46 protein-coding genes and 5 tRNA genes (2 of these 51 cut by a window edge) are annotated in these 57671 nt (G+C 43.6%); 22 read left to right on the top strand and 29 right to left on the bottom strand.

Annotated elements, in window-relative coordinates; translation table 11 throughout:
• On the bottom strand, nt 1-888 hold the 5' portion of the coding sequence (gene pilB / locus ACF8FD_RS14410) for a type IV-A pilus assembly ATPase PilB (RefSeq protein ID WP_392453523.1). 825 nt of this gene lie to the left of the window's left edge; 888 of the gene's 1713 nt are visible here — the first part of the coding sequence; its start codon is at nt 886-888; the stop codon falls past the left edge of the window.
• Nucleotides 889-1167: 279 nt separating this feature from the next.
• On the opposite strand from pilB, the gene tpiA reads away from it, so the two are divergent.
• From tpiA to ACF8FD_RS14465, 11 genes are all read left to right on the top strand, one after another.
• Nucleotides 1168-1959 (top strand): triose-phosphate isomerase, encoded by a 792-nt coding sequence (gene tpiA, locus ACF8FD_RS14415; RefSeq protein ID WP_392453525.1) that lies wholly within the window; start codon nt 1168-1170, stop codon nt 1957-1959.
• A 13-nt stretch (nt 1960-1972) separates the two neighbouring features.
• Nucleotides 1973-2302 carry a preprotein translocase subunit SecG gene (gene secG / locus ACF8FD_RS14420; RefSeq protein ID WP_004692710.1) on the top strand — a complete coding sequence of 110 codons (330 nt, stop codon included), beginning with the start codon at nt 1973-1975 and terminating at the stop codon, nt 2300-2302.
• A 53-nt stretch (nt 2303-2355) separates the two neighbouring features.
• Nucleotides 2356-2440 (top strand) — tRNA-Leu (locus tag ACF8FD_RS14425).
• A 49-nt stretch (nt 2441-2489) separates the two neighbouring features.
• Nucleotides 2490-2566: transfer RNA gene (locus ACF8FD_RS14430), tRNA-Met, on the top strand.
• Nucleotides 2567-2639: 73 nt separating this feature from the next.
• Nucleotides 2640-2716 (top strand) — tRNA-Met (locus ACF8FD_RS14435).
• A 68-nt stretch (nt 2717-2784) separates the two neighbouring features.
• A tRNA-Met gene (locus ACF8FD_RS14440) sits at nt 2785-2861 on the top strand.
• Between the two features lie 89 nt (nt 2862-2950).
• Nucleotides 2951-3027 (top strand) — tRNA-Met (locus ACF8FD_RS14445).
• Between the two features lie 228 nt (nt 3028-3255).
• Nucleotides 3256-3780, top strand: coding sequence for a ribosome maturation factor RimP (gene rimP, locus ACF8FD_RS14450; RefSeq protein ID WP_004692708.1), 525 nt, complete (start codon nt 3256-3258; stop codon nt 3778-3780).
• A 39-nt stretch (nt 3781-3819) separates the two neighbouring features.
• A complete protein-coding gene (gene nusA, locus ACF8FD_RS14455; protein ID WP_004692706.1) occupies nt 3820-5304 on the top strand; it encodes a transcription termination factor NusA in 1485 nt (494 codons plus the stop codon).
• A gap of 9 nt (nt 5305-5313) precedes the next feature.
• The gene (infB, locus tag ACF8FD_RS14460; RefSeq protein ID WP_010325772.1) at nt 5314-8013 is read left to right on the top strand and encodes a translation initiation factor IF-2; all 2700 of its coding nucleotides are present in this window, start codon (nt 5314-5316) and stop codon (nt 8011-8013) included.
• A complete protein-coding gene (locus ACF8FD_RS14465; protein WP_004978763.1) occupies nt 8013-8417 on the top strand; it encodes a ribosome-binding factor A in 405 nt (134 codons plus the stop codon). Before infB ends, ACF8FD_RS14465 begins: the two co-directional genes overlap by 1 nt.
• A 55-nt stretch (nt 8418-8472) precedes the next feature.
• Here the strand turns inward: ACF8FD_RS14465 and ACF8FD_RS14470 are convergent, their stop codons facing one another.
• The 17 genes from ACF8FD_RS14470 to ACF8FD_RS14550 all read right to left on the bottom strand — a co-directional run bounded on the left by ACF8FD_RS14470 (nt 8473) and on the right by ACF8FD_RS14550 (nt 27493).
• Nucleotides 8473-9624, bottom strand: a complete 1152-nt coding sequence (locus tag ACF8FD_RS14470) for an IS4-like element ISAbe18 family transposase (protein WP_392453526.1) — start codon at nt 9622-9624, stop codon at nt 8473-8475.
• 465 nt (nt 9625-10089) lie between these two features.
• The gene (locus tag ACF8FD_RS14475; RefSeq protein ID WP_004692702.1) at nt 10090-10488 is read right to left on the bottom strand and encodes a Na+/H+ antiporter subunit G; all 399 of its coding nucleotides are present in this window, start codon (nt 10486-10488) and stop codon (nt 10090-10092) included.
• A gap of 11 nt (nt 10489-10499) precedes the next feature.
• Nucleotides 10500-10775, bottom strand: a complete 276-nt coding sequence (locus tag ACF8FD_RS14480) for a monovalent cation/H+ antiporter subunit F (RefSeq protein ID WP_262470082.1) — start codon at nt 10773-10775, stop codon at nt 10500-10502.
• The gene (locus tag ACF8FD_RS14485; protein WP_004692699.1) at nt 10772-11293 is read right to left on the bottom strand and encodes a Na+/H+ antiporter subunit E; all 522 of its coding nucleotides are present in this window, start codon (nt 11291-11293) and stop codon (nt 10772-10774) included. Before ACF8FD_RS14485 ends, ACF8FD_RS14480 begins: the two co-directional genes overlap by 4 nt.
• 2 nt (nt 11294-11295) lie before the next feature.
• Nucleotides 11296-13104: a monovalent cation/H+ antiporter subunit D gene (locus ACF8FD_RS14490; RefSeq protein ID WP_262470080.1), complete on the bottom strand. Its 1809-nt coding sequence runs from the start codon at nt 13102-13104 to the stop codon at nt 11296-11298.
• Nucleotides 13104-13469: a Na+/H+ antiporter subunit C gene (locus tag ACF8FD_RS14495; RefSeq protein WP_004692695.1), complete on the bottom strand. Its 366-nt coding sequence runs from the start codon at nt 13467-13469 to the stop codon at nt 13104-13106. Before ACF8FD_RS14495 ends, ACF8FD_RS14490 begins: the two co-directional genes overlap by 1 nt.
• Before the next feature lies 1 nt (nt 13470).
• Nucleotides 13471-16311, bottom strand: a complete 2841-nt coding sequence (locus tag ACF8FD_RS14500; protein WP_392453527.1) for a monovalent cation/H+ antiporter subunit A — start codon at nt 16309-16311, stop codon at nt 13471-13473.
• 361 nt (nt 16312-16672) lie between these two features.
• A complete protein-coding gene (locus ACF8FD_RS14505; protein ID WP_392453528.1) occupies nt 16673-18037 on the bottom strand; it encodes an ATP-binding protein in 1365 nt (454 codons plus the stop codon).
• 38 nt (nt 18038-18075) lie between these two features.
• Complete coding sequence (locus ACF8FD_RS14510; protein ID WP_392453529.1) at nt 18076-19578, bottom strand: AAA family ATPase; 1503 nt, start codon at nt 19576-19578, stop codon at nt 18076-18078.
• Nucleotides 19579-19589: 11 nt separating this feature from the next.
• Nucleotides 19590-20372: a bifunctional phosphoribosyl-AMP cyclohydrolase/phosphoribosyl-ATP diphosphatase HisIE gene (gene hisIE / locus ACF8FD_RS14515; protein ID WP_148826855.1), complete on the bottom strand. Its 783-nt coding sequence runs from the start codon at nt 20370-20372 to the stop codon at nt 19590-19592.
• 189 nt (nt 20373-20561) lie between these two features.
• Entirely contained in the window at nt 20562-21848 is a 1287-nt protein-coding gene (locus ACF8FD_RS14520; RefSeq protein WP_178927835.1) for an NAD(P)/FAD-dependent oxidoreductase, read from the bottom strand.
• 12 nt (nt 21849-21860) lie between these two features.
• Complete coding sequence (locus ACF8FD_RS14525; RefSeq protein WP_004692686.1) at nt 21861-22037, bottom strand: hypothetical protein; 177 nt, start codon at nt 22035-22037, stop codon at nt 21861-21863.
• Between the two features lie 72 nt (nt 22038-22109).
• On the bottom strand, nt 22110-23186 hold the full coding sequence (locus tag ACF8FD_RS14530) for a patatin-like phospholipase family protein (protein WP_392453530.1): 1077 nt from the start codon (nt 23184-23186) through the stop codon (nt 22110-22112).
• A gap of 163 nt (nt 23187-23349) precedes the next feature.
• Nucleotides 23350-24969 (bottom strand): AarF/ABC1/UbiB kinase family protein, encoded by a 1620-nt coding sequence (locus ACF8FD_RS14535; protein WP_004692684.1) that lies wholly within the window; start codon nt 24967-24969, stop codon nt 23350-23352.
• Nucleotides 24970-24981: 12 nt separating this feature from the next.
• Nucleotides 24982-25653, bottom strand: coding sequence for an SCP2 domain-containing protein (locus ACF8FD_RS14540; protein WP_078388541.1), 672 nt, complete (start codon nt 25651-25653; stop codon nt 24982-24984).
• 23 nt (nt 25654-25676) lie between these two features.
• Nucleotides 25677-26621 (bottom strand): bifunctional demethylmenaquinone methyltransferase/2-methoxy-6-polyprenyl-1,4-benzoquinol methylase UbiE, encoded by a 945-nt coding sequence (ubiE, locus tag ACF8FD_RS14545; RefSeq protein WP_058868807.1) that lies wholly within the window; start codon nt 26619-26621, stop codon nt 25677-25679.
• Nucleotides 26622-26788: 167 nt separating this feature from the next.
• A complete protein-coding gene (locus ACF8FD_RS14550; RefSeq protein ID WP_281963772.1) occupies nt 26789-27493 on the bottom strand; it encodes an FFLEELY motif protein in 705 nt (234 codons plus the stop codon).
• A gap of 196 nt (nt 27494-27689) precedes the next feature.
• Between ACF8FD_RS14550 and ACF8FD_RS14555 the strand changes: the two genes are divergently transcribed.
• Entirely contained in the window at nt 27690-29117 is a 1428-nt protein-coding gene (locus ACF8FD_RS14555) for a phosphate--AMP phosphotransferase (RefSeq protein WP_281963773.1), read from the top strand.
• 56 nt (nt 29118-29173) lie between these two features.
• Here ACF8FD_RS14555 and ACF8FD_RS14560 read toward each other — a convergent pair whose 3' ends face one another.
• Nucleotides 29174-29716, bottom strand: coding sequence for a hypothetical protein (locus tag ACF8FD_RS14560; RefSeq protein WP_131229881.1), 543 nt, complete (start codon nt 29714-29716; stop codon nt 29174-29176).
• Nucleotides 29717-29894: 178 nt separating this feature from the next.
• Between ACF8FD_RS14560 and ACF8FD_RS14565 the strand changes: the two genes are divergently transcribed.
• From ACF8FD_RS14565 to recD, 3 genes are read left to right on the top strand one after another with little or no spacing between them, the layout of a single operon-like run.
• Nucleotides 29895-33575, top strand: coding sequence for an exodeoxyribonuclease V subunit gamma (locus ACF8FD_RS14565; RefSeq protein ID WP_281963774.1), 3681 nt, complete (start codon nt 29895-29897; stop codon nt 33573-33575).
• 3 nt (nt 33576-33578) lie between these two features.
• Complete coding sequence (locus ACF8FD_RS14570) at nt 33579-37352, top strand: UvrD-helicase domain-containing protein (RefSeq protein WP_392453531.1); 3774 nt, start codon at nt 33579-33581, stop codon at nt 37350-37352.
• 39 nt (nt 37353-37391) lie between these two features.
• On the top strand, nt 37392-39176 hold the full coding sequence (gene recD / locus ACF8FD_RS14575; protein ID WP_392453532.1) for an exodeoxyribonuclease V subunit alpha: 1785 nt from the start codon (nt 37392-37394) through the stop codon (nt 39174-39176).
• Nucleotides 39177-39875: 699 nt separating this feature from the next.
• Here recD and ACF8FD_RS14580 read toward each other — a convergent pair.
• Entirely contained in the window at nt 39876-41174 is a 1299-nt protein-coding gene (locus tag ACF8FD_RS14580; protein WP_262470065.1) for a serine hydrolase, read from the bottom strand.
• Nucleotides 41175-41425: 251 nt separating this feature from the next.
• Here ACF8FD_RS14580 and rpsO point away from each other — a divergent pair, with 251 nt between their 5' ends.
• The 3 genes from rpsO to ACF8FD_RS14595 all read left to right on the top strand — a co-directional run bounded on the left by rpsO (nt 41426) and on the right by ACF8FD_RS14595 (nt 45421).
• Entirely contained in the window at nt 41426-41695 is a 270-nt protein-coding gene (gene rpsO / locus ACF8FD_RS14585; RefSeq protein WP_004692669.1) for a 30S ribosomal protein S15, read from the top strand.
• A 260-nt stretch (nt 41696-41955) separates the two neighbouring features.
• On the top strand, nt 41956-44043 hold the full coding sequence (pnp, locus tag ACF8FD_RS14590) for a polyribonucleotide nucleotidyltransferase (RefSeq protein ID WP_171056729.1): 2088 nt from the start codon (nt 41956-41958) through the stop codon (nt 44041-44043).
• A gap of 142 nt (nt 44044-44185) precedes the next feature.
• Nucleotides 44186-45421 (top strand): magnesium transporter CorA family protein, encoded by a 1236-nt coding sequence (locus ACF8FD_RS14595; RefSeq protein WP_004978806.1) that lies wholly within the window; start codon nt 44186-44188, stop codon nt 45419-45421.
• 120 nt (nt 45422-45541) lie between these two features.
• Here the strand turns inward: ACF8FD_RS14595 and ACF8FD_RS14600 are convergent, their stop codons facing one another.
• From ACF8FD_RS14600 to ACF8FD_RS14630, 7 genes are all read right to left on the bottom strand, one after another.
• Nucleotides 45542-45802, bottom strand: coding sequence for a YdcH family protein (locus tag ACF8FD_RS14600; protein ID WP_004692664.1), 261 nt, complete (start codon nt 45800-45802; stop codon nt 45542-45544).
• Between the two features lie 73 nt (nt 45803-45875).
• The gene (locus tag ACF8FD_RS14605; RefSeq protein ID WP_058868814.1) at nt 45876-46232 is read right to left on the bottom strand and encodes a chaperone modulator CbpM; all 357 of its coding nucleotides are present in this window, start codon (nt 46230-46232) and stop codon (nt 45876-45878) included.
• Nucleotides 46233-46242: 10 nt separating this feature from the next.
• Nucleotides 46243-47196 carry a DnaJ C-terminal domain-containing protein gene (locus ACF8FD_RS14610; RefSeq protein ID WP_058868815.1) on the bottom strand — a complete coding sequence of 318 codons (954 nt, stop codon included), beginning with the start codon at nt 47194-47196 and terminating at the stop codon, nt 46243-46245.
• 143 nt (nt 47197-47339) lie between these two features.
• Complete coding sequence (locus ACF8FD_RS14615; protein WP_058868816.1) at nt 47340-47792, bottom strand: DUF2147 domain-containing protein; 453 nt, start codon at nt 47790-47792, stop codon at nt 47340-47342.
• A gap of 199 nt (nt 47793-47991) precedes the next feature.
• The gene (locus tag ACF8FD_RS14620; protein ID WP_281963776.1) at nt 47992-48867 is read right to left on the bottom strand and encodes an Hsp33 family molecular chaperone HslO; all 876 of its coding nucleotides are present in this window, start codon (nt 48865-48867) and stop codon (nt 47992-47994) included.
• 50 nt (nt 48868-48917) lie between these two features.
• Complete coding sequence (locus tag ACF8FD_RS14625; RefSeq protein ID WP_281963777.1) at nt 48918-50759, bottom strand: monovalent cation:proton antiporter-2 (CPA2) family protein; 1842 nt, start codon at nt 50757-50759, stop codon at nt 48918-48920.
• A gap of 82 nt (nt 50760-50841) precedes the next feature.
• A complete protein-coding gene (locus ACF8FD_RS14630; RefSeq protein ID WP_078425726.1) occupies nt 50842-53064 on the bottom strand; it encodes a primosomal protein N' in 2223 nt (740 codons plus the stop codon).
• A gap of 152 nt (nt 53065-53216) precedes the next feature.
• Between ACF8FD_RS14630 and gspF the strand changes: the two genes are divergently transcribed.
• The 4 genes from gspF (at nt 53217) to ACF8FD_RS14650 (ending at nt 56011) form a co-directional block, all read left to right on the top strand.
• Nucleotides 53217-54422, top strand: a complete 1206-nt coding sequence (gspF, locus tag ACF8FD_RS14635; RefSeq protein ID WP_281963778.1) for a type II secretion system inner membrane protein GspF — start codon at nt 53217-53219, stop codon at nt 54420-54422.
• Nucleotides 54423-54455: 33 nt separating this feature from the next.
• Nucleotides 54456-54893, top strand: a complete 438-nt coding sequence (gene gspG, locus ACF8FD_RS14640) for a type II secretion system major pseudopilin GspG (protein ID WP_058868821.1) — start codon at nt 54456-54458, stop codon at nt 54891-54893.
• Between the two features lie 283 nt (nt 54894-55176).
• Nucleotides 55177-55512: a hypothetical protein gene (locus ACF8FD_RS14645; RefSeq protein ID WP_004978824.1), complete on the top strand. Its 336-nt coding sequence runs from the start codon at nt 55177-55179 to the stop codon at nt 55510-55512.
• Nucleotides 55513-55672: 160 nt separating this feature from the next.
• Entirely contained in the window at nt 55673-56011 is a 339-nt protein-coding gene (locus tag ACF8FD_RS14650; protein WP_281963779.1) for a tRNA-binding protein, read from the top strand.
• 66 nt (nt 56012-56077) lie between these two features.
• Here ACF8FD_RS14650 and lnt read toward each other — a convergent pair whose 3' ends face one another.
• The gene (gene lnt / locus ACF8FD_RS14655; protein ID WP_279735000.1) at nt 56078-57637 is read right to left on the bottom strand and encodes an apolipoprotein N-acyltransferase; all 1560 of its coding nucleotides are present in this window, start codon (nt 57635-57637) and stop codon (nt 56078-56080) included.
• A protein-coding gene (locus tag ACF8FD_RS14660; protein WP_004978829.1) for an HlyC/CorC family transporter crosses the window boundary here: on the bottom strand, nt 57634-57671 show its final stretch. 802 nt of this gene lie beyond the right edge of the window; the window shows 38 of its 840 coding nt (coding positions 803-840); its start codon lies beyond the right edge, outside the window — the gene reads right to left on this strand; it ends in the stop codon at nt 57634-57636. Before ACF8FD_RS14660 ends, lnt begins: the two co-directional genes overlap by 4 nt.

Below are 57671 nucleotides of genomic sequence, written 5' to 3' on the forward strand. Positions count from 1 at the left end.
AGCACTGGATGGATCGAGAATACGCAGAACCAATTTTTCACCAAATAAGGTTGGAAGTGAGTTGACACGGAAGTCAATGGCTTTACTTTTTGACAGCTTTAATTTAATACGACCATCTTGCGGGACGCGCTTTTCAGAGATGTCCATTTGTGACATAACTTTTAAACGTGAAGCAAGACGAGTCGCCAGTTGTAGTGGTGGGCTGGCAATGTGACGCAGAACCCCATCTACACGATAACGGACACGGTAAGATTTCTCATAAGGCTCAAAGTGTAAATCTGATGCGCCCATACGAATCGCATCGATCAGTAATTTATTGATGTATTTGACGATCGGTGCTTCATCGCCTTGAGGTGAATCGTCTTCTTCGTCATTGGAGTTCTGAGGGTCTTGTTCTAAGTCTAAATCAATATCTTCATCAGAAAATTCAAAGCTATCGGCTTGCGCAAAATTTTGTTCGATTAGTTTTTCAAGCTGAGGATGTTCAACAATAATCGCTTCAATATTCATTTTAGAATTGAAGCGAATTGCGTCCATCGCATCCATGTTGGTTGGATTGCTGGTAGCGATATAGAGGATATTGCCACGACGGTATATCGGCAACACACGATGCTTGGTGATGAGTTTATCTTCGACCAAATCCCGTAGAATTTGTACCGAATCATAGACACTTAAGTCAAAAACGGGCTCGCCAAACTCCAAAGAAATCGTCTCAGCGATCATTTGTGGAGAGAGTTTATGATTTTCAATCAGATAAGGAACGATGTCTTGCTGAGCTTTTTTTGCAGAGAGCATTGCCTGCTGCATATTTTCAGCAGTCATGCGTCCGTCTTCGACTAAGCGTCGAATGAAGCCTGTGAACTTAGGCAAACCATTTGATACTGACATTCCCCAGATCCTTAACTTCTCAATTGTTTATAATTGGTATCGTAAAATTATACTTTTGTTGCACAAAAATACCATATCTGAAAGTGTTGTCACCACCTTAATATCGATTAAAAGCATGAACTGGTCGTGATAGCAGGCGGTTTTTTTACAAAAAGATGTCTTTATTTTCATTCGTATTATTTTGATTGCCGAAGAAATTCTAGAAGAAAACTATATTTGAAAAATAAATACCGTGTAGAATGAGGCCGTTTTAATGAACTGTTTTGAATAGGGTGCTGTATGTCGGGTTCGACGATTAAGCCATGGGTTGTCGGCAATTGGAAGATGAACCCAATGCAGGCAGATGCCAAGCAATTGCTTCAAGAATTTAAACAGCTCTTGCAAGAGAGTGAAATAGCAGAAGAAAAATGTAACATTGGGCTTGCGCCTGTGACGCTGGCTTTGACGTCAATGCAGACTGAATTGGCGAATGCTGCACGTGCAGTTTTTACTGTAGCGCAGGATGTTTCGCGTTTTGGCAACATGGGTGCATATACCGGTGAGGTGAGTGCAGAGCTGCTTAAAGATAGTCAAATTGAATATGTTTTAATTGGTCACTCAGAACGTCGTGAATATTTTGCTGAAAGCGCAGCAATTTTAAATGCGAAAGCTCAAAATGCCTTAAATGCGGGTTTAAAAGTCATTTACTGTGTCGGTGAAAGCTTAGAACAGCGTGAATCTGGTCAGGCAGAAGTAGTGGTTTTACAACAAATTTGCGACTTAGCCAGTGTGGTAAAGGCAGAGCAGTGGCCTCATATTGTGATTGCCTACGAGCCAATTTGGGCCATTGGTACAGGAAAAACTGCTTCACCAGAAGACGCGCAAACCATGCATGCTAAAATCCGTGAAGGTCTCACGCAAATTACCAGTCATGGCGCGAACATGGCCATTTTATATGGTGGTAGTGTAAAAGCTGAAAATGCAGTAGAGTTAGCGGCCTGTCCAGACATCAATGGTGCACTCGTCGGTGGGGCATCTTTAAATGCAACGTCGTTTTATAAAATTGTCGAAGCATTTGCAAATACAAAATAATTAGGAGTTCAGCATGCAAACTTTTGTGCTGGTAGTACATATTATCTTAGCTGTGTTGATGATCGTGCTGATTTTGGTCCAGCATGGTAAAGGTGCAGATGCTGGTGCTTCGTTTGGTGGTGGCGGTGCTGCAACTGTATTTGGTGCATCAGGTTCAGGTAATTTCTTGACCCGGTTGACTGCGGTTTTGACGGCCTTGTTTTTTATCACCAGTTTGTCACTTGCTGTGTTTGCCAAAAAGCAAACCACAGATGCCTATAGCTTAAAGTCAGTGCAAACGACAAGTTCTGCACCTGCACAATCGACTGAAACTTCGCCAGCTGCACCTAAAACAAGCGAATAATTGGAATTAGTCCTTTCTTTTTTGTGACGATGCTACTAGAATGCGTCACAGCTGCGGTGGTGGTGGAATTGGTAGACACGCTACCTTGAGGTGGTAGTGCTTTCGGGCGTGGGGGTTCAAGTCCCCCCTTCCGCACCAACTTATGAATCCAGAAGATTAAGTTGGTGTATGCAGCAAATTCTGTTGATGCGGGATGGAGCAGTCTGGTAGCTCGTCGGGCTCATAACCCGAAGGTCGTTGGTTCAAATCCAGCTCCCGCTACCAATCAATCTTATTTTAGAAGCAAACTAAAGTGAGTAACTTAAGTGATTAAGTTAAGAATATTTTTGCGTTTTTTTGCGGGATGGAGCAGTCTGGTAGCTCGTCGGGCTCATAACCCGAAGGTCGTTGGTTCAAATCCAGCTCCCGCTACCAATCTTATTTTAGATGCAAACTAAAATAAGCAGTTTAAGTGATTAAATTGAATAATTTTTGCGTTTTGTTGCGGGATGGAGCAGTCTGGTAGCTCGTCGGGCTCATAACCCGAAGGTCGTTGGTTCAAATCCAGCTCCCGCTACCAATTTGATTTAGGTGCAACTAAATCAGAGCAAGTACGAAGTATTTAGATTGAAAAATAGTTCATATTTGTATATAATTTTTGCACGTTGATGCGGGATGGAGCAGTCTGGTAGCTCGTCGGGCTCATAACCCGAAGGTCGTTGGTTCAAATCCAGCTCCCGCTACCAAGTTTCTAAAAAGAGGCTCACAACAAGGTGGGCCTTTTTGCACAGTGGATATTAATTTTCTGTGCAATAATTGGGGCGATTACGCCCTTTTTTATTGGCTATCGTGTAGTGTCGATGTGAGCCGGATACGGTGAAAGTCAAAGTGTCATGTTCCACTACTACTATAGTTTGTATTGGCTTGTAGTGGTCTGTTTCGGCCATTGAATCGCACAAAAATGACGAGAGTAAATGAAGCTATCAAATAAAACTCAAGCACTCCAAGACTTAATTGCTCCTGCAGTGCAAGCCTGTGGTGTTGATCTTTGGGGGATTGAATTCCTTCCTCAAGGAAAACGTTCTTTATTGCGCATTTATATCGACAAAGCTGTCGACGAAAATGCAGAACCCATCATCAATGAAGATGGTGAAGAAGAGCAGGGCCGTGGCATCGGTGTACAAGACTGTGTACGCGTGACCCAGCAAGTCGGCGCAATGATGGATGTCCATGATCCAATTTCAGGTGAATATGCACTTGAAGTGTCATCTCCGGGTTGGGATCGTCCATTTTTCCAACTTGAACAATTACCTGCATATATTGGTCAACAGATCGCTTTCCGTTTGATCAGTGCAGTCGATAACCGTCGTAAATTCCAAGCTAAATTGGTTGCTGTAGATCTTGAAGCTGAAATGATTCAAGTCGAAGTGGAAAAGCAACAGGTGCTTGAAATCGATAGTAATAATATTGATAAAGCCAATTTGGTCTATCAAGATTAATTCATTTAATAAATAAGAATCTGAACGAATAGGTGGCTTATGGCACGTGAAATTCTTACCGTAGTTGAAACGGTTAGTAATGAAAAAGGTGTACCTCGTGAAGCGATTTTCGAAGCCTTAGAACAAGCGCTTGTTGCTGCGACTAAAAAGAAATTTTACGAAGGAACAAACTCTGAAGAAGCTCAGCTTCGTGTAGAGATTGATCGTAAAACGGGTGAATACAGCACTTTCCGTCAATGGGAAGTGGTTGCGGATGAAGATCATGAGATGCCAGCATGTCAAGATGCGATTTCAGATGTTGATCCTGCACAATGGTCGATTGGTGATATTCGTGAGCTTGAAGTGCCTTCAATTGACTTCGGTCGTATTGCGGCGCAAATTGCAAAACAAGTCATTGTTCAAAAGATTCGCGAAGCTGAACGTGCGCTGATTGCAGATGCCTACGAGTCTAAAGTGGGTGAGTTGATCTACGGTGAAGTGAAAAAGCAAACCAAAGATGGCTTTATCATTGACTTAGGTGACAATGCTGAAGCATATCTTGCACGTGAAGAAATGATTGCAAAAGAAATTTTGCGTCCGAAACAACGTGTAAATGCGATTTTGTTTAATGTGAACCGTGAAGGTCGTGGTGCACAATTACAATTGTCACGTGCCAAGCCTGAAATGCTCATCGCTTTGATGAAGAAAGAAATTCCTGAAATTTCTGAAGAAATTATTGAGATTAAAGCGGCAGCGCGTCAACCTGGTGTTCGTGCTAAAATTGCTGTGAAAACCAATGATCATCGTATTGATCCAGTGGGTGCATGTATTGGTATGCGTGGTACACGTATCCAAGCAGTTCAGCAAGAATTGAACGGTGAGCGTATTGATGTTGTTGTATGGTCTGATGATCCTGCGCAGTATATTGCGAGTGCTTTAGAGCCGGCAGATGTATCGGGTATTGTGATTGATGAAGAAGAACGTACAGCGGACATTATTTTCGCAACTAGCGATCAATTAGCGCGTGCGATTGGTTCACAAGGTCAAAACGTACGTTTAGCCTCTGAACTTACAGGCTATAAACTCAACATGATGCTTGAAGATGAGTATCATGCTCGTCAGCAAAATGAAGCACAACAATACTTAGACCTATTTGTATCGCGTCTAGATATTGAAGAAGATTTGGCAATGGCATTGGTTGAAATGGGCTTTACTTCTTTAGAAGAGATTGCTTATGTTCCAGCTGAAACATTTGACGAAATCGAGCTAGATGCTGAAGTTGTTGAATTACTTCAAAGTCGTGCCAAAGAAGTTGCATTGGCTGATGCATTACAGCAGCAAGAAAACATCCAAGATCCAAGCGCGGAACTCGTTGCAATGGAAGGGATGACGCAAGAGATTGCTTATGCACTTGCAGCACGTGGTGTCATCACAATTGATGACTTGGCTGACCAAGCGACTGACGATATTGCTGATATTGAAGGTCTGGGTACAGAGAAAGCGGGTCAACTTATTATGAAAGCGCGCGAATCATGGTTTAACTAGGAGATCTACATGACGGATAAGACGATACAAGAGTTAGCTCTCAGTGTGAACCGCCCTGTTGAGAAGCTCCTAGAGCAGGTTCGTGATGCTGGTTTACCACAGCGTAAATCGGACGATATAATCTCTACTGAACAACAAGATGCCCTCGTGCACCATTTGAAGAAAATTCATGGTCAAGACGATGGTCAGGCAGGAAAAATCACGTTGAAACGTAAAACGACCAGTACCGCTAAAGTAGCGAGTACATCAGGTAAGGCAAAAACGATTAATGTAGAAGTTCGCAAGAAACATACATTTACCAAGCCAGATCCAGAACAAATTAAAGCGGAAGCTTTGGCAAAAGCGCAAGCTGAGCAACAAGCTCGTGCGAACGTTCAAGCTATGGTTGAACCAAAAGCTGAAACTCCAGTAGTAAATAAAGCGGCTGCAAACTTTGAAGCGATGCGTGCTGCTGCAAAGCAAGAAACGACGAAGCAAGAAGTAGCAAAAGCTGCGGTAGTTGTGAAGCGTAAATCAAACAATAAGCCTGTGGTTAAAGCACAAGTTAAAGTTGTTGAAACACCTGAACAGAAAAAAGCACGTGAAGCTCAAGCCGCTCAATTAAAAGCGACTGAAGAAGCAGCACGTCGTAAGGCAGCTGAAGAAGCGCAGCAACGTACACTTGAACAAATGCGTCAAATGGCATCTAAGTATTCAAACGAAGATGCAACTGCGACCATTCGTGTAGTGGATGATTCTCCACTTGCTGCGGGTCTGGTTGGTCAAGCATATGAAGACTCATTTGCGAAAGAAGACCGCGAAATCAAACGTGGTACCAATACGCCAGCTACACGCGCACCGAAGAAAGGTGGTCGTCGTGGTGAAGAGCAATCTTTCCGTGATAACTCGCATAAACGTGGTTTAAAAACAAGCTCTGCAAACAAGCATGGCTTTGAAAAACCGGTTAAAAAGCAAGTTTATGATGTTGAAATTGGTTCAACCATTGTGGTTGCTGACTTGGCTGCGAAAATGGCAGTTAAAGTACGTGAAGTAATTAAGTCACTCATGAAAATGGGTGAGCTTGTGACTCAGAACCAAGCGATTGACCAAGAAATTGCAGCATTAATCGTAGAAGAAATGGGCCATAACCCAGTTCTTGTATCGGATACGCAAGCAGAAGATAACTTACTTGAAGCAGCAGAAGAAGCACGTGGCGCTCAAACGACTCGTCCTCCTGTTGTGACCATCATGGGTCACGTTGACCATGGTAAGACATCGTTACTTGACCGCATTCGTCGTTCAAAAGTGGCAGCGGGTGAAGCGGGTGGTATCACTCAGCACATCGGTGCGTACCATGTTACGACGGATAAAGGCATTATCACATTCTTAGATACTCCAGGACACGCAGCATTTACTGCAATGCGTTCACGTGGTGCGAAATCGACAGACATCGTGGTATTGGTTGTTGCAGCGGATGATGGTGTAATGCCACAAACAGCTGAAGCGATTGATCATGCACGTGCTGCAGGTACGCCGATTATTGTTGCAATCAACAAGATGGATAAAGAATCTGCTGATCCAGATCGCGTATTGAATGAATTAACTGTGAAAGAAATCGTGCCTGAACAATGGGGCGGTGACGTTCCTGTTGCAATGGTTTCAGCACATACAGGTCAAGGTATTGATGAACTTCTAGATATTATTTCAATCCAAGCTGAATTACTTGAGTTGAAAGCATCTGAAGAAGGTGCTGCTCAAGGTGTCGTGATTGAAGCACGTGTAGACAACAGCCGTGGTGCGGTAACGTCTATCCTTGTTCAAAACGGTACATTGAAAGTAGGTGACCTTGTTCTTGCCGGTGCATCTTACGGTCGCGTACGTGCGATGACAGATGAAAACGGTAAACGTATTCAGTCTGCAGGTCCTTCAATTCCAGTTGAAATTTTAGGTCTACCTGAAGCGCCAATGGCGGGTGATGAAGTTCTGGTTGTGAATGACGAGAAAAAAGCACGTGAAGTTGCCGATGCGCGTATGGATCGTGAACGTCAAAAGCGTCTTGAGCGTCAAAGCGCAATGCGTCTTGAAAATATCATGGCGTCTATGGGCAAGAAAGATGTGCCTATCGTCAATGTGGTGTTGAAAACTGATGTACGTGGTACATTGGAAGCATTACACGTTGCTCTTGCTGACCTTGCAACAGACGAAGTTAAAGTCCGTGTTATTGGCTCAGGTGTTGGTGCGATCACCGAATCTGACGTGACACTGGCTGAATCTTCTGAAGCGGTACTTCTTGGCTTTAACGTACGTGCGGATAACGCAGCGCGTCAAAAAGCGGATGCTGACGGTATCGATATTCGTTACTACTCAATCATCTATCAATTGATTGATGATGTGAAAGCAGCGATGAGCGGTAAGCTTGCGCCTGAACACCGTGAAACAATTCTGGGTGTGGCTGAAGTACGTGAAGTGTTCCACTCAAGTAAGTTTGGTGCAGCAGCAGGCTGTATGGTACTTGAAGGTATGTTACACCGTAATAAACCAATTCGTGTCCTTCGTGATGACGTGGTTGTGTTCCAAGGTGAGCTTGAGTCACTTCGTCGCTATAAAGAAGTGGTTGAAGAAGTTCGTGCAGGTATGGAATGTGGTCTTGCGGTTAAAGGTTATAAAGACATCAAAGAAAAAGACAAGATCGAAGTCTATGATGTTCAATTGATCAAACGGAGTCTTTAATGGCGGGTAGTCAACGTCTTAAGCGCATGGCGGATACAGTACAACGTGAGTTGTCTGAACTGATTCGTCAAGAGTTGAAAGATCCACGCTTAGGTGGTCTTGTGACCATCTCTGCAGTGAAGGTTAGTCCAGACTTAGGTTATGCTGAAGTATATGTGACTGTGATGGGCCGTGAGCTTGGCGATGAGCAAAGTGAAGCAGCCAATAAAGAAACGCTAGATGTGCTGAACAAAGCATCTGGTTTCTTGCGTCACGAACTCGGCCGTCGTATTAAGACACGTATTACACCCCGTCTGCGTTTCCATTACGATAAAACCAATGCATATGGTAACTATATGTTTGGCCTGATTGCTGAAGCAGTAAAGGATTTACCCGCTGATGAAGCAAACAAAGATGATGAATAATTCAGTCTAACTGAATCAAAAAGCCACCTTCGGGTCATTGCTGTCCCACAATTTTTCACAAGAGGAAGCTCATTTGAGCTTCCTCTTGTTTTATGGGTATTTTATCGGGTGAAAATAAAGCTTTTAAAGTTCTTCTTTCAAACAAATTCACTTGAATTATTCTGAGTAAACGTTGAACTGTCCAACCTGTTTTCCCTAAATGTTGAGCGAAACTCACCAATAAATAGGCGATCATCGCAATCCAGATTTGTGTCTGAATTGCGTTCCTGCTGCGGCCTAGAAACGCTTTTAATTTGAGATTCTGCTTAATCGCCTTAAAGAACAGCTCAACTTTCCAACGATCTTTATAAATCGCCGCAATGGTGGAGGCGGCTAAATGAAAGTTATTGCTGAGAAAGCTAAAGTGCTTGCCACTTTGCTGATCTCTATATTCAATTCTTCTTAACACTGGGGCTTTTCTTTTTAGGGCATGTGCGCTATTCAGCTGAATGGTTTCATCTTTTAGAATACCATTGGATTCAAGCACTGGATGTTGCTGGATCACCTGATACACAGATTTAGGCCTAAAACGTGTGACAAATCCAATGTTTTGAGCAGTCAGATTTGCATACCATTGGTAATCGACATAGCCTTTATCAAAAACTACAATGCTGCCAGCAGGAAACTGGAATTTGCGGCCTTGTACCATGTCATTTTCTTTGCCATCTTCAACTGCAACAAACTCAGGAATATCATTGCTGTGATTCAATCCTATGCTGAGTTTCATGCTGGCTTTTGAGTCATGAACTTTGGCCCATTCACATAAGGAAAGCGACAGGTCAATATGACTGGCATCCAAGGAATACAAGGGATTCTTAAAGCGAAATTTATGAGCTACTTTTGAGTGTTCATAGTATTTAAGCAACTTGTAAAATAGCTGTTGATACAAGGCAGCAGGCTGCTGCTCATTGATTCGTGCCAGCGTGCTTCGGGGAATAGACTTTGCTCCGAGATGACTTAGCTTTTCCTGTTGGCACTCCAAATTGGATTGAATATCTCTCAGGCTTTGTCTACAAGAGAATTGAGACATCAATATGGCAATAAACTGATCCCACCGGGAAGCCGCTCTAAATTTCTGTCCAACATGGTGTACTTTAGCAAGTTGTTCAAAATCCTGTCGCACAACAGGTTTAATTAGCTCATGAAATACGGTATTCTGATGTGACAAAACCTGAATCCTGGTCGTTAAAGTGTTTGTTTGCACTCATATTTTAACTGTTAGGACTCAGGTTTTTTTATTTAAAGCAAACTATGGGACAGCAGTGACCTTCGGGTGGCTTTTTTTATGCGGGGCTGGAGCTAGATTAAGACTTGAGCGATATTGCATAGGATTATGATAGGGGAGTAGAGGGTTGAGCTTTTAGGGATTATTTTGACCATTAAGTTGCTGTGGACTGGATTGATATGGGCAATGATTTACTAGCGGGACACTTTGATCATTTTAATTATTGAGTGGATTGAGTATCAATTAGATTGATCAGTCCACCTGTGTTGGTCAATGTAATGGATGCGACACCAACCAATAAGTTTGAACCTTATCATTAGTACAATGTTCAAATTAGCGCAACACCACCATGTCAGTGCTGAAGCGCTAGAAATGTATTTATTTTTATATCTTTAAGGACACAAGCATTTAAAGACGATGTTCAGTGTCTTCATGCTTATTGCTAAAAGCTCTGCGACGAGTACGTTGCCAAGGAAGTGGACGGTTGAGTGCTTCTGGAACGTCACCGCTCAGCGAGCGTAAGCGCAAATGTAGCGCCGCTTGCGCCATCAAATTTGCCGATACAGGTGCAGTTAAGAAGGCAAACAGCGTTAATAACAGCTCAGCAAAACCAAAGCGTCCTTGAAATGCAGAATAGATCATTGCCGCGATCAAGAAGCTCCCTAAGCCTAAGGTGCTTGATTTGGTTGGAGCGTGCAGGCGCATGAATAAATCGGGCAGGCGCACCATTCCAATCCCTCCGACCAGCATGAAGAAAGTGCCGATCATGAGAAAAATGGAGACTAAAATTTCCATCGTAAGTTGCATCGATCTTGCTCCTAGTCAATCACATGACCTGAGGTGAAGTAGCGTGCTAAAGCGGCCGTAGAGACAAAGCCGAGCATCGCAACCAATAGCGCACCTTCAAATAATGAAGTGCTGACCCAGTAAATGCCTAAAATAATAATGATGCAGATTGCATTTAAAAAGAGTGTATCGAGTGCTAATAGTCGGTCTACAATTGATGGGCCGATAATTAAACGAATTAGGCACAGCAACATTGAAATGGTGACCGCGATTAAACAAATCCCGAGGGCATAAGGCAAAATAGTCATGCTTTGTCTCCTGCTTCGACACCAAAAATTTGCATCAACGGTTTTTCATAACGCGCTTTGATATTTTCAATCTCGGCATTTTCATCATCGGTGCTGAGGGCGTGAACTAAAATGTCCCCACGATCTTGATCGATGCCTGCTGAAACAGTGCCTGGTGTAGTGGTAATAATCATCGCCAGTAAGGTGTTTACTTCCTCATGTTGTGTTTCCAGCGGAACGCGAAACCATTTGGGTTGTAGACGATCAATTGGGCCGAGGACCAATTTAGCCACTTGAATATTCGACATCACAATGTCGTATAACACCACAAAAAATAGTTTCACCGCCGCTTTCCATTCAATATTTGGAGTATAAGTAATGAATGGTCTGATCAGACGCGGAATAAAAATAGCCAGTAAAAATGCCATCACTAAGCTGGCTGCATCGACACTATGTGCCAACATCACCCAGCTCAGCGCAACAATCACCGAGACAAAAGGGTGGGGTAACCAACGCTCCAAAAACGACGTTTTTTTCATGTTTAAGGCTCCACCATGGGTTGTAGGCTTTCAGCATCGGGATTCACTTCAGCCTGTTGTTGCTGTTGCATTTGGCGTTTTTTGTATTCTGAAATATGTTCGCCTTCCAGTGTTTCTTCTGAAATTAAATATGGAATCAAATGAGCATTTGGATCCACCCGTTCGCCACCATATTTGGTTTCAGGTAAATTTTCGCTGTCGAAAGGTTGTACGCTAATGGTTTGCCCATGCTCATCAGTTTTGAGCAAAGTCTGTTCATAGAGCACATTATTTTGGATTTGCTCAGCCGTTTGGTAAGTGTACTTTTGAATCGGGCCTGCAAACACCATATAAGCCATTAAACCTACCAACAATAGATAGATGGTTTTGTCATTGCGCTTCGGTGCTTGTTCAGGCAAAGCTTGGTACGCGGCATAAGCAGCTTCATCAGGGTTGTCTTCTGGTTTAGTTGCGCGCCAAAAAATCACGAAACCCACACGTGTAAACGCAATAATACTCAATAAGCTCACCACTAAAACGGTCACAATAATCAGCAATTGATATGGTGAGTGTGCGGTGGCTTGGAGAATAAATACTTTGCCCAAGAAACCACTAAAGGGTGGTAAACCTGCCATCATCAAGGCAATGGTGAAATAGGTTAACGCCACCACCTTATGCTGTTTCATTTGTGGTGCAATTTTAAAATGGTCTTTAAATTCACCACGTTGAGAGGTAATCCAACCACTTAAAATGTAGAAAGCTGCCGCAATAATGGTACTGTGCACCAAATAATACAGTGCCGCCGCCCATGCCAAGGTATTGAACAGGGAAATGGCGATTAAAATCGTGCCGACAGAAGACAAAATCATAAAGCCAATGAAACGACGTAAGCGTTCCGCACCCATCGCGCCAATCACACCATAGACTGAGGTAATTAAGCCAATCGGTAATAGAATGTATTGCAGAATCTCACGGCTAATTGCATCGTCAAATACGGTGCCATTAACACGTAAAATGGCATAAATACCGACTTTGGTCATGATGGTGAACAGAGCCGCTACAGGAGTGGTTGCGACCGCATAGGTTTTTGGTAGCCAAAAACCGACAGGTAGCATGGCTGCTTTAATGCCAAAGACTGTAAACAACAACAGCCCACCAGCAACAGCAATGCGATGTTGATCACCTTCTAATAGAGGCATCAAACGTGCAACATCCGCCATATTGAGGCTGCCGACGCTGCCGTAAATCATACCCAGACCAATCAGAAACAGAGCTGATGCCAACAAGTTAATAGTGACATAGTGAATGCCGAGTTGAAAACGCGCTTTGCCTTGGCCATGCAGTAACAGGACATAGGAGGCCATTAATAAAATTTCAAAGAATACAAACAGGTTAAATAAGTCGCCTGTCAGGAAGGCACCGGTTAAACCCATCAGTAGGAAATGGCACATGGCATGGAAATAACGGCCACGTTCATCCCATTCTTTGCTGGCAAACCACATCACTGGAACAGCCAAGCCGTAGGTTAAAACCAACATCAGGGCAGACAGTTGGTCGAGGACCAAAACAATACCAAATGGTGCTGTCCATTCACCAAGGTTATAAACACTGATTTGCCCTGAGCTGGCAAAGATCAGATAGTTGACCGCTGTAAATAAGCCCAACAGGCCAGAGGTATAACTGATGCCTCGACGCCACGGTTGTCGCCAGTCTTGTGCTAAAGAACCTGATCCTGGATTACCCAGTAATACCAAAATAAAGGCAGTAATGGCAGGAATTAAAATACTAAAAATTGGGGTGTGTTCGGTCCAAAATTGGATGAGGTCATTCATTATGGCTCATCCTCACGTGGGTCAATTTGTGGTATTTCTTCTTTAGAGTCAACGTGGTCGGTTCCTGTTTCATAACGACTGCGTAAAGCCAGTTGTACAATAAACGCCGTGGTAGCAAAGCCAATCACAATCGCGGTTAACACCAAGGCTTGTGGCAAAGGATCAGTGGCTTTGCTGGCTTCCGTGAGTACCGCGGGTGCATTAAGTTGAAGTCGCCCCATGGCAAATAAAAATAAATTGACGGCATAACCAATCATGGCCAAGCCAAGTACCACAGGGAAGGTACGGGCACGCAAAATCAGATAGATGCCTGTGGCAGTCAACAGACCAATAGCAGAGGCAAGTAACAGTTCTAAACTAATCATATTAATCCCCCTTTGGTACTGGACCAGACATACTAGAGTGACGCGAGTCCCCAAGTACTGAAATAAGTAGCATGGTTGCACCTACGACCGTGATATAAACCCCGACATCGAACAGTGCAGCTGTCGCTAGGTGCATTTCACCTAAGATGGGTGGCGACACATAAAAGTGTGCACTGGTGAGGAAGGGACGTCCCCAGAACCATGCGCCTAAGCCTGTTAATCCTGCAATGACCAGACCTGTTCCAATCCAGATTTCATACAAACGACCAGACTTGGCTTTGAGCAGTTGTTCTGCATGATCCTGACCGAGTGCCATGTACTGAATAATCAAGGCCAAAGCGGTAATTAGACCTGCGATAAAACCGCCCCCAGGCAGATTGTGCCCACGCAGGAAGATATACAGGCTGACCACCAAGGCAATCGGTAAAATCCAAGATGCAGTGATACGAAGCATCAATGGCGATGGATTAAAACGGTAACTGAGACCTTGGGTCATAGTCGTGCCGTGGGTACGCATACCATCCATTAGGCACAGCGCGCCAATGCCTGCAATGCCGAGGACTGTAATTTCACCGAAGGTATCGAAACCACGGAAATCGACCAAAATCACGTTGACCACGTTGGTACCGCCGCCTAATGGAATCGACTGCTGCATGAAGAACCATGAAATGGAGTTGTGATCACGGGTCAAGATGAGCCATGTGATCCATGCAATACCGAGCCCGCCGCCAATCGCAATCAGGGCATCTCGCCAACGGCGTGATACACTCGACTCATAGGGAGTGAGTTGTGGTAAAAGTGATAAACTCATCAATAACAGTACGGTGGTGACCACATCGACGGTGATTTGTGTCAAAGCCAAATCAGGTGCAGAGAAGCAGATAAAGACCATAGTCACGACTAAACCAATCGCACCGCTGATCAATACTGCTTTAATTCGTTCGTGGTGGAACCACAACATCATCCAGCACGAAGAGAATAACAGTAGCCATAGTACGACTGCTAAAGCAGGGGCATGGGTGAGTTCACGGGTACCTGTGGTCAGCCCTTGTCCTAAAAATGGAAGTGAGACTATGGCAATACTGAAGATCACAATCCAAAGAATATAGCTTTGTAATTTACCGTTTTCAGTCCAGCGTTTAAATTTGCGTGAGTTGAGCAGGAGTGACTTAAGAAATAAGTCAAAGGCAACTCGACCTTGTAGACGACCTAAATATGGATCGAGATCAATTTCTCGAATTTTGCCACCTTTCGCCAGACTGAAATAGAAAATCAGACCGCCAATAGAAGCAATCACGCTCATCAATAAAGGCATGTTAAAACCATGCCATAGGGCAAGATGTGCGCCTTCAAAGTCCATCACTTGGGTGCTGGCGCGTGCTGTGCTGTTGACGATGTTTTCAACCAAAAGAGCAGGGAATAAGCCGACTAAAATACACAGAATGGCCAGTAAAGTGGCCGGTGCACGCATGCCAAATGGTGGCTCATGTGCATCTTTGTTCGGAACTTGTTTGCCCACTGGGCCATCGAAGAAAACCCCATGCACCAAACGCACGGAGTAAGCCACTGCAAAAATCCCCGCCAGTGTCGCGACAATTGCGGAGCAGATGAGCACAGGACCAGACAGATTGCTAAGCAGTTCAGTAAAGAACATTTCTTTAGATAAGAAACCGTTGGTCAAGGGCACGCCAGCCATCGATGCAGCAGTGACCATCGTCAAAGTGGCTGTATAAGGCAACAGTTGCCATAACCCACTAAGCTTACGTAAATCACGTGTGCCTGACTCATGATCGATAATACCTGCGATCATGAACAGCGCTGCTTTAAAGGTGGCATGGTTAATAATATGGAAAATAGCCGCAGCCACAGCCAATGGTGATCCGATTCCCAAGAGACACATGATCAAGCCGAGATGGCTGATGGTTGAATAGGCCAATAAACCTTTCAGGTCTTCTTTAAAGATGGCGAAAAATGCAGCCATACACAGGGTAAATAGGCCAATAAAGGTGACCAAATTATGGAACAGTGCCGCACCTGCAAAAATGGGTAACAGTCGTGCCACCAAGAAAATACCCGCTTTTACCATGGTTGCTGAGTGTAAATAAGCAGACACGGGGGTCGGGGCTGCCATCGCGTTGGGTAACCAAAAATGGAATGGAAATTGCGCACTTTTGGTAAAAGCACCGAGTAAAATCAGCAGCAACGTAGGAACAAATAAAGCATGACTTTGAATCTGTGCTGTCATCGTCAAGATTTGATCAATCTCGTAGGTACCTGTGATTTGGCCGAGCAAGATGAAACCACCTAGCATGGCTAATCCGCCCATACCCGTAATGGTCAATGCCATTCGTGAGCCGCGTTGCGCCGCGTCGTAATTGCTCCAATAACCGACCAACAGAAAAGAGGAGATACTGGTCAACTCCCAAAAAACGAGGAGTAAAATTAAATTATTGGAGAGTGAAATTCCGAGCATGGCTGCCATGAACAACATGAGCAGTAGATAGAGCTTATTGAGAGAGTTTTTTGGGCCTAAATAAAAATAGGCATAAATATAAATGAGCGTCCCGATGCCACTAATGAGTAAGGCAAAGAGGAGGCCTAATGCGTCTAGACGGAAGCTGAAGTCAATTCCAAGCTGCGGCAACCATGACCACGACTGCGTAATGACAGCGCCATTAAACACCTCTCGTGCTTGGGTCAGTAATAAGCCTAAACTTGTCATACTGACCCCAACAGCTGCGAAGGCGGTTAGCCTACGTGAGCTCTGCTTCAGTAATGAGACAAGGGTTGTGCCAAGTATTAACGGTAACAATATAATAATCGGTAGCACACTCGTTTCCATTGTCGTGAATAGGTCAAAACCTATTGGTGAATCTCATCTTTCAAGGATTACAGGACTGCAAAGAGCAGCCCAAGAGTCTCAATCTTGAAAGCCAATGTGAAATTTAAAAATAATGAAGTTGTGTTGCGCAACTCATGAAGCGTTATAGCAAAATCCGATTTCAGTTAGAAATTTGCAAGTAAAACCGATCATATAACATGACTAAAACAACATCAATCTTTTTTGCGCTGACGCAAAACATTATACGCGTGATGGTTGTTTCTTGGTGGATGGCAGGTACTTTCTCAGTGCAAGAAATGTAAAAAAGCGACCATTGGTCGCCTGTTTTTGAGGGTTGAAATAGATATGCTTATGAAGCAGGCTAAGTTAATGGATTTGCCGATGAAGCATCATCTTCAGCACTGAGTAAAGTAATCAAATGCTGTTGCTGTTCGGGAGAGAGTTGCTGCTGTATTTGTGTGAATAATTCAGCCACACGTAAATCTTGGGGTTCAGCCGCAATCGGTTCGGTGCTTCCACTCGTCGCTTCATGATTGGCAAGGTTTTGGTAAATCACATCGAACTGATGTTGCAGTGGTTCGAGTTGGATCGGACTTAATTGCTTATTTTCCAGTTTGAGGCATTGAAACTCACTGGCTTGTTCCAGCAATTCACTTCGGTTGCCTGAGGCGATAATTTGTAGTCGAGGAAAAGCCTGATTTAAACGTTTTAAAATGACTTGCGCCATATTTTGATCCAATTGATGATCAATCGCGTCAATCAACAGTACGCCGTCACCTTCTAAACAGGGGAACAGGCTTTCAGGATTGAGTAGGCATAAACGCCGCACAATATCGCCAACGAGCGCCACCCAGTTGCGAATACTATTGGAAAGCTGTTGATAGAGCATGCTGTTGCCATGGTAGCGCACCATCAGTTGTAACTTGGGATGATATTGCAGATAAAGATCTTCTATTTCGGGCAGAACGGTTGCTAACGCTTGCTTAAGCGCTTGTAGGCTGGGCGACTGGATGTGTGCTTGAGCCTGAGCCAGTTTATAGCTTAAGGGGATATCGGGTGGCATGCTTTTAGGCTGATGCAATATCGTTTGTAAAAACTGTGCAGTTTGCGCATTTTCAATATCGCTGATTTCACGAAACCACTCAAAGAAGCGTGCAAAGGTGGTATAGGGAATAGCTGAAATTTCATAGGCATGTGCATGTTGGAAAATCAGGGGATTGTTCTTGCTGAGAATATTCATCTCATTGACAAAACGTTCCGCAGGATAATACGCAATCAACGGTAAACCTTGCAGCGGATCTTGTAATGTTGCCTGCTGATATAGATTGACCAGTTGTTCGAGTTCCAATGTTTCAACTCGACTGATGCCAATACCTTGTTGGTTTAAGGTTTTGTAGAGTTGCCATGTATAGGGTTCGGTCGCAGTATCGGCTGCCGTAGGTTTGAGAGCATACAACTCAGCGGGCACAGCAACTTGAATATCAATTTTGGACTGTAGGCGGTTCAGCATAATGTCGTGATCTAACATCACCACACCTGCAGAGCGTAAATCTTTATAACGGGCCGCAAACCAAGTCAGAGCCTGATAGCTAAAACGTAAGATTGAGGTCTTGCCTGAGGCTTGATCGCCTAAAATTAAAGTGACGGGTTTATCGTGATAAGAAAAATCGACTTTAAGGTCAGCAAAATGCAGGATGTGTTTCAGGTGAATCGATTGAATTTTCATAGAACACCCGCAGCGGTTGTGACTATTTTTACATTCGACTATCCAGCAACTTTACGTAATGAGCTGGGCATTTGTTTTTTCAGCTGTTGCATCAGGTCGTAAATGTGATGGATATTTAAACTTACTTTAGCACGTGTACAGGCCACGTAAAGCAGTCTTAACTCTTCATCACTAATTTTATGGTCTTTGTCGTTGACCTTAAACTGATAATCATCTTCGATGTGAACGCGGTTCCACTCTAAGCCTTTGGCTTTGTGCGCGGTGGAAATAATATAATCCGCTTGTTCAATCGGCGTAATCTTAGCGAGGGCTTTTTTGAGTGGATCGGTGCCATGATCATCTACCAATTTTACTAAAGGCTTGATGTCACTGCCGTCATTGGTTTCGCAATATTCATGTACATCATGCCAAGAGTTAAACCAGGCCAGTTCAGGTACATCGGTGACGCGTTTGCCTTGTTTAAGCATCGCGGCGGCATCGACAAAGCGGTTCAGTTTGACATGGTCGGCTTGTAGGCTGACTTTGTCGCCATGAACTAATCCTGAGAGCAACAGTTCCATAGCACGGGCATTGGTGCGACATAAAATCGCATCGCGCATTTTGGTATGAGGTTTGTTGACCACTTTGGAGTTGAGCAGAGGGTTGCCCATGAGCGGCACGGTTTCATTCAAGGCGCCTAAAATAGCATTGGCATGCAATGCAATCTCTTCACCAAAACGGAACGAGGTGGTGAGACGGGACTCAGGCAAAGGCAGTTGTTGCATAGCATTGACTGCGCCACGCCATGCATAAATTTGTTGGTGTGCATCTCCGACATAGATCACTTGTGTATTGCGCTGTTTCAGTAAGATGCCCAACATCAGCGGATCGGCATCTTGTGCTTCATCAAACAACACATAGTCACTTGGGATATTGGGTTCAGACAACGCCCACAGTTTTAAATAAATGTCGTGACCAATCCCAGCTTGATGATTGGGATCGATGGACTCTAACCAACGACGTTCAATGGCAGGGTAGAGGTGCTTTTGTAATGGATCGATATCATCGGGATGTAACCAACTCGGTGCTTGTAAATGTCGCGGTGCAGGATACTGAGAACTGGTTGAACAGAAGTGACTCACAGCATTCGCCACAAGGCTGGCCAAGCGTGAGGGCATCAATACATATTTTTCATAACGTCCACCCATCATCCGTCTTAAGGTAATCGGTTCAAGGCGATATTCTTTGGCAATAAAACTCGGGCTTAAACGAGGCAGACGAAGTTTGTCGGTCACTCCACGTGGAACACTGCGAAAAGCAAGCGAGTGGAAAGTACGGCAGTCGACATTGCCATGAAACTTCGTTTGCGCTTCGCTGGCAATGGCTTTGTTGAACGCTAAATACATGCCACGTCTTTGTGGCATGGCATCGCTAATCATTTGCAGGGTAGTGGTTTTACCTGTGCCTGCATAGGCAATCACTTTAAACGATTTGCCCAGACGCGCGTTATCAATGGCAATGGCTTGCTCATAAGTTGCGCTCGGTTTGATGATATTCGACACAGGCAATAAACTTAGTGGCTGCGGTTGGCTTTTTCAAGCAAACCAGAAAGTCCTTGACGACGTGCCAATTCATTGAGAACCACTTGAGGATCTAAGTCGAAATAACCTAAAACCACAATCGTATGGAACCAAAGATCCGCCACTTCATAGATCAAATCATTTTTATGATCTTCATTCGCTTCAGATTTAAAATCTTTAGCTGCGATAATGGTTTCAACCGCTTCTTCACCAACTTTTTCTAAAATTTTGTTGAGACCTTTATGATACAGCTTCGCGACATAAGACGAGTCTGGATCTGCTGCTTTACGCTCAGCCATCATTTGACCGAGGTAGGACAAAACTTCAACTTGCTCAGACTGTGCCGTTGAGGCATTCATTACCAATGTATGTGGGTTGGTTGATTTTTTACCATAAATTGCGTTCGGGTCTTTGAGTTGTGCATCCACTATTTCCCAGCCATTTGGCGTGAGTTTACGGTAGAAGCATGATTCGCGACCTGTGTGACAGGCAATTCCGCCGTGCTGTTCAATTTGTAGCACGATTACATCGGCATCGCAGTCGAGACGAATTTCATGCACGGTTTGAAAATGCCCAGATTCTTCGCCTTTGTGCCATAACTTGTTGCGTGAACGAGAGAAATACACGGCTTGGTTTTTCTCAGCCGTCAAAGCCAAAGCTTCACGGTTCATCCATGCAACCATCAAGACACGTCCCGTTTGGTGATGCTGTGCAATGGCAGGGACTAAACCTTGTTCGTTAAATTTTACTTCATCGAGCCATTGCAAATTGTTCATAAGATTTCACCAAGCGAATAAATATTGAGAGTGTTACGATGTTAACGTAGCGCGCTATAGTCTACGTGATTTAAACAGAATAGAGGAGAAACTTTCTACAGTTATCTCACAGCGGCTTAATTGATGTATTTTAGAAACTCAACCATCAGTCACCCATCCAAAGCGGATGACGATGATTGTCATCGCATTCTACACAGAATGATTGTTTTGTTTTGCAATATCCCGATAGTTCATTTGACTGAACATGCCTAATTTTAAACCTGAAATCGTCACCGCCATTTCTTTACGGAAATAGGGGATTCGATACATCCAAGCAAAGCTTAAATCACGTAAACCACCTGCCCACCATAGGTCAGATTGGTAAAGTGGTGTGAGTAAACGACTTAAAAATTGATAGAACGCCGTCGAACTTTGACGGTGTTGATGATACGTTTGCCAGAGTTGGACATAATCAATGTTTTCATTTTTTCTTGCGCTTTGAACCGCTTGCCCCAAAGCCCATGCATCTAAAAGAGCCATATTTGCACCTTGCCCCAGTTGTGGACTCATCGCATGTGCTGCATCACCCATGACACCAATACGACCCTCACCAAACTTAGACAGTACCACATCACGATAATTTGCAGTCAACCATTGCGATTTTTGTTCAGGCTGGGCAATGACTTGTTCTAACCAATCCGCAGCAGGTTTCCAGCGCTTAGACACTTGGTTTAACCAGTCTGAGTGCGCTTGTGAATTGTGTAAAAAATTATTCAGTTGATGGCTGGGAAGACTCCAAAAAATACTCGATAGTCTTTGCTTGGGTTCATGTGGCACTGTACCTGTCGGTAAAATGCCCATCATCATTTTAGAGCGATCATGAAACTGATGTAAAATTTCTGTATCTAATTCAAGACATTCGGGAACAATTGTCCATTTGGCTCCCCAAGGATAAGCTTGATCAACCTTTACCCATTCTTTCGGTCTTAAAAGGCTGCGTGCGCCATTGGCAATGATTACAGCATCAAAAGCTTGATCAAATGATTCACTATCTTTACTACCCAAAACCCGAACTTGATAGGATGTTTCTTCTAATTTCTGAATGTCGGTATTCATATACCACGTAATGAGTTCTGGATATTCACGGCATTTATTTTCTAAAACATGACATAACGTTGCTCGATGAATCCCTACACCATAAAAATCAGGATGCGCTTGTTGATAATGACTATTGACCAGTAAATTTCCATTCGGTAATTGACCTTTGAGCCCAGTGACTTTTGCACCCAGTCTTAAAACTTCATCTAAAAGGCCTAAATGCTCAAAAACAGCTAAACCAGAGGGCTGTAGTAACAGTCCTGCTCCGACAGGTTCAAGTTCTGAGGCTTTCTCTAAAATACTGACTTGAATATTTTGTCGAGCCAGTAAAATCGCAGTGGCTAACCCTGCGGTTCCTGCACCGATGATGGCGAAGTGGGGGGAGTGATTAGAAATCATAGATCAAATGATTTAACCATTGTCTAAAATGAATGCATGACGAATATCATCAGGTTTTTTTAATTGGTCGATGTTGATTTGAATGGAATCCTCTAACGAGCTTGCAATAATACTTTTTTCCCATGATTCATTTTGTAATTCAATAATTTGAGCATACTTTTCTTGTTCACTTGAAATTATTGTTAGCATAGAAAAAATGTAATCTCGATTTTTCTTTATTTGGTCAGATTAAACAAGATTACATTCATGCGCAAATTTTGTTTATAAATCTTGTATGACCTGTGCAAAATGCTGTTTTTCCACCATTTCCAAGAACTCATCGCCTAAGCGCTGACTTTCAGAAATACATTGGTTCCACATTTGAATGCGCTGTTTTTGGTCGAGCCCTTTGAGTGTGAAATCTTTACGATCGGGCAGGCGTCCTAAAGGTAAGCTCTGTAAATAGTCTTGGGACGGAGACAATAGTAGCGTACGGGCTTGATTTTCAGGATTGGCGCGACGTTTAAACAGTTTATCAAACCAACCGGGCGTAATGCTGTCCGTAAAGTGCGGATAAAGCACAATGCCATGACTCTCAAAAGGCAGATCGATGTGATAATCAATCAGACCACCATCACGATAACTACCTTGTGGTGCATCTGGAATATCGCGAATTGCGGCCATCACACCTGGAATAGAAGCTGAGGCAATCAGCCAAGGCAGAACGTTTGCAGCGGTGAGACTGTGGTAATGAGTGGGAAAATCATCTTCCACTTTAAATTGTTTACCATTACTGGGCTGACTAATCACCCGTTGCATAAAGTGGCGACTATGCTTTCGCGCAACAGCGGTTGTGCCGATGATACCTGCCACAGAGGCCAAGAGCGGGAGAACTTGGTCACTTTGGAAGATGTGTTGAGCCTTAATCGACAGTACCGCGAGGTGGTAATCGGGATGATTGACCAATTCCGCTTCTTTGCCTTGCACCAAGTCAAGCAGCATGCTACGGCAAATATCACTGACTTCTTGACGCTGCATTTTTTTGTCAAAATACAGGTTAGTATAGAGTTCACCTAAACGTTCGGTACCTGCTTTTGCACCGTGCGCTAAGATGCTGGCAAAGCGCCAACTGCCAATGGAAGAACCAATCAAAGTCCGTCTTTGTGGTGCATGGGCAAAGAATTCACCAAAAATGGCTTGGTCTAAACCTTGAATCCCGATGCCTTTGGGCCCACCTGCGGCGCCGGGTACAATATCGACCTGATCCGCTTGTAAGCCTTCGCTTTGAATCAGTTGACGTGCTAATTTACCTGCACGAATGCTTAAAGCGGGAGGGTGTTTCTGCAGGATTTGAGTCATCGTGATCATTCAAAAGAGACAATATGTATTGTCATTTTAACTGGCGAGAGAATGAGCGCATTGGCAAAAGTGATCCAATAATGACTTGAGAGTCACTTCCTACATAGAAGTTAAACATAAAAAAAGCCTGAGAGACTCAGGCTTTTAATACAGCAGAAAGCGTCTATTTAAACACGCGCCACACCGCCAGTAAGCTGGTGAGTACAATTAAAATCACTGAAATAAACCAAGGCGAGATAATCGCAATCGACAGTAAAATGGCCATGAGACTGCCAAAAATCCAACTGCGTTTTTGCTGATGCTCCATTTGTAGGCGCATACTTTGCAGTTCATTGAGCTGTTTAGCATGCCAAGCTGATTGGTTTTTGAGACCATTTAAGCTATCGACCAACAGCGTCGGGAAGTCTTGTGCCCCTAAAAGTAAGTCCGGAATTTTTTGTCCCAGCTCTTTTAGGTTCTTCTGTGGATTCATTTGCGCTTTGATCCAATCGGTCAGGATTGGCTTTGCCAAACTCCAAATGTCCAGCTCTGGGTAAAGGTCTGTCCCTAAACCCTCAACATGCACGAGGGTTTTAAGCAGCAGCATCAGCTGTGGTGGAATTTCCAAATGGAAGCGTCGTGCAATATCCATCACTTGAATCAAAATGCCCGCGAAGTCCAATTCATGCATAGGTTTGGACACCATTGGCCCGACCGTGCGACGCATTTCACGTGCTAGTGCATCTTGGTCTGTGCCCGGTGGAATCCAACCAGCTTGATGCACGATTTGAATCAGTTGCATAAAGTCGCTGTTCATGACCGCAAGCAGCATACGTGCCACGGTCATTTGGTCATGCTTCGACAACTCACCCATAATGGCACAGTCCAGCGCAATATAGCGGGGTTGGCTTGGGTTTAGGGTTTCAACGAAGACATTGCCCGGATGCATGTCGGCATGGAAAAAGTTGTCACGGAAGACTTGGGTAAAGAAAATGGTTAAGCCTTTTTCCGCCAGATCTTTACGATCCATTCCCAGCTTTTCGAAGGTTTCAATGTCTGAAATGGGAACGCCGGTAATGCGTTCGGCCACCATCACGTCTTTGCTGTCCATATAGACTTCAGGCACATACATCATGCTTGAGCCTGTAAAGTAATGACGCATACGACGGGTATTGTCGGCTTCTAAGGTCAAATCCAGTTCATTTAAAATGACTTGACGATAGTCCTGAATAATTTCAGATAAGTGCAGTGCACGCGCGGCTTCTAGGCGTTTTTCTAGAAAATCACCTAGCCATTCTAAAATTTCAAAGTCTTGTAAAATTTGACTACGAATAGCGGGACGGGTGACTTTCACCACCACTTCGCGACCATCATGTAAAGCGGCCGTATGTACTTGAGCAATCGAGGCTGCTGCCAAGGGTTGTTCGTCGAAGCGAGCAAACAGCGTGTTTACATCGGCTTTCAGTGAGTCTTGAATGCGCATTTTCGCCACATCAGAACCAAACGGTTTGACACGGTCTTGGAGTAAAACCAGTTGTTGTAACACTTCAGGTGGAATTAGGTCACGACGAGTAGACAGCAACTGTCCCATTTTAATCGCTAGTGGTCCCATTTCCTCTAAAGCTTGTTTGAGCTTCAGTGGATTTTTTCGTTCACGACTGGACCATGCCGCAGGGTGCATACGAATTACACCCAATGCATGGCGTGCTTTTTCAGGCAATTCTTCCGCAGGAAACAACGTGTCGAGTCTATAGTGCGCGGCAATGCGCCAAAGTTCGAGTAAACGTGAAACGTGCGGAATCATATATGTAAATACCTAGTTTTGAGTTGAGTCTTGAGTGTCAATCTGTGCTTGAAGCTGTTGAATTTTGGCTTCGGCACGATCTAAGTTTTGATTAAAAATGCGGGTGTCTTGATGCAGATCATCCATTTGCCAACGCGGGGCAAATAGACCACTGTCTTCTTTCAAGGCATCTTCAGCAAAGAACAAATGACTTTGTAAGGCCTGTTTGATGTGCTTTGGTGTTATTTGAATTTTAGCCAATTCATGCGCCAAACTTGGGCCAATCCACGGGCTTAGATGCGCAGCCAAGTCAGGCTCAGCTTGTTGCATTATCCGTTGAATATCTTGTAGAAGGTGATAATCACCTTGGAGCGGGATATTGCCGACATCATCCGCCAGTAATAGCTTGAGCAGCTCAACTACATTGGCCACCGTTAAAGTTGCGGTTGCAGCGGTGTGAGACTGAGTTTGGTCAAAAGGGCGTTGTTCGAAAATGGACGCTGTTTCACTATGCCCCGTAACGGTAGGTTCTAAGCGCACTTTGGCTTGATCAAAGAACACATCTACAGACAGTTGTGGGGATGCGATCACCACACGTAACATCTTGCCTTGTAGTTCATTGAGCTGGATGCGAGTGATCGCATCCAAATTAATCACATGATGAATTAATCGTTCAACTGCACCGAGTGCCAGAATCGACCACATAATTTGCCCTTAAACGTTTAATTTTAAAGTTTAAAACCACGGTGTACAGCAACGATACCACCTGTCAGGTTGTGATAGTCGCAGTTTTGGAAGCCTGCATTTTCCATCATGCCTTTTAGCGTGCGTTGGTCTGGGTGCATACGAATGGACTCGGCTAAATATTTATAGCTTTCTGAGTCATTGGCAATAATTTTACCCATGATCGGCAGTGCGGTGAACGAATATAGATCGTACAGTTTTGAAAAAGGCTCAAACACAGGTTTAGAGAACTCTAATACCAGTAGGCGACCACCTGGCTTAAGCACGCGGTACATCGCTGCAAGTGCTGCATCTTTATCGGTCACATTACGTAGACCAAACGAGATCGTGAGTAGGTCAAAGCTGTTGTCTTCAAATGGCTCTAGGGTTTCAGCATTGGCTAATACGAAGTCAACATTTGTACAGCCTGCATCAATTAAACGATCACGCCCCACATTCAACATCGATTCATTAATGTCTGAAAGTACCACATGACCAGTAGGGCCGACTTCACGACTAAACACTTTAGCCAAGTCGCCTGTCCCACCAGCAATATCTAGCACGCGTTGACCACGGCGTACCCCTGACATATTGATCGCAAAGCGTTTCCATAGACGGTGAATACCAAAAGACATCAAGTCATTCATAATGTCGTATTTGCTGGCAACCGAGTGGAAAACTTCCGCCACTTTTTGAGCTTTATCTTCACTGCTTACCGTCTGGTAACCAAAGTGTGTGGTACTGCCGACGTTGCCTGTGTTAGCACCGCGAGGAAGATTGTATTTAGGTACAGAACCCGTCACAGGGGTATCAGTCAACTGTTGTTGTAATGATTTTTGCTGACCTTGCGCTGTGCCTTGGGGTAATGGTTCAGTTAAAAATGGACTCACTTTGTCTGTGTTTTGTGCCGACTCTTGAGTAGCGGTAGGCGTTTGATTTTCATTCGACATGGGAGTCACTCCTAACATAGCAATAGGGTAAATGTTGCAGTGCATGCATGATGACAGATTCTAGGACGTTGTACAGTAACCATCATGCAATTGTGCTGAATAATATACAGAAAAACAGCAGAGCAAAGCTGCTGCTGGCTTATTTTTATCAAGTCATTCGTTGAAATTTACTGAAAAGGATACAAATGCCCCGCATGGACTTTGTCAATAATTTGACGTTCCACCGCAGTAAAATCTTTCACAAATTTCTCCGCCGACTTTAGCGGTTTCATGGCCAAAAAGCCATCTTGCATAAAATCATACATGATATTGAAGTTATATTTGTTGGCCGTCCCTTTACACATCTTAAAAGCGGTATAGACCATAAAAGAGCGCATGTATTTATCGAGGTTCTTACCCAATTGATCGAGTAAATATAGCTGTTTCAAGCGTTCTTCGCCTTGTTCTAGTTTTAAGTAGGCTTGGCGCATCAAATCATCGGTTAAGGCTTCATAGGGATGGTGATCTTTCAGCAATTGCATTGCTACTTGTTCATCCAGTCGCACCGCCAAAATCGCCAACTCAACCCCAGAGGTACCGGTTTTAATGGCATTTTCAGGAATTAATTTCTCTGCTTTGTGCGCATATTTGCTCAAGCGCGCAATTTGTCCCGCCAAAGCATCAAAATCTGGGCCACCATATAAACGGTTGATAAAATACTCGGCCATCAACAGATTTTGCTTTTCTGTGAAAGTTTTGTTGTGGGTACGCTGCATTCGCTGTTTTTGCCAAGTTTGCACATCTTGTAAACGTTGGAAGAGCACCGAATCTTGATGATAATGCAATTGGTAATACTGTTCTAAAAGCTCATCGAGGGCGGCGAGTTTGGACATTTGCTGTCTCAGTTCTATTTAAAGATAGCTAAATCTTAGTGCGTGATGACGGAACTCGCTATGACAAAGTGACAAAAAAACTATTTATTTGTGGTCAGTTTGATGTAGAAGTAGTCAAAAGATACATATGAAAATCATCTAAACCATCATTTTTTAGGATCTAGTGATCTGATTAAATAGAAAAAAGGAGGGGGCAATGGATACAGAAACGATCGCCAGTACAGTGCTGAACGAAGAACAGCTTTCACTGGACTTAATTGAAGCGCAATATGCGTTGATGAATACCCGTGATCAGAGCAATGCAAAAAGTTTAGTGATTTTGGTCAGTGGAATTGAACTTGCGGGTAAAGGCGAAGCGGTGAAACAGCTGCGCGAATGGGTCGATCCTCGTTTTTTATATGTCAAAGCCGATCCACCGCACTTGTTTAATCTAAAACAGCCTTTTTGGCAGCCCTATACCCGATTTGTACCTGCCGAAGGGCAAATTATGGTGTGGTTTGGTAATTGGTATGGGGACTTGTTAGCAACCGCCATGCATGCTTCAAAGCCTTTAGATGACACTTTGTTTGATGAATACGTCAGCAATATGCGAGCCTTTGAGCAGGACTTAAAAAATAACAACGTAGATGTATTAAAAGTATGGTTCGATTTGTCGTGGAAGTCTTTGCAAAAGCGTCTGGATGACATGGACCCGAGCGAAGTGCATTGGCATAAGTTGCATGGGCTAGACTGGCGCAATAAAAAACAATATGACACCTTACAAAAGCTACGTACGCGCTTCACCGATGACTGGCAAATCATTGATGGTGAAGATGAGGATTTGCGTAATCACAATTTTGCACAAGCAATTTTAACAGCGCTGCGTCACTGTCCAGAGCATGAAAAAAAGGCCGCGCTAAAATGGCAGCAAGCACCAATACCAGATATTCTGACTCAGTTTGAAGTCCCTCAAGTTGAGGATGCGAACTATAAAGTAGAATTGAAAAAACTCACCAAACAAGTGGCCGATGCCATGCGCTGTGATGACCGTAAAGTGGTGATTGCTTTTGAAGGTATGGATGCTGCGGGTAAAGGGGGGGCGATTAAGCGTATTGTGAAAAAGCTCGACCCACGAGAATATGAAATTCATACCATTGCCGCACCTGAAAAATATGAGTTACGCCGTCCTTATCTGTGGCGTTTTTGGAGCAAATTGCAGTCGGATGACATCACTATTTTTGATCGGACGTGGTATGGACGCGTTTTAGTCGAGCGGGTAGAAGGCTTCGCAACCGAGGTAGAGTGGCAACGCGCTTATGCGGAAATCAATCGTTTTGAAAAAAACCTCAGTAGCAGCCAAACCGTGCTGATTAAGTTTTGGCTGGCGATTGATAAAGATGAACAAGCAGCGCGTTTTAAAGCCCGCGAAAGTACTCCGCATAAACGTTTTAAAATTACCGAAGAAGATTGGCGCAATCGCGACAAATGGGATGACTATTTAAAGGCAGCCGCGGATATGTTTGCGCATACCGACACCAGCTATGCGCCTTGGTATATTATTTCCACCAATGATAAACAACAGGCCCGCATTGAAGTCTTAAGGGCAATTTTAAAACAGCTCAAAGCGGATCGCGACACGGATTAAAAAAATTAAAAAAAAACGGTCATTTGACCGTTTTTTATAGAGGCAGATTTAGTTTTTTAACTTAAGGGAATTTGGGTCACTGGCGCTGCAACAGGAACACCTTGTTCAGCGGCTTGTTTTAGTTGAATGCCTTTGGCGAGCTTATACGACTCTTCCACATGGGTTTCCGCAATTTTTTTCATCACGACATAACCCAAGCTGGCCGCAATCATTTGTCCACCTAAGGGAATAAATTTAGTGACTTGTTTGGTAATGAATTTGGCTGCCATGTTATTGATGGATTTTTTCACGGCTGTACGTGCGACCACCAGTCCAGAGAACTCCACACCACGTTTACGCAGTTCTGACCAATGTATTTGCTTAGTTTCTGGGTCGTAGACACTGACTTGCTCAGGGGTTAAACCAAAGCGGGCGTTAACTTCAGGAATCAACTGCGACAATATGCCCACATCAATCACCACATCAAGGAAAGGGACTGGAATAACCGCTGCACCTGCGGAAAAATAGGCGCGCTTTTTGACTAAATCCAAACACTCTTCACGGATTTGTTCTAAATTTAAAGAGGGATCAATTTTTTCTGGAATATGCTCTAATTTCATTTTCTAAATCCTAAAATATCCTGATTCACATTGATTCTAGTTTTGCTTAAAGTACGTATTTTAAAGCAAATTTTAAATAGAAATATGTCATCAAAGTGACATAGACAGAACCAGAAGTATAGTCAATAATCTGTGTACTTTTGTAGATTTTTCATAAGATGGTTATTTGAGAGGAAACATGGCGATACACGTAATACAAAGTCAGCGTATTGATGTTCTGTTGCAGGCCATGCAAAAAACCGTCTTTAAACCAGCTAAAAATGCCTTTCAAGTGTTGCAAGCACAGCACTTTATTGTACCTTCACCTGCGGTTGAGGCTTGGCTAACACAAAAGTTGGCGGAGCAGCAGGGCATCAGTGCCAACACGCAGTTTCATCATCGTATTCGTGGTTTTCAATGGGCGGCTTATCAGTGGGTTTTGGTCGATCAAAAAGACGAAGTCCGTAAAGCGAATATTCCGCGATTGATTATTAAATGGCGTGTCTTTCAAGCCTTAAAAGAATTTATACAAGCTGAGCTGAATCCTTTAGAGGTTGCCCATCCGTTGTATCCGATTATTCAGCGGATCTATGCTAGTGCTGACCGTTTGCAACAGGGTATTGATAAACAGCTGAAAAAACAAAGCATGTTGTATTGGGTCGCGGAGCAGGTTTCACGGCTGTTTAGTTTTTATATGGATTATCGTGGGCATTGCACCAAAGGCTGTCCACCGCAAAGTTGTCGTTGCCAGACCAATTGGTTACAAGCGTGGGGCAAAAACCAGCCGCTCGATTTAGAGCAGATGTTTTTTAAAACTCACCAAGAACTCAGTGCTTTTCAGCTCAATCAAGCGCATGAGCTGGAAGCGTGGCAGCGTTGGCTCTGGCAAGTGGTGTTCCATGCTGACTTTGAACAAATTCAGCGTATTGATACTGCATTTTGGGGCTTACTCGATCAAGCCGAGACCCGAGATGCTGCACTGAAAAAATTGCCTGCGCAGTTGGTGGTATTTACGGTTTTAGATTTACCGCCAAAACAATTGGAGTTTTTACATCGATTGGGGCAATATCTCGAGATCTTTATTTTTCACTATAACCCTTCACAAGAATACTGGGCGGACAGTGTCGATCCCAACTGGAAAGCGCGTTATGACGCACGGGTGAAGCAGCGTTTTATTGAAAAACATCCAAATGCCAATGATGCAGAGATTCAACAGTTTTTTGATGAGTTTACCCTCAATTTTAATGCAGAAACCCGAGAGTCTCGCCATCCTTTACTGACCCGATTTGGTAAACAGGCACGGGACCATTTCTCTTTACTTTCCAATCTTTCTTCAGGTGAAGATGGCGTATGGGCCGATGTCTTTGTTGATGAATATCCAGAAACTTTACTTGGTAAAATTCAGTCTGATGTCCTGTATTTGGTAGAACCTACGCAGCATCAGTATGCTTTGGCTGAACAAGATGATTCGATACAGATCCATGTCTGTCACTCCAGCCTTAGACAGCTTGAAGTCCTCAAAGATCAACTGACGCATTGGTTGGCTCAGGGCACGGCTGAAGTACCGCGACGTCCAAGTGATATTTTAGTGTTGACGCCCAGTTTGACTGAGCTAGAACCTTTTATTCGCAGTGTTTTTGCGCCGCCTCCGCATGAGCGTGAAGCTTTGCAAAAGGGTCACCAACTGAGTAAAGACAGTATTTATTTGCCAATTAAGCTGGCAGGCGTGACTCAACTTGATGCCTTAAATGCATGGCGAGCTGTGTTGGGACGGATGGTCTTGGTGCGGGGGCGTTTGAGTATTGAGGACTTTGCCGATTGGCTCAGTTTAAATGCAACGCAGCAACGTTATGGCTTAGACATGAATATGATTGAGCGGATGACGGAGCTGTTGATCAACGCAGGCTTTAAACGTGGATTGGATGCCGAGCATTTAAAACGCAGTTTGGCCGAAGGGGATGAAGACTATCGTTATAGTCTGAAGTTTGCTTTAGATCGTTTGGCTTTAGGCGTCGCTGTCCCAGAGCATGTGCTGTTCCATGAGACCTTGAGTTATGCCCAAGTACAGTCGAGTGATTTTGAGTTGATTGGTGTTTTAATTAAAATTTATCAGGATTTCAAACACCGTTCCGAGTGGATGATCGCGCATGAAACTGGACAACGGACAACTGCGGAAACTTGGCTGAATCGTTTGATGGAAGATATTCGCGAGTTCGAAGCTGCGGGTGTCGAGTCTTTGGCCGCAGTGTATAAGATGGTCAAAAAACAAGAACGTATGCTGACCTTGGCGAGTTATTATGACGAACACGATCATCATGCATTGCGCAGTTTAAGTTTACCTTTGCCTTATGTATTAGAAGAAATCCAAAAGACCTTAGAGGCGCAACTGGACTATGCAGAACCCACGGGACAGATCACATTTAGTGAAATTGGCCAGATTCGACCTGTGCCGTATAAGTTGATCGTGATGTTGGGCTTGGATAGTGGCAAGTTTCCCAACCGCAGTGCGCATTTGCCTTTTGACCTGATGGATTTACTGAAGCCACAACTGGGAGACCGTTCCCGTTTGGAAGATGATCAAGGGGCTTTTCTAGATGCGTTGTTGTTGGCACAAGAGAACTTATGGTTATTTTATAATGGCTTTGATATCAACGATGGTGAAGTCCGTGATCCGTCTACGGTATTGCAAGAACTGATTCAGCATATGGCCTTTATTGTTCAGCCTGACACACAGACCAAGAGTGCCGGCGCAACGGTTGATCAGCATGGTGTGACTGTCCCTGCACAGTTGGCATCGCTGTATCATGTTCATCCTTTATTGCCTTTTGATCCGCGTGGTTTTGAATCTGAGCACAGTATTCGTTTTCAAGATCAATGGTTTCAGGTCGCGAAACAATTGCAACATGCATCAGGACAACGGAGTAGTTGGGTCAACACGCCTTATCCAAAATTAGAGCAAGATATTCAAGTTCTTGATAGTCAGCAGTGGATTCAAGACATCACTTTCCCTGCAAGGCTGTATCTTAAGACTTTAGGCGTGGAAAACTTAAAACCAGAAGAGATTCCTGCAACGCAAGAACCGTTACTCCTCGATGGTTTAGGACGTTATGCCATCCGTCATTTTTTACAACAACATGAAGCAGAAGCGGATGCCAATCTTCTGATGGATCAACTGCCGATTGGTAAAGTTCAAGATGGGGTCTGGCAAATGAGCGTGCTTGAGCAGCAGCGCTTGCTGACACGTTTACAACGTTATGCACCTGAAGCCACAGCCACGACCCAACAAGTCTGGAAGGTGAGTGAGCATTTACAGATCAATGTTACTTTAGCCAAATACAGTGCTGAAAAATGGGTCAGTGTAGAAGCATCCAGTGCCAGAGCAAAGCGCCGTGCCAAAGTTTGGTTGGAGTATTTACTGTGGCTGGCTTATGTCAATTTGGGTGAGGGTGGACAGCAATATCAACGCATCGTGGTGTTTAGTGACCGGACCATTTTATGTACTGGCGTGAGTTCAAAGCAGGCGCGTGAATGGCTCAAACCTTGGTTGAAAGCATGGGAGTATGCACAAACTCAGCCTTTGGTTTTACCTGCGGCCTTGTTACTGAAAATTGCAGAAAAAGATAAAACGCATGAATGGCAACTGAATGATCAGGAACAGATGGTGATCGCGGACATGGACGCCATTTATAAAGTGTGGGAAGAAGATGGTCGCTTTAGTGGTTTTTCAATGACTGAAAACGAAGCCAATAAAGCACACCGCGACTGGCAGTTTATTTTACAAGAGCAGGATGCCAAAGCATTACTTGCCCATGCCTGCGAGCAGTTTTCTTATGAACTATATCATCCGATTTTTTTGCATCAGCAAAGCCTTGAGGACTAAGTCATGACAGCACAGTCTCAGGTCACCACATCGAACATGTCTTATCAACCCATTGCCGATATGAGCTTTCAGGGCTTGCATTGGATTGAAGCTTCAGCAGGCACAGGCAAGACTTTTACCTTATCCAGTTTGATGGTACGCATTTTTCTCGGGGCCTATTTGCCGAATCAGGTTATTGCAACCACCTTCACCCGTGCTGCTGCTGCGGAACTGAAAAGTCGCGTTCGGGCACGTTTGATTGAAACTTTACGTTATTTTGAAGGTTGTCAGAGTCTGACCGAGCGAGAAATACAGGCTAAAATAGCGGTTGAACAAGATCCGCTTTTTATCAAGGTGCTCACGGACTACGCACAGCGGGTCGGTTTTGCCCAAGAGCGTTTGAAGTTGGTGATTGACCAGTTAGATGAGTTATTTGTCGGGACACTGGACAGTTTTAGTCAAAAGTTACTGCGTGAGTTTTCTTTTGAAAGTGGCAAGATTGAGCGTGCAGATATTACCGATGATGCGCAGAGTTATACTCAGCAGCTTATTCATGATGTATTGCGTGAGTGGATTCAGGCACAGCCACAGCCTGTGGTGAATTATTTATTAATGAGTCAGCAGCTTAAATCTGTCGAAAATTTTATACCGTTAGTCAACGATACTTTGAATTTTGCCTCAGCAAGTATGGTTGAGGTGCAGTCGCCTAATTTAAAAATAGATGCTTTTGAAAAACATCTTTCATATTTAACTCAAATAAATGAGCAGGATATTGAGAAACTATCCGAATACTATTTGGAAGATGGGCAATATTTTGACTTAATTAATAAAAAAGCATTTTCTAAGGGTAAATTTACAAAGATATTTAGAGAAAGTCTGCCTCAGGTTATCTCAAGTTTAAAAGTGTATGGAAAAGAGAGTTTTTTCAGTCAATCAATTCAAAAAAATATACTAGAAGTACAATCAATTTTTCTGGATTCAAAAGGTAATTATCGAGAAACAATTTTTAAAAAATGTGATCAATCTGTTGTTGATGGATTTTATAACGATCAGCTAACGAAGATTTTATATGAGTTAGTTAATGCGAAACTTGATTTGGAGAGTCAGTTAAAAGCCTATAGTACTTATGTTAGCTATTACCTAAGCTCCGAGGTGAAAAAGCGATTACCACAAGTCTTACAGCAAAAGAGTGAAACGACTTTTTCTCAGCAAATCCGTACCTTGTCAGAAGCCTTACAGGGTGAACAAGGCCGGCGCTTTGCTCAGTTTGTACAAGCACGCTATCCACTCATTTTAGTGGATGAGTTTCAAGACACCAACCAAGACCAAGATGATATGTTGGCGCGGATTTGGCGTGATGCACAGCGCTATCATCAAGGCTGTATGATTATGGTCGGTGACCCAAAACAAGCTATTTATGGCTTTCGTGGGGGGGACATGCTGACCTATAACAAGGCACGTTTAGATGTTTTGGCAAAGCAAGGTCGGCAGTATAGTTTGAAATATAATCATCGTTCTGTGCAAAAGTTGGTACAGGTGGTGGATGCTTTATTTCAACGCCAACAGGACTTTGGTGAGCAGGTCTATTACCAGCCTGTAGAGGCAGGGACTCGACCACATCCTGCTTTGGTCGATGTGCAGGGTGAAAACCATGTACCGCTGCGTTGGCTGTTACTTGAAGATAAAAAAAATGAAGCTCAACAAGTGGCATGGAAAATTCGTGATTTAATCAACCAAGGCATTCAACAGCAACTCTATGTGGCAAATGATCCGCTACAGTTTATAGGGGCAAATGATATCGCGGTGTTGTCGAAAAACCATGATGGCTTGGACAAAGTTCAGTTTGAACTAGAGCGTTTGGGAATTTTGGTCAACCGTCCGTCTAAACGCAGTGTGTTTGAAAGTCAGGTCGCGAAAGATGTCGGTGCGTTATTGACCGCAATGATGCATCCTTTTGATGAAGCCAAAGTTCGCCGTGCGCTTTTGAGCCGGCTGTTGGCGATTGATTTAAAACAGTTACTAGAACTGGAAAAGCAAGCCAACGGTTTAAGCCAGTTTATGGCGGATTTTGATGACATCCGTGACATGTGGATCAATAAAGGCTTTTTAAGTGCATGGCAGTACGCTTTAAACCTGTTTAAAGTGTGGAAAAACTTGGTGGCTTACCAAAGCCGAGACAACGAACGGACTGTGGTTAATCTTCGACATTTGACTGAGTTGTTGAGCCAACATAGTGAGCAGTTCCAAGGCGCGCAGAAACTGTATCATTGGTATCTCAAACAGTTACATTTGCCTGCGGAACGTGAGTGGGAGTTGGAACGCAAACTCTCCAATGCCACAGGCGTACAGCTGATGACTATTCATCAGTCCAAAGGTCTAGAGTTTAAAATTGTGTTCTTGCTGGGTGCCGACAAAGACTTTAAGGAAATGAATAAAACCTTAAACTTTTCAACACTGGAACAGATCAATCCGACGACAGGGCAGAGCGAGTTACAGCGCATCGTGGCAGTAAATGATGCCAATCTGTTAGACCCAACCGCAATTGATCAACACAATGAGCGAGCCGAAGCGGAACAGCATCGCTTATGGTACGTCGCACTGACCCGTGCGAGCCACCGCGTGTATGCCTTGCTGCAAGATCAGGAATATAAATCAAATACGGCATTGGCGTTTTGGCGTGGTCAAGCCGGTAATCTGTTTGAGCATCCTGCCAGTGGTGATGAGGTACTGCTGACTGAAAAGCCGATTCGTTTACAACTAGACGAGCAGCAAGAGATCATTCAGTTACAAGCTTTGGCTTTTCCTGAACAGCGTTTTTATCCACGTTCCAAAACCAGTTTTAGTGCGTTGGCACAGCATTTGAGTCGCAAAGAGGCAATGGATGCCTTAGCGGTTTTGAGCGAGAAAGTGGGTAGTGCGGATGACGAGATTAATCATCCTGTGCTTGAAGATGTGGAGCTGAGTCAGCCTTTGGCGTGGATTAAACGGCAGTTTCCAATGGGGACGACTGCGGGAACCTTCCTGCACGAAATTTTCGAGCATATTGATTTTCAGGACTCGGGTGACTGGGGACTGGAAATTCATCGTCGTTTTAAAAATGATAGTCCCTTACTGTGGCAAGAGTTATTGGGCAAATATCAAAATGAGTTTGGACAGGATGATGAAACTCAATTGGTGCTGTGGATGCAAGCGTGGTTAGCTGATGTACTAGAAACGCCTTTGCATGCAGGTTTTCAGTTGAAGCAACTGAAAGCCGATGAACACTTGGCTGAGTTTCCTTTTTATTTGTCATTGTCCGATCATGTGCTGGCGATTAAACGCATACAGGCATTGTTTCAAGAGTATGGGATTGATCTGCTCGACTTAAATGAAGCCAATTCTGCTCGTTATCTGACAGGTTCGATAGACTTGGTTTATTTTGATGGTCAGCGTTATCACATCGCCGATTATAAAAGTAACTTTTTAGGGGCGGATCAGCAGAGCTATAATCATGACGCAATCGAATTGAATATGTCACATGCCAGTTATTGGTTGCAGGCGGGTCTGTATTTGGTGGCTTTGCATCGCTATTTAAAAGTGAATTTGCTGGACTATGACATTGAAGAACATCTGGGACAGGCGAGTTATCTTTATTTGAGAGGGATGAATGGGCAGCCCAATCAAGGCGTATTAAGTTGGCGTGCTAGCCCCGAGTTTATTTTAAGATTAGATGCCATCTTGGGTCATTTTGCTGAGGATACTTCTACTGAAAATCATGTAGGCAAAACTTCTGAATTAAGTGAAATTAGTCAATCATAAACAAAGAATTAAGTTGTGGATAACTTTGAGGATAACCGTGTGGAAAATGTTCATAAAGCCAGTATTGATCAGGCTGCCGTGGTAGACACATGGTTAACGCGTTGGAGTCAGTTTATTCAGCAGTCACCGCTGAGTAAAACAGGGGTCACTGAAGCACGTAGTGAAATGATTCAACAGGTTCTTGAAGCCATGCTACGCGGTGAGAGTTGTATCTCGGTTGCAGCTGAAGCCCTCACAGTCTTAGATGATTTGGTGATGGATGAACAGCAGGCACAGCAACAAAAAGCGCCGTTTGTTTACGATCAGCAGCAATTATATCTGTATCGTTATTGGGCTTTAGAGCAGTCTTTGGCCGAGCAAGTAGCACGGTTAAAATTGCAAAATTTAACGCAAGTGGATATTTCAGCTTATGCTCATTTACTAGAAGATCCACACCAAAAACAGGCTTTGGCTATGGTGGCTGAGCAGGCGCTCGCGATCATTACAGGTGGTCCGGGCACAGGGAAAACCTATACCTTGGCGCGTATTATTGCGGTGCTCAAGCAAAGTTTACCTGATATTCGTATTGCGATGGCTGCACCGACAGGTAAGGCGGCGCAGCGCATGAAAGAAGCCCTGCAAAACTCTTTTCAGGATGAAAAGTTACAAGACTTAGTTACCCCAGATTTGAAAAACTTAAACCCTGTGACGCTACATCGCCTTTTGGGGCTTGGGAATACGCAGCAACCGCGTTTTCATAGCAGACAACCTTTACCTTATGATGTGATTGTCGTTGATGAAGCATCCATGCTGGATTTAAATTTGGCACAGATGCTCTTTGCTGCCATGCCGAATCAAGCTCGTTTGATTTTATTGGGAGATGCCGATCAGTTGGCTTCGGTCGATGTCGGCTCTGTACTCGCCGATCTACAACAGGTTCCAGCTTTGGCTGAAAATAGAGTCAATTTGGTCAATAGCCGTCGTTTCAAATCAGATGCACGGATTGGAAAGTTGGCACAATTTATTCAGCAGCAATCTTGTTTTGACTTAATGACGCATCCTGCTGAAAAACAGAGCGTATTGCACACTTTTCAACAGCAAGTTGTACATGCCATGACGTTGAAGGCGGTTGAGTTGGATCAGGTCAAGGTCGATTATTTACAACTCGAATTGTTGCCCGAGCAGGCTTTATCTGTAGAGCAGTTACAGCATTATTATGATCTGCTGATGCTCGGCTTTCAGGGCTATGTCGAGGCTTTAAAGCAATATCAGCAAAATCCTAATGATTCTCTCGTGCCCAAAGTGATTCAACATTTTGATGATTACCGTATTTTAGCCGCCATACGCCATGGCCATTTCGGCTTAAAACAGCTCAATCTGCAAATCGAGCAGCGCCTATTGGAACAATTAAAACAAATCAAACAAGGCGAATGGTACTTGGGCCGTCCAGTGATGATGACCTATAACGACTATCAATTGGGGGTGTCGAATGGCGATATTGGGCTGTGTTTACAGCGCGTTCAACAAGGCAAGTTGCAATTTGATGTGTATTTCCCTAGTCTGGATAAATGGGTAGCTGCAACACGATTACCCAAAAATATTGAAACAGCTTTTGCACTGACCATTCACAAATCTCAAGGCTCTGAGTTCACTCATACCGCGGTGGTGTTGGATCGGCAGGCTGAAAAATTACTCAGTAAGGAGTTGATTTATACCGCAATTACGCGGGCGAAAAAAGTGGTCAGTTTACTGGTCGATGCCGATGCATTCGTACATGCTATGGTGACTCGAACCACCCGAGAAAGTGGTCTATCAAGAAAAATTAATCAACAAATTCAATTGTGAAGATTTAATAAACAAATAGGAGCTTTGTACGAAATGGCTTACAGAGATTCAGGAGATTTGCGCATAGAGCTTTGCTGAGGATTTTGAGAAGATGGCTTCACATAAAGAGCTCAACACGGAATGTTGAGTATAATCGCAAAAAGATAATAATAACGTCAGTAGACAGCGAACTTACAGTGAAGTAGGTGAAAGAGGAAACTTACAGCCGCTAAGCCTTGTAGTTTTGGGAGAGACTACAAGGCTTTTTTATATCTGATAAATTGGCAAAATGTGACAAAAAATAGTCATTCATTCCTCGAAGCATAAAATACAGTCATAGATTAAATATTGAAGAGACACTGTCTCAGTATTGCACGGCTTATGCTTTTTTAAATTTAGTTCTTATGCATTTAAGTGATTGTTTTTGATTTATTAAATTTTTACTATTGCATTTTTTTAGAGAGGTTTAGGTTGAATAATGGAGAAAATTAGGAGTTTGTGTAAGCAATCGCTTACATGAAGATGAGTGAAATACGACTTTTTTCTTCTGTGTGATGTGGCAAAATCTGTCACATAAGGATGTAAATGATTAAACATGGAATGTTTAATACAAGACGCGGAAAAGCGCATTATTATAATGATAACCAAAACAACAAGAACAAAAATAAAAGAACACTACAGCGCAAAAAAGCCCAAGTTTACTTGGGCTTTTTTTTATGCTCAGACTAAGTCTGTTTCGCTTCGATCGGTTGCAAATAATGAGCGACGTTGGTGCTTTAAGATTTTGGGACAATGCTTCGAGATTTGATAAAGCGTTTTCGCTAAAGCAGGTAAGTGGGTCCCGACGACAGATTTTCCTGTGGTTAATAGCGATACGCTAATATCACGTTCTGGATCGGCCCAGCAGAGAATATTGGAAAACCCGAGATGTCCAAAGGCTTGCCCAGTCATGGGTCCAAATAACCCAATAGGATTACTCCCTAACATTGGGCCTAAGGCATAACGCATCGGGACTAATAATGTCCGATCTAAACTAACTCCTGACGTGGCCAAGGTCGAGCGAAATACCGTTTGGGCACTCATGATTTGTTTGCCTTGGTATTCGCCACCACTCAAGAGCATTTCAAAGAAACGTCCAGCTTGTTCCGCACTGGTATAAATGTTGCCCGCTGGGCAAATCGTGTCCATAAAGCGCGCATCATTGGTCACATCGACCGCCAACTGTAAACCACCACCCAGTACCCGATTAAGATAATGGTCTGTGCCTAAACGTGGATGTAGACCTGTGGCATAGTTTAAAGCGGCATCCGCTCGATACTCAGGTTTTAAACCATAGTTAAAGTAATCTAAGCCCATGGGTTTTTCGATATTTTCAGCAAGAAACTCGCGGGCTGTTTGACCCGTTACCCGCTTGATAATTTCCCCTAAAATATAACCCGACGTCACGGCATGATACGCCAGATGCGTGCCCGAAGCTGAAACGGGTTGTGCCGCATAAAGACGTTCTAAAATTTGATCTTGATTAAACAACAGTTCAGGTGTGACTTTGCTGTCAATGCGTGGAATGCCACCACGATGAGCGAGCAAATGGAAAATGGTGGCACGACGTTTACCGTTTACGCCATATTCGGGAATATAGTGGCTAATCGGATCGAGTAAATTCAGATAGCCGCCTTCATCCAACATATGAATCAGCATGGCTGTAACGATTTTAGAGGCGGAAAATAAGCAAACTGGGGTGTCGGGTGTGCCAATTTTTGCATCTACCGCTAAACCATCGGGTGAATTGCCTTGCGCATAACCAATGCTGCGGTTTAACAATATTTGTCCCTGACGACGTAAACAGAGGCTGATGAAAGGGTAGTTTCCTGTTTTATATAGGGACTCTATACTGGTCCAAATGCTTTGAATTTGTGCGTCATTCATGCCACCCAAGGTAGCGGAGACCTCATCCTTAGAACGAATCACGTGGTTGAGGTCATGGGGGACATAACAGGTATTGGCAGATAAAATTTTCACAAATTTCTCTCTATTTTTCGTTTTTATTGGATTTGAGTCTGATACTGAAAATCAGAATTGTCATGATTGTGCATGATTTGTGCAAAGCCGTCAGTTGCCGAATTGACTGCGAACATAAAACATTTTTGCAATATAGCGCTAGATCCCTTAAAATAATGCTTTGCTGTAGTGATGCACGGCAGTCAACTTGGTTTTGAAGAATCAATTTGATTTGTATCAAATGTAACTTATAAGCATCTCGGAGAAATCGAATGGCTTTAACAAACGCAGATCGCGCAGAGATCATTGCTAAATTTGCTCGTGCTGAAAACGACACTGGTTCACCAGAAGTTCAAGTAGCTCTTTTAACTGCTCAAATCAATGATTTACAAGGTCACTTCAAAGAGCACAAACACGACCACCATAGCCGTCGCGGTCTTATCCGTATGGTTAACCAACGTCGTAAGCTTCTTGATTACCTTAAAGGTAAAGACGCTACTCGTTACAGCGACTTGATTGCTGCTTTAGGTTTACGTCGTTAATTCGATTAAACTTTTATTTTCGGACTATCGCATTTTGAATGCTTTATTACTGAAAAAGAAAGTCTACCTTGCTTCTGTGAGGTAATGGGGAAGGGGCGAATGTTTCGCTCCTTCTTTGTGTCTTAAAATCATATTTTTAGTCTCTGGTGAGGTCGGCTTCTAAGCTTTGTCATTTATACAGTTGCCTGAAATGGCAATGTGAATGCCAAACCTTAGGGGTCTCCACTAGAATAAAAATCAGGAAAGAAAAATACATGTCTATGTTTAATATTATTCGTAAAGAATTCCAATATGGTCAACACACGGTTGTTTTAGAAACGGGTCGTGTTGCTCGTCAAGCGAACACTGTTGTGATCACCATGGGTGGTGTACAGGTTCTTGTTGCAATCGTTGCTCAACCAAAAGCAAAAGCAGGCCAAGACTTCTTCCCGTTGACTGTTAACTACCAAGAAAAACAATATGCTGCAGGTCGTATTCCAGGTGGTTACGGTAAGCGTGAAGGTCGTCAGTCTGAAGCTGAAACTTTAATTTCACGTCTTATTGATCGTCCAATCCGCCCATTGTTCCCAGAAGGTTTCTACAACGAAATCCAAGTAACAGCGACTGTTATTTCTTCTGACAAAACTATGGAAGGCGATATCGCTGCAATGTTGGGCGCTTCAGCTGCGATGTCTATTGCTGGTGTTCCATTTGCAGGCCCAATCGCAGGCGCACGTGTTGGTTTAATCAACGGCGAATACATCCTTAACCCAACTTTAGAACAGCTTAAGGAATCTGATCTTGACCTTGTGGTTGCAGGTACTGAAGCTGCTGTATTGATGGTTGAATCTGAAGCGAAAGAGCTTTCTGAAGACCAAATGTTAGGCGCTGTACTTTTCGGTCATGACGAAATGCAAATCGCAATTCAAGCGATTAAAGAATTTGCTGCAGCTGCGGGCGCAGTTGAATCTACTTGGGTTGCGCCAGTTAAAAACGAAGAACTTCTTGGTAAATTGAAAGAAGCATTCGAAGCGAAAATCTCTGAAGCATACACAATTGCTGTTAAGCAAGAGCGTTATGCAGCATTAGATGCGCTTCACGCTGAAGCTGTTGCTCAGTTTGTTCCTGAAGAAGATGAAACTGGTATTGCTGCTGAAGTTGACGAATTATTCGAAGACCTTAAATACCGTACGGTACGTGACAACATCTTGTCTGGTAAACCACGTATTGATGGTCGTGACACCAAAACAGTTCGTGCCATTGATGTTCAAGTTGGCGTGTTAGACCGTGCACACGGTTCTGCATTGTTCACACGTGGTGAAACTCAGGCATTGGTAACAACGACTTTAGGTAATACACGTGATGCGTTGATGGTTGATACCCTTGCAGGTACGAAAACTGACAACTTCATGTTGCACTACAACTTCCCTGCGTACTCTGTAGGTGAAACGGGTCGTGAATCTGGTCCTAAGCGTCGTGAAATCGGTCATGGTCGTTTGGCGCGTCGTGGTGTTCAAGCGGTTCTTCCTGCGGCTGACCGCTTCCCGTACGTGATTCGTATCGTATCGGATATTACTGAATCAAACGGTTCATCTTCAATGGCTTCGGTATGTGGTGCTTCATTATCACTTATGGATGCAGGTGTTCCATTGAAAGCGCCAGTTGCAGGTATTGCAATGGGTCTAGTGAAAGAAGGCGAGCGTTTCGCAGTTCTTTCTGACATCTTGGGTGACGAAGATCACTTAGGTGACATGGACTTTAAAGTAGCTGGTTCTGCGAACGGTATTACCGCGCTTCAAATGGATATCAAGATTGAAGGTATCACTGAAGAGATCATGGAAGCGGCATTGAACCAAGCATATGCGGGTCGTATGCATATCTTGAACGAGATGAACCAAGTGATTTCACGCGCTCGCCCTGAAATTTCAATGCATGCACCGACATTCCAAGTGATCAACATCAACCCAGATAAGATCCGTGATGTAATCGGTAAAGGTGGTGCGACCATCCGTGCTATTACTGAAGAAACCAAAGCTGCAATTGATATTGAAGACAACGGTACTGTTCGTGTATTTGGTGAAACTAAAGCTGCTGCTGCTGCTGCGGTTGCAAAAATCCAAGCACTTACTGCTGAAATTGAACCAGGTACGATTTACGTTGGTAAAGTCATTCGTATCGTTGAATTCGGTGCGTTTGTCAACATTCTTCCAGGTACTGATGGCTTACTTCACATTTCACAAATCTCGAACGAGCGTATTGCAAACGTGGCAGATGTGCTGAAAGAAGGTCAAGAAATTAAGGTACAAGTTGCGGATGTAGACAACCGTGGCCGTATCAAATTGACGATGAAAGACATCGAACAAGTTTAATCTCTTGTCAATTCCCATGGTGTTTGCCATGTGAATTGAGTTGTCTTAGAAAAGCCTTGAGCTTGGCCAATTTAAACTTTGGCTTGCTCAGGGCTTTTTTTATGGCATCATGCTGGCTAAGACAGACAATAATAAATGAGATATGCAAAGCTATTATTTCTATCAACATCCCACCGCGCAGCATACTTATGTGCAGAAACAGCCAATTGCAGAGCAGGAAGCTGAGTTTATTTGGGTGGAGTGTAGCCGTGACGATGTGGTCAATCGGGCAGAACATTGGCAGCAGGACATTTATGCGGCAACGGGACTGTGGATGAATGAATATCATCTGCGCGATATTCTCAATTTAGAACACCCTTGTGCCTTTGACACTTTGGAAGATTATGACTTGCTGATCTTTCGTAAGCTGATCACACCTGATGATCAAATCAAGCTTGATACTCAAGCGGCTGAAAAACATGAACGGGTTTTTGGTCTGGCGACGACCCCGATTAGCTTTATGCTCACGCCGCAAGTCTTGATTACGGTTAGAGAGCAGGGTAATAAAGAGGTTGAAAGCTATATTCAGCGTATGGAAACGGTGTTGAGCCGTCCGATTGAAGAGCATAATAAACCACGAAAACTACCCGCAACGCCTTTAGATTTGACCTTGAGACTGCTCAATAACATGGTAGATGGTTATCTCGATTTACGTGTGCCGTTGACACGTCGAGTAGAGTTTTGGCAGCAAGAGCTTTTACAAGGGCATCGTCGTTTTACCAAGTGGCATCAACTGTTACAAGAGAATATGGCTTTCCAACAAGTGGAAAATTTGTGCGAAGAACAAATCGAGACTTTGCAGGAATTACGCGATGAAATTGTCGATAATTATTCGCACTTGAAAGGGAAAAAGCGTAGCGAAAAACAAGATATCATGCTGGTACGTGTCGATGATTTAACCAGCCATATTGAACGAATTCAGAAGCATACCATTCGCTTGAGAAATGCAGTCCAAGCAGCCATTGATCTACATTTTTCAGCGATTGCCAATCAAACCAATGAAAACATGCGGATTTTAGCCATTATTACCGCGATTTTTGCGCCGCTGACTTTGTTGACAGGGGTGTATGGTATGAACTTTGAATTTATTCCGGGGCTGAAGTCTCCAACAGGGTTTTGGATCATGTTGGGTATCATGTTAATGACGACATTGATTCTGCTGTATTATTTTTATCGACGTCATTTGGTCGGGCGTGGCGAAAAAAGTGTCATTGATATGTTGGCACAGCAGCATGCGGATCAACATATGAATTTGTTTTGGTTTATCGATTATGAGCCGATCAAGCAAACCGTGAAGGGCACCATCAAAGATTTAGAGAAAATCACCAAATTAAAATAATTCGGTGATTTTCCGCATAGACCATTAAAGCAAATGGGCTTTAAGGTGTTTCTTTACATGCTGACGCTATCCTTGTTCAATTTATTATTCGGATATATGGGCGTCGCAGGGAGATTTAATTTAAGAAGTTTTTAACTGGGCTCCTTTTAAAATCCGGTAAAGCTGATCTTTAATGAACAACTTTTTGCGTTTGAGGGGCTCAATCTCTCCACGATGAATCCTGACAGGGTCTTGTTCGAGTAAACAAATTTCCTGATCGAGAGCTTCATGGTCGTCAAACATTTTAGAAAAATGCGGATTGTCTTCTCTAAGCTGTTGAATCATGTCGCGGTATTCAGGAAACATGAGCTTAGTCTTTTTATTACAAACTTTGAGTTTCATGGTTGCCGTCTAATCCTCTTATTCAAAAATAAAAAAAAGAAAGAAAGGCATGCGCCAATCTTTCTTTATAGAACTAGTGTTGAGTCGTTTGAACTGGGTCAGTGAGATGTAAATGTTTTACTTCACGACGAAGTTTTTGAACTTCCTCAATCAAATCCAGCATCATTGCGACTGCAGTAAAGCTGGCATCAAAGTCACGTTGTAAGCGATAGGCTCGCCGTGCACGTGAGACATCATCACCAAAAAACTGGTGAATACGGTTATCGGGTCGGTTAGGTAGAATGTCATATTCTAACAGCTGTAAAACCCACTCCGGACTTTGTCCGCAAGCTTCAGCAAAATGCTTTAAATCAAAGCTATGTTGTTCATCAACAATTTCAGCATGTCGACATCCGTCTAAAATAATTTCACGATAATGAATAGTCGTCATAATTTTCTCCTTAAGACTGACGCGGCTTGAAGTGAGGAAAGGCTTCAGCAAAGGCTTGGTAAGCCTGTTGCTCTTGCTCACTTTGCGCAGGAGGTTGAACAATGTTTAAAATTAAATATAAATGTCCTGCCGTTTTGGCTGGAATCCCCTGATCTTTTAAACGGAGTTGCTGCCCCGTTTTGGCATTTTTCGGAATTTGAATTTGTAATGTCCGACCATTGGGTAGCGCGGTGGTGATGCTTTGCCCCAAAGCGGCCTCCCAAGGACTAATGTTGAGTTGGTGATAGACATCAACCCCTTCAACGCGTGTGGTCTCCGTATCTTTGTAATAAATTTCGATATACAGGTCGCCATTTTCACCACCCTGAATACCTGACTGTCCTTGACCACTTAAGCGAATTTGTTGCCCTTCTTTCATGCCTTTGGGGATTTTAACTTCCAGCGTTTTGCGCTGAATTTCTGCTTCACCATAAGCATTTAAAGTGGGAATCTGTAAGGTAATGGTTTGGGTGGTACCGTGGAATCCAACCTCAAGATCGACCTCTAAACGCGCATGTTGGTCTTCGCCTTTATGGCGTGTGCTATTTTGGCGTTGATATTGATAGTTTGATCCTCCAAAACCTGAACCAAAACGGCCAAATAAGTCTTCAAATCCTGAAAAATCATGTGCCTGTTGCCCACCTTGGGCATTCCGAAATGCATCTTCAAAACCGCCAAAGCCTGCATTGGGGTTGAATTGCTGTGAGCCTTGCGGATGATCGAGTTCAAAGTCATATTCTGCTTTTTTCGTTTCATCACTTAAGGTGTCATAGGCGACATTCAATTCTTGCATACGTGCTTCAGCATCAGGCTCCTTACTGACATCGGGATGATACTTACGTGCCAATTTTCGATAGGCTTTTTTAATTTGTTCGGCGGTCGCATCTCGCGTTAAACCGAGTATTTCATAATGGTTCTTCGGCATAAATAAGATTAAATAAATTGATTAAGTTTCAATCATTATTCAGCCTTTCAGCAGATTTCAACAGTAAAGATATGTTCCTTATTGTTTCAAAACATGACAAGAAAAAAGCCCCGATGAAAGGGGCTTTGATGGATGAGGGATACTTAGTATTTGACCCATGTGATGTTGCGCCCACCGCCATTTTCGGTCGAAGTTCCTCGAATTCGTAAATGCTTACCATTGTTGCTGAGTCGTGCATATGCGTCATAACGTAGCCCTGTGAAAGGGTCGAGGAACTGTTCATGGCTATAGGTCGAATCTTTGGCATTGTCTAACTGCAAATGGCTGAGCGTTGTCATGCCGACGATGGGTTGATTTTTATTGACCCCATCACACTTGCTACAGTTTTCTATTTTTACCGCACCTGGAATTTCACGCGTACTTACGATGACTGCTTTATAGCTATTGTTTTTGTCTTTTTCAATCATGACGTCACTGAGAGAGTATCCTGTTTTATCATCGATAGTTTTCCATTTTCCGACCAAAGGATCAGTTGCTGCAAAACTGGAGAAGGCACATAAACTGCTGAGTACGAAAAGACTGCAAGAAAATTTCATGATGATAAAACCCCAATGGAAGAGAAAAATAAAGACATATAAAAATTATGGGTTTATTTATAACGAAATTTAAGCGGTGTGACCAGTGAAATATCTATGAATAAAAGTGATGAATCATTTGAATTATCTTATTTTTATGAGAACAAAGGCATAAAAAAAGAGCAATTTAGTTGCTCTTTTTTTATTGCACATGACGCGCTTAGCTTAAGTGTTCACCAAATAAACCCAAGGCTTCTTCTGCACTAAAGCTATATTGCGTGTTACAGAACTGGCAGTCCATGGTAATCGGGTTTTGATGTTCTAGCGTTTCACGAACGGCTTCAGCGCCAATTTGTTCAAGCGCTTGAGCACAACGTTCTTTCGAACAGGTACAGCCAAATTTCAGTACTTCAACTTCAGGTAAGCGTACTTCTTCTTCGTTGTATAAACGGTAAAGAATTTCACTGGATTCTAAATCGGTTAACTCTTCGATTTTGAGCGTTTCAGTCAACATGGTCAGACGTGGCCATAAGTCTTGATCAACACGTTCTTGTTCCTCTTCACTGTTACGTGGTAACAGCTGAATAAGTAAACCGCCAGCACGCTGGGCTGAACTGGCCAAAACGATACGTGTTGGAATTTGGGCAGACAGGTCATAGTACTGCATTAAACAACCCGCAAGATTTGGCTTGTCTAAAGCCACAATCCCTTGATAACGCTCACCAAATTCGGGCTCAATATTAATAAATAGTACAGGGCTAATGAGGGTGCTCAATACCGTACTGCTGCTGTCGGCAGTATTAAAGCGAGGATCTGCTTCATAATCCGCCAAGGCACGTACTTCACCAAGGTGATTACATTCAGCCATGGCCCATTTGAAACTACCTGAAGCCTGAATTTGTAAACTAATACGGCCTTTAATTTTTAAAGTACTGGCAAGTAATGCCGTGGCACTGAGCATTTCACCTAACAGTACTTGGACCGCAGGTGCATAATCACGCTGCGCCAAGATGGTTTGTAGGGTTTCTTCTAGATGAACCACTTCACCACGAACAGGACTATCTTCAATATAAAAGCGTTGACGCAAATCAGACATAAATTTCTCCAATATCCTGTCTTAATGGTGACGATATTGTAAAACACAAGTCATTTTACTTCATCCCGTGTTACATCTATTCGGTCATGTTGTAACTCACGCTGTAGGTCAACCCCCACAGGGCTTTGGCGCAATTGGGTATCACTTTCAAACAGATGTTCTAATTCGGCTAAAGCGTTACGATGTGTTTCATACACTTTCTGCTCATCGTTATAAATGCTTTGCTGCTGTGCGAGCAGTTTTTCATCATAATCTCGAAATAACTCAATGCTCTTATAAGCATCAGCTTCAGCAATTCCGAGATTGCGCAGGGCAAAATAGGCCATCCCTAAAGACGATAAATAGGTTTCACGCCAAATATGCTCCACCCCCAAGTCACGCAGCAAATGCACATGATGTCGATCCCGTGCCCGCACCAGCAAGTTTAAGTCTGGATAATTGAGTCGAATATGGCGTGCCACATTCATGGAGTCTTCAATATCATCAATGGCTAGCACAAACACTTTGGCATGCTCGATACCGGCTGCACGCAGGATATCGGGTTGAGTGGCATCACCATAGTAGAGTTTACCGCCATAGTTGCGAACGAAATCAACCTTGTCGATATTGCTGTCAATCGCCGTGAAGGTTTGGTGCTGTAAGTGAACCAGCCGTGCCACAATTTGTCCGACACGGCCAAAGCCAGCAATGATCATCGGGTTATGCTGTTCAGGAATATCATCATAGATAGGTGTAGCCTCTTTCTCGAATAGAGGCACCACCCACGAACTCATCAGCCAGTATAGAATAGGCGTCAGAATCATCGACAACGTCACGATCAAATTGATCGGCTCTAAAATGGCCTGCGTAATCTCGTGTTCACTCATGGCAACATTGAGCACCACAAAAGCAAACTCACCGCCTTGTGCCAAACAGGTTGCCAGCATCAAACTATTGCGCCATGAAAACTCGAAGTAGCGAGCGATGGCGGTTAAGGCCAGCAGTTTGACCAACATCAGCAATAACGCACCGCCAATAATCAGGCTTGGGCTTTCCCACAGGAGCGAAATTTGCGTACTCATCCCGACGGTCATGAAAAATAGACCGAGAAGTAGACCTTTAAATGGTGCAATACTGGCTTCCAGTTCATGACGGAATTCAGAGTCAGCAAGTAACACCCCAGTTAAAAATGCGCCCAAGGTGGTACTGATGCCTAAGACATCCATCAGCGCGACCACGCCTAAGACAATAAACAAACCGACTGCAGTAATCAGCTCATGCGCGCCACTTTTGGCCACAAAGCGGAAAAAAGGGCGCATGAGATAGCGACTAAATAAAAATAAGCCTGTAAAGGTGGCCACAATTGCTGCAAAGTAGGCAATGCCATGATGGGTTGAGTTTGTTCCCGCAAGCAGGGGGATAATCGCAATCAGCGGAATCGCAGCGATATCTTGAAAGAGTAAAATGGAAAAGGACTGCTGACCAAAAGTGGTATTGAGCTGCTGTTTTTCGCTGAGCAGTTGCAACACAAATGCGGTGGAGGAGAGGGCAAGGGCAAAACCAATCACAACACTGGCCGCAATCTGTTGCTGCAGGGCAAAAAAGACGATGCACGCCAGTAGCACGCCACAGAGCATCACTTGTAAACTGCCCATCACAAAAATGGATTTACGCATTTCCCATAAACGTTGCGGGCGAAGTTCGAGTCCAATAATGAACATCAAGAAAATCACGCCGTACTCAGCGAGTTTATGAATGTCTTCAGGGTCATGGACGACATTGAATACACTGGGACCGAGTAAGATACCCGTGAATAAATAGCCGAGTACCGTGGCAATCCCTAGCCGTTTGGCCAACGGAACGATCATCAGTGCCGCAGCCAAAAAAAGGGTGATTTGAAGCAGTAGAGACATTGCCCTGTCCTAAATTTTTTTCTTTATGTTGGAAGTTTAAGGGAGAACGCGACTCAGGTCTAAACCTTATTCATGTCAAGCCTTAACTTAACTCTTGTGGATCAATATCAAGGCTCAATTTCATACCATGCGGTTTGTTATGCCAGACATTTTGCCACCACTGACGAATGTAAAAATGCATCCGCGCACGGTCTTTGGACAGTAGTACCATATGCGCTTGATAGCGGCCTGCTTTACGTTCCATCGGCGCAGGAATGGGCCCCCAAATATCAATACTGTTTTCTGAGGCTTGGCGCAATACTTGTGCATGCTCTTGTAAAAAGCTTTGGTTCAGTTCTTGGTCTTTGGATTCACAGCGCAATAAAGCCGCATAGCGATAAGGTGGCATCCATGCAGCTTTACGCTCTTTCAACGTTTGCTTGGCAAAGCTGCGATAGCCCGATTCCAGCAGGGTATTCAGCAAAGGATGATCGGGACGTAGAGTTTGTAAATAGACTTCGCCTTTTTTCTCACCGCGCCCAGCACGTCCAGCGACTTGGATGATGAGCTGTGCGGTACGTTCTGTGGCGCGAAAGTCAACACTGAGTAAGCCCGAGTCGATGTCTAAAATCGCCACCAAAGTCACATAAGGAAAGTGATGTCCTTTGGCCAGCATTTGGGTGCCGAGCAAAATGATGGGTTCACTTTTCTGAATCTTGTTATAGATTTTTTGCCAGCTGCCGACCCGACTGGTCGAGTCACGATCAACCCGAATTACGTCAAAGTTGGGGAATAGTTCTTGTAGGTTTTCTTCAACTTTTGCGGTGCCTAAACCAATTGGTTTTAGTTCGCTATGCTGACATTGTGGGCAGTGTTCAGGCATGCGGTGGATGGTGCCGCAGTGGTGACAGTGCAAATGCTGATAGGGCTGTCGATGCACGGTAAAATTGGCATCGCAGTGGGGGCACTTGGCCTGCCAGCCACAACTTTCACAAATCAACACAGGCGCATAGCCGCGACGGTTTAAAAAAATCAGCACCTGTTCTTTTTTGTCTAAGCGCTTTTGTACTTCATGAATCAACTGTTGGCTGATGCCATTTTGTTTTTGTGCCACTTTTAGATCGATCACATGCATTTTCGGCATCACGGCCACACCTGCACGTTGGTCCAACTCCAAACGGGTCATTTTACCTTGTTCGACCAACGCATAACTGTCGATACTTGGCGTTGCAGAGCCGAGGATAATCGGACAGTTTTCTAAGTGCGCACGGTATAAAGCCACATCACGAGCATGGTAACGGAAGCCCTCTTGTTGCTTGAAAGATAGATCATGCTCTTCATCTAAGACAATCAAACCCAGATGCGGAAGAGGGGTATAGATGGCAGAACGTGTGCCAATCACAATCGAAGCTTTGCCCGTTTGTGCGCTTTGCCAGGCTTGCAGGCGCTTAGAATCATTTAAACCTGAATGTAGTAGCGCAATATGACAGTGAAAACGTGACTGAAAACGGCTCACTGTTTGTGGGGTGAGGCCAATTTCAGGCACTAATACCAAGACTTGTTTGCCTTGTTTTAAAACCTCTTGCATGACTTGCAAATAGACTTCAGTTTTGCCACTACCGGTTAAACCATCCAGTAAGAAAGCGTGGTAGCTATGACGAACTTTGAGTATGTTTTGAATGGCACGCTTTTGTTCATCATTGGGCGCGAGAGGCATTTGCGCTAGCGTCATCGCTTGCGGTTTAAAGTCTTGAGCTTCAAGTATGCACTGGGTGATTTTCTTTTTTTCTAAGGCTTTTAAGGTCGCAGTTTCAATGCCAGCCAAATTTAGAATGTTTTCAGACGTTCCTGTGGGATGCAGCTTTAAAATTTTATAGGCATCTTGTTGTTTTTCAGAACGCTTCAATTTGTCTTCGGCATGATCATCAATCAGCTTCCACATTCGCGCCAGTAAATTATAGGGTTTACCTTGGCGTAAAAAGCTGGGTAAAGCAGTATGCATCACTTCCCCAATGGGAAATTGGTAATATTGCGCTGACCATGTCAATAAACTTAAAACTTTAGCATCTAGAATAGCGCTGTCATCGAGCAACTCAGTTATGGCTTTGAGTTTAAAGCCTAAATCGAGTGGTTTCTCATCAGTGAGTTTCTCAACAATGACACCGACCACATTTTGGCGACCAAATGAGACAGCCACACGTGCACCCACTTCAGCTTGGTGGTATTGTTCAGCCGTTAAACTATAGTCAAAACAGTCATATAGATAAACGGGAACAGCCACACGAATACGGTAGCTTGGTGTTGTGGAAAGTGTAGTTTCTGGCATAAAAAGCTCAAAATGTCCTGATGAAATTGTCGTTGTGCGATGAATGAGTTGTGTTAGAGTGATGACATAATTTATAACTTAGAATATGAATGATTTTGGTGCCGACATGCAACAGCGCCAAATGACTAAATGGACAATTAGAAAGCGTAAACATGCCAGCATATCAATTTACCGCACTCGATGCCGCAGGAAAGCAGCAAAAAGGCGTGCTCGAAGGGGATTCAGCACGTCAAATTCGGCAACAACTTCGTGATAAAGCGCTGATCCCAGTCTCGGTTGATCCTGTTGAACAAAAAGATAAGCACAGCAGTAAAACATGGTTTCAAAAACAAATTACCGCCTATGATTTGGCTTTATTGACACGTCAACTTTCGGTACTTGTGGCGGCGGCCATTCCGTTGGAAGAAGCCATTCGTGCGGTTGGAAAGCAGTCAGAAAAAACACATGTACAAAATCTATTGATGTCAGTGCGTTCTAAAGTACTGGAAGGTCATTCATTGGCACAGGGTTTACAGCAATCTGGACGCTTTCCAGAGTTGTACATTGCCACGATTGCCGCTGGCGAACGTTCAGGACATTTAGACTTAATTTTAGATCAGTTGGCAGAATACACCGAAAATCGTTTTGCAATGCAAAAGAAAATCCAAGGCGCGATGATTTACCCGATTATTTTAATGCTGATGTCTTTTGCCATCGTGATGGGACTTATGACCTATGTGGTGCCTGACATTGTCAAAACCTTTGACCAAAGCAAAGATGCCTTGCCATGGATTACCGTTGCCTTGATGAAAGCCAGCGATTTTATTCGAGTGGCATGGCCATTTTTATTGGTGGGCAGTGTACTAGGCATCGGCTTATTACTGCGATTTTTAAGAACCACAGCAGGGCATTATGCCTTTGATCGTTTAATGCTCAAACTGCCATTATTCGGTAAACTTTCACGTGGTATAAATGCCGCACGCTTTGCCAGTACCTTATCGATTTTGACCCAGTCAGGTGTGCCCTTGGTGGATGCGTTAAAAATTGGCGCGGCGGTGAGTAATAACTGGGTGATTCGCGATGCGGTCAATCATGCGGCAGAAAAAGTGACTGAAGGTGGAAACCTTGCGACCCAGTTGGAGCGCAGTGGTTATTTCCCACCGATGATGGTACAAATGATTAAAAGTGGTGAAACGTCGGGTGAATTGGATCGGATGTTGGAGCGCGCATCGACCATGCAAGACCGAGAGGTGACAACGCTCATATCGACCTTGCTGGCTTTACTTGAGCCACTGATGTTGGTTCTGATGGCAAGCATTGTCTTGGTGATTGTGATCGCCGTGATGCTGCCGATCGTCAACATGAACAACATGATTTAATTTTAAAAATATAAGATGGAAGAGAAAATTCACATGCAATCAAAAATCTATAGACGCCAAGCTTCAGGCTTTACCTTAATTGAAGTCATGGTGGTGATTGTTATTTTAGGTGTGTTGGCAGCCTTAATTGTACCTAATGTGATGGGACGCGGTGAAAAAGCCAAAGTGGACACCACTGTCATTACCCTTAAAGGTGTTGCTGCGGCATTGGATCAATATAAATTGGACAATGATAAATACCCTTCGATGCAAGAGGGTGGACTTGATGCTTTGGTGAATAAGCCTGAGTCTGCAAAAAATTGGTTACCAGGCGGTTATGTGAAAGGTGGATATCCGAAAGACAGTTGGGATAATGACATTCAATATGTTGCACCTGGGACTGATGGACGACCATTTGATTTATATTCTTTTGGCGCAGATGGACAGCAAGGTGGTGAAGAAACCGATGCTGATATTCAGTATCAACCTTAATTGAGAATTATTATATATTGGGTTTAATTGAATATATCATTACAGTGCATAGGTTATGTCAATGTGGACTGTAATGATAATACATCTTAATTTAAAATTAATATCTAAGATTATGATTTTAAAATATTAAATATAATAAGCATCAGCTGAGATTTATAATAAGAATTATTCCCATATTTATTGATTACAAATAATGTAAATTATGGATAAAAATAGGCTTTTTATTTATTTAAATCCTTGCATAATGTTCTCAATGGCAACTGATTTGCCTGAGGAGAATAGAATGAAAGCATTAACCTTGTTGGATGAAATGAGCCAATTCCATTGGTCGATGCTCAAATCTGTTCTTTTGATTTTGAGTATGCTTCCTGTTGCTCAAGGTGTCTTAAGTGTTTGGCAGTCGACTGAAGGCAGTAGCCAAATTATGGTGGGTTTCTTTGCAATCAGTCTATTCAGCACATGGGCGGTTTTGAGCTTTTGGTCTGCGTTAAAAGCAACCGTACTCACACTCGATCAAGTACAGATTACAGCATTAGAACAAAAAGTGGTCATGTTCTACCGTTATACCCCGATGCTCTTTTTAGCTGGTATGGTGTCCTATTTGGTCAGTCAAATTTAATACTGACATTCATAGTTGTGATAAAAAACCGAGCACATATGCTCGGTTTTTTATTGCGTCATGAAGAATGGCGGAAAGATAGGATCGCTTGTCTGTTTCGTTGTATATAATCCTAGTGTTCGCTCCCTATACTGTAGAAAATATAAATATAGAGTGAAATATGGAACAGATTGATTGGACGGATTTTTTAAAAGTCGAGCTCCGAGTCGGGCGTATTATTCAGGCCGAAGTCTTTGAGCAAGCACGTAAGCCCGCTTATATTTTACATGTCGACTTTGGCCATGACATTGGCATTAAGAAATCGAGTGCGCAGATTACTGAGCGTTATCAACCTGAACTGTTGTTGGGTAAATTGGTAGTGGCGGTGGTTAACTTTCCAAACAAACAAATTGGTCCCATCCAGTCTGAGTGCTTAGTGACAGGCTTTCATGATTCAGATGCAGGCGTGGTGCTGTGTGTGCCTGATACAGATGTTCCAGTAGGTACCAAGCTACTATAATTGAAAAAGAAAACCCCAAGCTCAGCTTGGGGTTTTCTTTGGAACAATCTGATCTAACAATAGCAACTATCGACGAGACTTAAACGATACATCGACTTTACGTGGACGATAGATCCAGCCCAAGATAAGTAAAAAGACTGAGAAACCTAAAATTGGCCAGTCACTTAAACGGGTATACAGCGTTTGACCTTGCATAGCAGGCAGTTCGCCGCGAAGCACGGTTGCCACATCTTGTGGGGCACGTTTTACGATATGCCCTTGATGGTCAATAAACGCCGTCACGCCTGTATTAGTGGCACGGATAAACCAGCGTCCATTTTCTTTGGCACGCATTTGAACCATCTGTAAATGCTGTAAAGGGCCTGCGGTTCCTGTAAACCATGCATCATTGGAAACTGTCACCAAGAAATCACTTTGGCTGGCATTACGACGCGTCAAGTTCGGATAAGCCACTTCATAGCAAATGGCCGCGCCTAAATGCTGCTGATGAATAGAAAGCGGTTGTTGCTGTTGTTCGCCACGTGAAAAACCACTCATCGACGGATCATTCTGCATGGCAGGCAACACCCATTTCAGTAAACCGGATAGTGGAATATATTCACCAAAAGGCACTAAACGTTGCTTTTTATAGAGTCCTTCGGCTTCAGCACCATTGGCCATAATGCTGTTGTAGTACAGTGGTCGACCTGCCGCTTCAGAGCCTGAAATATCCCAGTATGGAATACCGGTGACCCACGCCGTGTTGGTTTTCTTGGCCTGTGCTGTCATTGCAGCTAAAAAGGGTTCGATATCACTTTGGAACATCGGAATAGAGGATTCAGGCCAAACAATGAGGTCTCGTCCCCATTCTGTTTTGGTTAAATCAGCATAGATTCTAAGTGTTTTTAGTTGATACTCAGTGAGCCATTTTAAGTCTTGTGGGATATTGCCTTGAATTAAAGAAACCGATAATGGCTGCGTATTTTTTGCGGAGACGAATTCAATTTTTGATGCGCCCCATGCACCAAGTACCAATAAGGCAGAAGGAATGACCCAAAAGACGCGGCGGTTTAAAATTTCGACCAGTGCGCAGGCCAACACCAAGACTACAAACGACACCCCGAAGATACCAAATAATGGCGCATACCCATCCAGTAAACGTTCGGTAAAGGCATAGCCTGCAAACAACCATGGGAAGCCTGTGAAAACCCAGGTTTTCGACCATTCAAAAAGCACCCAAAGCGGAGCGAAGGTTAGTGGCGTTTCAGGGAAAAAACGGCGGTAAATAAAGCTTTGGACAGCCGTGAATAAGCCCATGACCAAGGCCATAATGCCGATCATACCGACACTTAAAGCACTGTTGGTATCGCCATAGACATGGATGGAAGTGTAGAGCCAAAAAGCCCCCACGAACCATAGGCCAAAACCATAGGCCCAACCAATGCCAAAGGCCTGCTTTGCACTGCGTTTACGTAAAGTGGCATAGAGCAGTGCAGGGGATAAGATTGCCAACCACCAATAATGATAAGGGGCGAGTGCAAAACTAAAGACAGCCCCTGAAAATAAGGCAATTAGAAGCGGATAAATTAAAGGTAACTGCTTTTGTTGTGGATTGGGGGTTAACAGTTTGTCAAAGTAAGCTCTCATTTACGAACGGCTCGAATCAGATGAATAGAACGTG

This window comes from Acinetobacter sp. TYF_19, assembly GCF_043105125.1.
Classification (GTDB): Bacteria; Pseudomonadota; Gammaproteobacteria; order Pseudomonadales; family Moraxellaceae; genus Acinetobacter; species Acinetobacter johnsonii.

Excerpts from the sequence above, each read along its gene's own strand:
- pnp (WP_171056729.1), top strand. The coding sequence starts at position 41,956 with ATGTTTAATATTATTCGTAAAGAATTCCAATATGGTCAACACACGGTT.
- ACF8FD_RS14485 (WP_004692699.1), bottom strand. The coding sequence starts at position 11,293 with ATGAAAAAAACGTCGTTTTTGGAGCGTTGGTTACCCCACCCTTTTGTC.
- ACF8FD_RS14645 (WP_004978824.1), top strand. The coding sequence starts at position 55,177 with ATGAAAGCATTAACCTTGTTGGATGAAATGAGCCAATTCCATTGGTCG.
- ACF8FD_RS14530 (WP_392453530.1), bottom strand. The coding sequence starts at position 23,186 with ATGACTCAAATCCTGCAGAAACACCCTCCCGCTTTAAGCATTCGTGCA.
- ubiE (WP_058868807.1), bottom strand. The coding sequence starts at position 26,621 with ATGTCGAATGAAAATCAAACGCCTACCGCTACTCAAGAGTCGGCACAA.
- ACF8FD_RS14600 (WP_004692664.1), bottom strand. The coding sequence starts at position 45,802 with ATGAAACTCAAAGTTTGTAATAAAAAGACTAAGCTCATGTTTCCTGAA.
- ACF8FD_RS14505 (WP_392453528.1), bottom strand. The coding sequence starts at position 18,037 with ATGAAAATTCAATCGATTCACCTGAAACACATCCTGCATTTTGCTGAC.
- ACF8FD_RS14605 (WP_058868814.1), bottom strand. The coding sequence starts at position 46,232 with ATGACGACTATTCATTATCGTGAAATTATTTTAGACGGATGTCGACAT.
- infB (WP_010325772.1), top strand. The coding sequence starts at position 5,314 with ATGACGGATAAGACGATACAAGAGTTAGCTCTCAGTGTGAACCGCCCT.
- secG (WP_004692710.1), top strand. The coding sequence starts at position 1,973 with ATGCAAACTTTTGTGCTGGTAGTACATATTATCTTAGCTGTGTTGATG.
- ACF8FD_RS14520 (WP_178927835.1), bottom strand. The coding sequence starts at position 21,848 with ATGATTTCTAATCACTCCCCCCACTTCGCCATCATCGGTGCAGGAACC.
- tpiA (WP_392453525.1), top strand. The coding sequence starts at position 1,168 with ATGTCGGGTTCGACGATTAAGCCATGGGTTGTCGGCAATTGGAAGATG.
- gspG (WP_058868821.1), top strand. The coding sequence starts at position 54,456 with ATGCAATCAAAAATCTATAGACGCCAAGCTTCAGGCTTTACCTTAATT.
- ACF8FD_RS14650 (WP_281963779.1), top strand. The coding sequence starts at position 55,673 with ATGGAACAGATTGATTGGACGGATTTTTTAAAAGTCGAGCTCCGAGTC.
- ACF8FD_RS14495 (WP_004692695.1), bottom strand. The coding sequence starts at position 13,469 with ATGATTAGTTTAGAACTGTTACTTGCCTCTGCTATTGGTCTGTTGACT.
- ACF8FD_RS14535 (WP_004692684.1), bottom strand. The coding sequence starts at position 24,969 with ATGATTCCGCACGTTTCACGTTTACTCGAACTTTGGCGCATTGCCGCG.
- ACF8FD_RS14620 (WP_281963776.1), bottom strand. The coding sequence starts at position 48,867 with ATGTCTGATTTGCGTCAACGCTTTTATATTGAAGATAGTCCTGTTCGT.
- nusA (WP_004692706.1), top strand. The coding sequence starts at position 3,820 with ATGGCACGTGAAATTCTTACCGTAGTTGAAACGGTTAGTAATGAAAAA.
- ACF8FD_RS14555 (WP_281963773.1), top strand. The coding sequence starts at position 27,690 with ATGGATACAGAAACGATCGCCAGTACAGTGCTGAACGAAGAACAGCTT.
- ACF8FD_RS14500 (WP_392453527.1), bottom strand. The coding sequence starts at position 16,311 with ATGGAAACGAGTGTGCTACCGATTATTATATTGTTACCGTTAATACTT.
- ACF8FD_RS14525 (WP_004692686.1), bottom strand. The coding sequence starts at position 22,037 with ATGCTAACAATAATTTCAAGTGAACAAGAAAAGTATGCTCAAATTATT.
- ACF8FD_RS14490 (WP_262470080.1), bottom strand. The coding sequence starts at position 13,104 with ATGAATGACCTCATCCAATTTTGGACCGAACACACCCCAATTTTTAGT.
- rimP (WP_004692708.1), top strand. The coding sequence starts at position 3,256 with ATGAAGCTATCAAATAAAACTCAAGCACTCCAAGACTTAATTGCTCCT.
- ACF8FD_RS14570 (WP_392453531.1), top strand. The coding sequence starts at position 33,579 with ATGACAGCACAGTCTCAGGTCACCACATCGAACATGTCTTATCAACCC.
- ACF8FD_RS14465 (WP_004978763.1), top strand. The coding sequence starts at position 8,013 with ATGGCGGGTAGTCAACGTCTTAAGCGCATGGCGGATACAGTACAACGT.
- gspF (WP_281963778.1), top strand. The coding sequence starts at position 53,217 with ATGCCAGCATATCAATTTACCGCACTCGATGCCGCAGGAAAGCAGCAA.
- hisIE (WP_148826855.1), bottom strand. The coding sequence starts at position 20,372 with ATGAACAATTTGCAATGGCTCGATGAAGTAAAATTTAACGAACAAGGT.
- ACF8FD_RS14540 (WP_078388541.1), bottom strand. The coding sequence starts at position 25,653 with ATGTGGTCGATTCTGGCACTCGGTGCAGTTGAACGATTAATTCATCAT.
- ACF8FD_RS14475 (WP_004692702.1), bottom strand. The coding sequence starts at position 10,488 with ATGCAACTTACGATGGAAATTTTAGTCTCCATTTTTCTCATGATCGGC.
- ACF8FD_RS14630 (WP_078425726.1), bottom strand. The coding sequence starts at position 53,064 with ATGCCAGAAACTACACTTTCCACAACACCAAGCTACCGTATTCGTGTG.
- ACF8FD_RS14565 (WP_281963774.1), top strand. The coding sequence starts at position 29,895 with ATGGCGATACACGTAATACAAAGTCAGCGTATTGATGTTCTGTTGCAG.
- ACF8FD_RS14625 (WP_281963777.1), bottom strand. The coding sequence starts at position 50,759 with ATGTCTCTACTGCTTCAAATCACCCTTTTTTTGGCTGCGGCACTGATG.
- ACF8FD_RS14550 (WP_281963772.1), bottom strand. The coding sequence starts at position 27,493 with ATGTCCAAACTCGCCGCCCTCGATGAGCTTTTAGAACAGTATTACCAA.
- ACF8FD_RS14615 (WP_058868816.1), bottom strand. The coding sequence starts at position 47,792 with ATGAAATTTTCTTGCAGTCTTTTCGTACTCAGCAGTTTATGTGCCTTC.
- lnt (WP_279735000.1), bottom strand. The coding sequence starts at position 57,637 with ATGAGAGCTTACTTTGACAAACTGTTAACCCCCAATCCACAACAAAAG.
- rpsO (WP_004692669.1), top strand. The coding sequence starts at position 41,426 with ATGGCTTTAACAAACGCAGATCGCGCAGAGATCATTGCTAAATTTGCT.
- ACF8FD_RS14610 (WP_058868815.1), bottom strand. The coding sequence starts at position 47,196 with ATGCCGAAGAACCATTATGAAATACTCGGTTTAACGCGAGATGCGACC.
- ACF8FD_RS14595 (WP_004978806.1), top strand. The coding sequence starts at position 44,186 with ATGCAAAGCTATTATTTCTATCAACATCCCACCGCGCAGCATACTTAT.
- ACF8FD_RS14560 (WP_131229881.1), bottom strand. The coding sequence starts at position 29,716 with ATGAAATTAGAGCATATTCCAGAAAAAATTGATCCCTCTTTAAATTTA.
- ACF8FD_RS14480 (WP_262470082.1), bottom strand. The coding sequence starts at position 10,775 with ATGACTATTTTGCCTTATGCCCTCGGGATTTGTTTAATCGCGGTCACC.